A 56,327-nucleotide genomic window follows, 5' to 3' on the forward strand; every position below is an offset into this window, starting at 1 on the left:
AGCCACGACGGTGGCAACGGCGAAGCCGCGCCCCTGCACAACCCACCGGGTCAACTCGTCGGCGATGTCGAGCATTTGGGTCTCCTGTTCCCGTTCCCGTTGGTGGGCAGGCGTTCCGCCACCGTTGTGGGCAGGCGTTCCGCGGGGCGATGGGAGTCCCCCTACTCGAGCGAAGCCGAGAGCTTGGGGGAGGGTGGGCACAACCCACGACGGCGGGTTCCCGTTGGATGTGCAGCTGCCCCAAACGTCGGGGTTATCCACAGTAAGGAGGCGTGACCCGCCGTCGGGGTGCCGCTGTGCCCACCCTCCCCCATTGCCTTAAGGGCATGGGAGGTACCCCCATCGCCCCAGCGGCACGATTGCCCACAGCGGCGGCGTGTCTACGCCATGCCCGTCAGATGCTCCGGCCGCACCGGCGTCCGCTCAAGCGCCAGTCCCGTCGCCGCGCGGATCGCCGCGAGAACCGCCGGCGTCGAAGACAGCGTCGGCGCCTCCCCGACACCCCGCAGCCCGTACGGGGCATGCCCGTCGGCGAGTTCCAGAGAGGTCGATGTCGGCGGCTGAAGCCGCCGGCATCGACCTCTAGAGGACACGGTGCGGTCACAGCACCTTGTCCAGGGTGATCGGCAGGTCGTGGACGCGCTTGCCGGTGGCGTGGTAAATGGCGTTGGCGATCGCGGCGGCCGTGCCGGTGACGCCGATCTCGCCCAGGCCGAGAAGCCCGAGCGGCATGGTCGGGTCGGGCTCGTCCAGGTAGTGGATGTCGATCGGCGGGATGTCGGCATGGACGGGTACGTGGTACTCGGCCAGGCTCGGGTTCATGATCCGCCCGGTGCGGGGATCCACCAGCGTCTCTTCCGAGAGTGCCATGCCAATGCCCATGACGATGCCGCCGCGGAGCTGGCTGGTGGCGGTCTTGGCGTTGATCACCCTGCCGACGTCGAACACGCCGAGCCAGCGCGACACCCGTATCTCACCGGTGTCGGGGTCGACCCGCACTTCGCAGAACTGCGCCCCGGACGCCGCCTTCACCCAGCGCCGCTGGTCGCGCAGGAACCTCGCCATGAACTTCGCCTGCCCGGCCAGCGCGCCGAGCCGCGTCTCGGACCCGACCGCCGCCTCGACATGGTCTCGTCCCGCCCGTTGGAGGATCTCCGCGTACGACGCGCCCTCGCCCAGCGCGCGCACCTTGCGCTTGAGTTTGTCGCAGGCGGCCAGCAGGCTCGCGGAGACGCTCACGGTCTGCGCGGAGGCGCCCGCGCCGGGCGCGGCGGGCAGCGTGGAGTCGCCGTGCTCCACCCGCACCGCGTCGAGCGGCACGCCGAGCGCGTCGGCCGCGATCTGCGCTTGGACGGTGGCCGCGCCCACGCCCACTTCCTGCAGGGCGCAGCGCACCAGCACGCTGCCGTCCGCCGACAGTCGCACCGTCACGTTGGCGGTGAACCGGTTCGTCCCGTGGTGGGCGGTGGCCACGCCCATGCCGACCAGCCACCGGCCGTCCCGCATCGAGCCCGGCTCGGGCGTGCGGTCCGCCCAGCCGAACCGCTGCGCGCCGTAGGCGTATGTCTCGCGCAGCAGCCGGTGCGAGAAAGCCTTGCCGTCGATCGGGTTGGTCTCCGGCTCGTTGCGCATCCGCAGCGCGATCGGGTCCATGCCCAGCTCGTAGGCGAGCTCGTCCACCGCCGCCTCCAGTGCGAACGAACCCGGCGCCTCGCCGGGGGCGCGCATGAAGGTGTTGGGAAGCCAGTCGAGCTCGACCTGACTGTGGCGCAGGAGGATGTTCGGCGCGGCGTACAGGTGCCCGGACGGCGCGGTGACCCCCTCGGGCAGTCCGCCGACCCGCCCGATGCTGGTCACGCCGGTGTGGATGAGCGAGGTCATCTCGCCGTCCGCCGTCGCGCCGAGGGCTATCCGCTGGATGGATGGCGAGCGCCCGCCGACCGTGCGGTAGACGCCCTCGCGGGTGAGCATCATGCGCACCGGCCGCCGGGTCGCGCGGGCTGCGAGCACGGTGAGCAGCGTGCCGGCCCACACCGGGCCCTTGCCGCCGAACGCGCCCCCGACGTGCGGTGCGATCACTCGCACCGACTCCACGGGCACGCTGAACCTGGCCGCGAGGTGGGTGCGGAGGAAGGTCGTGCCCTGTGTGGCTTCGTGCACGGTCAGCCGGTCGCCGTCCCACACCGCGGTGGTGGCGTGGGGCTCGATCGCGTTGTGGTTGAGCGGCGGGGTGGTGAACCGCAGGTCCACCGATACGGGGGCGGCCTTGAGCGCCGCCTCGGCGTCGCCCTTTTTCGCGGTTCCGGGCTGGAAGGGATTGCCCTTCAGCAGGACGGCATGCTCCTCCTGGGCGGCGAAGTCGGTGGTGGCCGGGGACTCCTGGTAGGCGACCTCGACCAGTGCCGCCGCCTCGCGCGCCGCCTCCAGGGTCTCGGCGACGACGACTGCGACGGGCTGGCCGTTCCAGTGCACCTCGTCGGTGTGGAGGTAGTTGACCGGGGCCCCGGTGAGGATCATGCCCATATTTGCCAGCGTCGGCCGCGGCGGTGGCTCCATGGGGGGCGCGTTCTCGTGCGTGAGGACGGTCAGCACGCCCGGTACGGCGGCGGCCCCTGCCACGTCGAATCCGGTGACGCGGCCGCGCGCGATCGTCGCGTGCACCAGCGCGGCGTACGCGAGATCGGGGTACGGATGCTCGGCCGCGAAGCGCGCCTGCCCGCTCGTCTTGGCCCGGCCGTCCAGCCTGTCGATTGGCTTGCCCACCACCGGCTCCGCCGCGGTCTGCGGCTTCGACGGGCTCTCCACCTGGGTCATGAGCCGGCTATGGTTCTCGGCGTCGTGCGGCACCGTCATGCTGCGCCCCCTTCCGTGAGCACCTGGCGCAGGGTCGCGACGATCGTGCGCCGGGCGAGATCGATCTTGAATGCGTTTCCCGGAAGCCCTTCGGCGGACGCGAGCTCGACCTCGGCGGCGTGCCGGAAGGACTCCTCGGTGGCGGGCGCGCCGAGCAGGGCCTGCTCGGCCTTCGAGGCCCGCCACGGCTTGGCGGCAACCCCGCCCAGGGCGAGCCGCGCGCCGGTGACCGCGCCGTCCCGGACGTCCAGTGCGGCGGCGACCGAGACCAGTGCGAATGCGTACGAGGCGCGGTCGCGCACCTTGCGGTAGCGCGAGTTCGCGGCGACCGGCACGGCGGGCAGTTCGACGGCGGTGATCAGCTCGTCGGCGGCCAGCTCGGTCTCGATGTGCGGGGTGTCGCCGGGCAGCCGGTGGAAGCCGGCCAGCGGGATACGGCGGACGCCGCGCACACTCTCCACCTCGACCACGGCGTCCAGCGCGGCGAGCGCGACGCACATGTCGGACGGATGCGCGGCTATGCAGGTCGGGCTCGCCCCGAGGATCGCGCCGCTCCGGTGGAACCCATCGCGTGCGGCGCAGCCGGCCCCCGGCTCGCGCTTGTTGCAGGCGGCCGCGTCGTCGTAGAAGTACAGGCAGCGGGTGCGCTGCAGCAGATTGCCCCCGACCGTCGCCATGTTCCGCAGCTGCGCCGACGCGCCCGACAGGATCGCCTGGGCCAGCATCGGGTAGCGGCTGCGGACCAGCCGGTGCCCGGCGAGGCGGCTGTTGCGGACCCCCGCGCCGATGCGCAGTCCCCCGTCCGGCAGTTCCTCGATCTCCTCCAGCGGCAGCCCGGTGACGTCGACGACGGTCGCGGGCCGCTCGATCCCCTCGCGCATCAGGTCGACCAGGTTGGTGCCGCCGCCGAGGAACTTCGCGTCCGGCTGGGCCGCGACCGTCCGGACGGCGGCGGCCACGTCGTCCGGACGCACGTACGCGAACGACCTCATCGCGCCGCCTCCGCCCTGACGTGGGATACGGCGTCTGCCCCGGCGACCTCCTGGATCGCGGCGACGATGCCGTTGTGGGCACCGCAGCGGCACAGGTTGCCGCTCATCCGCTCTCTGATCTCGGCGCCGGTCAACTCCACGGCGTCGGCGTCGAGGTGCTCGGTCGCCGCGCTCGGGACGCCGTTCCCGTGCTCGGCCAGCATGCCGATCGCCGAACAGATCTGGCCGGAGGTGCAATAGCCGCACTGGAACCCGTCGTGGACGACGAACGCCTCCTGGAGCGGGCTCGCGACGCCCTCGATCGTGGTGATCTCGCGGCCCTCGTACTGGATGGCAAGTGCCAGGCAGGCGTTGATGCGCACGCCGCGGCCAGGACGGTGCAGGCTCCGCACGCGCCCTGGTCGCAGCCCTTCTTCGCGCCGGTCAGCCCGAGGTGTTCGCGCACCGCGTCGAGCAGGCTGACCTGCGGCTCCAGGTCGAGTTCATGGGTGGTGCCGTTCACCCGTAGCACTACAGCGGGCATCGTTCCTCCGTCGATGGGGTACCCGATGAACGTTAACAGACCACTGTCCGCTTAATAAGAGGACGGCGGTCTGTTAAGGGTCCCGTTATGCTGTCCGGGATCATGAGCGAGCCGGAGTTTCTGCGGGCCAGGCGGCCGGAGCACAAGCAACAGCGACGCGAGGCGATCCTCGCCGCCGCGCGCGAGCTCGCCCTGCGCTCAAGCGTGCGCACGGTCAGCCTGCGTGCCGTGGCGGCGGCCGCGGGGCTCGCGAAGTCCAATGTGGTGCGCTATTTCGGCACGCGCGAGGAGATCTATCTCGAACTCGCCGCCGAAGAATGGCAGGGCTGGAAGCAAGCGGTGACCGAGCGGCTGCGCGCCTGTGACGGTCCGGGCGGCGTGGTCGACGCGCTCGCCGAGACGCTGGAGGAACGGCCGCTCCTGTGCGACCTTCTCGGCTACGCCGCGGCCAGCCTGGAACACAACGTGTCGCTCGACGCGGCCCGCGCCTTCAAGGTGGTGCTCCTCGACGTGGGCGCCGAGATCGGTGCCGAAGTGGCGCGCGCCGGCGAGTTGACCGACGGCGAAGGCCTGGAGCTGGTCGGGACGGCCACCGCGCTGGCCGCCTTCCTCTACCCGACAGCCCATCCGCCCCCGGTCCTGGCCGAGCTCTACGCGCAGGAGCCATGGATCGCTGCCGCCCGCCCGCCGTTCCTCCCGACGCTGAAGCGCGCCCTCACCGCGTTCCTCGCGGGCCTGCCGACGCTGCGCCCACGCCAAGGCACGGACTGATCAGCTCATGGCGGTGGACGCCTGACGCACGATCTCTTCGGTGGGGTGTGGCCACCTGCCCGCCGCGGCGCGGGCGGGCGGCCGCGTCTGCGAGGGGCCGGTCAGACGGGTCGAGGGCGTCGGTGTTGCCGACGTGCAGGCGGACGACGCCACTGAGATAGCGGCCGCCCTTGACGTCGCCGGGCACGACCAGACGCGGCCCTTCCTTGTCGAGTTTCTTGCCGTCCTAGGTGACGGCGAGCAGGACCTTCTGCCGGAGAAGGCCGGGTCGGTCTCGGCCCAGGCGAGGGTGGCGCGGTAGCCGTCGGAGCCGGTGGCGGTGACGACCAGGCGCAGCTGCGCGTTCTTGACGTCGGGGTCGATGCGGGGCTCGGTCAGCGCCAGGAGGTCGGCAGCAGTGGGCCGGTGAAGGTGTGCTTCTCTGCGCCGTGGGAGGTCTGTTGGGAAAGGCGGACCGGGACAAGGGCGGTGGGCGCGGCTGGCCTGCGCCAGGCGGGAACCTGCGCAATCGACCGGCCCGCGCCCACCGCCCACCGTCTGGCCGATTGCAGGCCCGGCCGCACCTACACGGTCTAACGCTCACTCGCGCGTTGCCAGCCCCTCGACGGCACCCAGGGCGCGCGCACTGCGTCCGTGCCGAAGCGCCCGCGGAATCCGTCTGCGGCATCCTCAGCCGTACGCCTTGTGGGGAGCAGTGGGGGCCGTCGCCCCGGTCTCCGTACAAGCAGTCCGGCCTCTCCATCGCGGTGTTGCCGGAGGTGGGGTGGGCGAATCGCCCCAGGACACGGCAGATCGGCATGCGTCGTGGCCGTTGCGACATGGAGCAGGTGACAGGCATAGAAGCGAGGCTCTGAGCAGCCGCACCGTGAAGGCGGCGGACTGTGAAGGAGCGATCTCATGGACCGATACGATCTCGCCCTCATCGGATTCGGCGGCGTCAATCGCGCGCTTGCCGAGCTGATATCCCAGAGCGGGGAGCGCCTGGCCAAGGAGCTGGGCTTCGCCCTGCGGGTGGTGGCGATCACCGATCTGCGGGCCGGTTCCCTAGTGGACACCGACGGCATCGATCTGGCGCCGCTGCTGGCCGCCGAGCCCGGGGAGCTCAGCTTTGCGGGCCTTGCCGGCGGCAGCGCAGATCCGCGCAACGAGTGGGTGATCCGCGAGGTCCCGGCCGACATCGTCGTGGAGGCGACGTTCACCAACCCCACCGACGGCGAGCCCGCCCTCTCCCATGTGCGCTGGGCCCTGGAATCGGGCAAGCACGTGTGCACCACCAACAAGGGACCGGTCGCACTCGCCGGCCGCGCACTGAAACAGCTGGCTGCCGAGCGTGGTGTCAGCTTCGAGTTCGAGGGCTCGGTACTCAGCGGCACCCCCATCCTGCGCACCGCCGAGCGTATGTTCGGCGGCCTGGAGATCACCGGCGTCCAGGGCATCATGAACGGCACCTCGAACTACATCCTCGGCCGCCTCGAAGAGGGCATCGAGCTTTCGGCGGCCATCGCCGAAGCCCAGAAGCTCGGGTACGCCGAAGCCGATCCCACCGCGGACATCGAGGGCCACGACGTCCAGCTCAAGGTCATGATCCTGGCCAACGAGGTCCTCGGCGCCGACCTGCGCCGCGAGGACGTCTTCTGCGAGGGCATCTCCGCGATCAACCCCCACGAGGTGCAGGACGCCGCCTCGAAGGGGCTGCGCTGGAAGCTGGTCGGCTCCGCCACCCGCCACGAGGACGGCAGCGTCGATGCCCGCGTCGCCCCGCTCGCCCTGCCCGCCCAGCACCCGCTCGCCGGGATCTCCGGCCCGGTCAACGCGGTCGCCTTCCACACCGACCTCCTCGGCACCGTCACGGTCTGCGGGCCGGGCGCCGGCCGCATCGAGACCGCCTACGCCCTGCTGTCGGACATCATCGCCATCCACCAGCGCCACGCGGACGACGACACCGCCCCCACGCGCCCCGTTCTCCAGGAGACTCACCGTGTCTGACACCGTGGTGCCCCCCAGCATCGAACTTGGCACCGACACGGCGCCCGTGCACAACCCCTACACCGGCGAGGTCATCGCCTCGGTGCCCACCGTCGACGCAGGCGCCGTCGGCAGCATCCTGCAGCAGGCCAGGTGCGGGCGCCGCACGTCGGCCGCGCTGTCCCGCGCCTCCAGGGCTGCGGTCCTGGAACGCGCCGCCCGCCTGATCGAGCGGCGCGCCGAGTCCTTCGCTCAGCTGATCGTCAGCGAGGCCGGCAAGACCATCGCCCAGGCCCGCAAGGAAGTCGCCCGCGCGGTCAACACCCTGTCCCTGTCCGCGGCCGAGGCACGGCGTAACGCCGGCGAGGTCATCCCCTTCGACTCCTATGAGGGCTCGGAGAAACGGCAGGGCTGGTTCACCCGCGAACCGCTGGGCATCATCGCCGCCATCACTCCGTTCAACGACCCCCTCAACCTGGTCGCCCACAAGCTCGGCCCGGCCATCGCCGGCGGCAACGCGGTCATCCTCAAACCGTCCGCGCTGACGCCGCTGTCCGCGCTGCGCCTGGTCGACACCCTCATCGAGGCCGGCCTGCCCGAGGAGATCGTCACCGTCGTCAACGGCAATGCCGACATCGGCGCCGCGATCGTGGCCGCCCCCGACGTGCGCATGGTGTCCTTCACCGGCGGATTCGCCACCGGCGAGGCCATCTCCCGCACGGCCGGCCTGAAAAAGCTCGCCATGGACCTGGGCGGCAACGCCCCGGTCATCGTCATGGACGACGCCGACCTGGACGAGGCCGTGGCCTCCTGTGTCTCCGGCGCGTTCTGGGCCGCGGGCCAGAACTGCATCGGCACCCAGCGGATCCTGATCGCCCGCGAGGTCTACGAGCGCTTCCGCGACGCGTTCGTCGCCCGCACCAAGCTGCTTCGCGTCGGCGACCCCCTCGACGAGCGCACCGACGTCGGCCCCATGATCACCCAGGAGGCCGCGGCCGCCACCCGGGCCAAGGTCGACACGGCGGTGGCCGAGGGCGCGGTGCTGCTCTACGGCAACCACGCCACCGGCGCCCTGTACACGCCGACCGTCCTGGAAGACGTCCCGGCAACCTGCTCGATCTGGCAGGAGGAGGTGTTCGCCCCGGTCGTCGTCCTGCAGCCGTTCACGTCCTTCGAGGACGCCATCGAGCAGGCCAACGCCATCGACTACAGCCTGCACGCGGGCATCTTCACCTCCCGCCTGGACCGCGCCCTGAACGCGGCCCGGCTGCTGGAAGCCGGCGGAGTCATGATCAACGACTCGTCCGACTACCGCTTCGACGCCATGCCGTTCGGCGGCTTCAAATACGGCAGCATGGGCCGCGAAGGCGTGCGCTTCGCCTTCGAGGAGATGACCCAGCCCAAGGTCGTCTGCGTCAACCACATCACTGACGTGGTCCAGTGACCGCCTTCCGCACCGAGCGCGAACCCCTGGCACTGAACGGTAACCGGCGAGGACCTGCCGATGCGCTGCTCACCCCGGCTCCGTTGAACTCCGCGCTCCTCGCGGGCGGTTGACGACGCTGGACAGGGTGAGCGCGGTGACCGTGTCCCGTACGCCGGGCATCTGGGCGATGTCCTCCCAGATGACTCGTACGCGTTCCAGTGAGGCCGCCTCCAGGCGCACCACGATGTCGAAGTCACCGCTGAGGATCTCGCAGATGACGACCTCCGGAATGCGCTTGAGTGCGGCCAGGACATCGCCGCCGCGCATACGGTCCTGGCGGTACACAAGTACGAACGCGGAGACCACATCGCCGGTGTCGCCGCCTGCGCGGACGATGGTGTAGCCGGCGATGTGGCCCTGGCGCTCCAACCGTTCGATGCGCTGGCGCACCGCGTTGCGGGACAGCAGCACCTTGCCGGCCAGCTCGGAGTGCGAGATTCGGCCGTTGCGGGTCAGCTCGGCGAGGATCTTCTCGTCGATGGCGTCCATAGCGGACCGTCTCCTTCGCGAATCGTCCCTCGGCATCCCGGCTCACTTCGGCGAGATCACCCGAGACAAGGGTGTGCTCGTCGGTGTGCTTCTCCACGCGGCCGGGCAGGAAGTTGGCCGCGCCGAGGAGGTCCGCGACGAAGTGGGTTCTCGGCCCTTCGAACAGTTCCGAGGGGGGTGTCGAACTGCTCGATCACGCTTGTCAGGGCGCCGAGCGGTTCGTCCATGAGGATGACCGGCGGGCAGTAGACCAGGGACCGGCGATCTCCATGGACGTCTCATCGACGGCGACGACATCGCCGTAGGTCTTGCGCAGTGCCACTACCGACAGCGATTTGCCGGTCGCGGTGGCTGGCTTGCCGCCGGCCACCTTGACGGACGGTGTGGCGACACCGAATTCAGCCACGAGCCACTCCAACCAGCGCTTGGTGACGGCCGCTTCGTTCTTCAGAGGGAAGAGCGGCGAGGCCGCCTGCTCCGCGCAGGAGCGTTCTGCGACCGATCATGGAATCACTCATGCCAGCTCTCCTGGAAATAGGGCATGGGGAGCGGGATGGGGGCGGTTCAGTGGTCGGGCATGAGGCCCGTCAGTCGTGGGGGGGTGGCGATGGCGGCGAGGTGCGTGCCGGGGCGGACGGACAGCCCGTTCATGCTGTAGATGATCGTTCCGGTGGAGACGGCGGCGATCTTGTGCTCGGCGCCGTCGATCGGGTCGATGATGCGGCCGATGGTCTGTCCCTCGGTCACCTCGTCGCCGGTGACCGCGTCCGGGTACCAGAGGCCTGCGGCCGGAGATTCGACCTCGCCCGTCCAGATCCAGTCGCGCGGCTGCACGGTCACCGGTGCGAGGTGCTGCGGCGCCTCGATGACACCGAGGTGGTGCAGGATCCGGTACAGGCCGTCGAGGAGCCTGCGTACGGTGGCCGGGTCCCGGTCGCCGAGCTGGCCGGTCTCGACGAGGATCGCGGGGATGCCCTGCCGGTTCGCCGCGGCGTGGCTGTTGCCGCCGTCCGGGCTGGTGCCGAAGATGACCCGCTCGTATCCGACCGCGTGGGCCATTCCCCTGTTCTTCGCATCCAGCTCGTCGTCGGAGGTCAGACGGTAGCCGACGAAGTCGAGCAGGTGCTGGTCGATGCCGCCGCTGTGCAGGTCCACGTAGGCGTCGGCGCCGTCGATCACGTACTCGAACAGCCAGGCCGCCATCCGGTCGGTGGGGCCGCCGTCCTTGTCGCCGGGGAAGACGCGGTTGATGTTGACGCCGTCCAGCGGGGAGATGTTGAGCCTGCCCCCGTAAACGGCCGGCGGATTGGACACGGGGCAGATCACCACCTGGCCGGCGACGTCGTCCGGTTCCAGCAGCCCGGCCAGGCGGGTGGCGCCGTCGACGCCGATGAACTCGCCGCCGTGGACACCACCGGTGATCACGACCCTGGGGCCGGGACGGGAGCCGTTGACGAGGATCAGGGGAACCTCCACCGTCGTGGGGCCGAGGTCGGCGGGCAGGCTCCCGCGGGTCTTCTGGCCGGGCTCGGCCCGCAGCGGGCCGATGGTCAGGGTCATGTCTTACCTCGTTCGAACTCAGGCCGCGGTGCGGTCGTTTGTGGTGATGAAGTCGATCGGCTGGGAGGTGCGGCCCTCCAGGGCGAGGTCCGCGGCGATGTCGCCCATGGCGGGCGAGAGCTTGAAGCCCTGGCCGGAGAAGCCGGCCAGCAGGACGATGTCGTCGCAGCCCGGCAGGGGGCCGACCAGCGGCCGGGTGCTGTCGGTGTAGCCCTCCATGAAGACGGACAGGCGTACCGGGTCGGGGTTCAGGCCGGGCAGGTGGCGCCGCACCACCTCCGTGAAGGTCTCCAGTTCCTCCGGTGCGACGGTCCGGTTCAGCCGGTTCGGGTCGTCCACGGGCTTGTGGTGGGCCTGGGGCAGGCCGAGCTTGACGGTCAGGCCGTCCGGAGACGGGATGCCGTAGAAGGGGATGTCGCCCCGGCGGATGAAGGCGGGACGCTCCGCGTCTGCCGGGTGGTCCTCGTGGGGCAGGAACCAGGCGTTGATTGCGCGGTAGACGCTCACTTCCCACGGCAGGTCGGGCAGCAGGTCGCCCACCCACGGGCCGGGGGTGACGACCGCGGTGTCGAAGCGCTCCGTGTCGGTGTCGGTGCGGATCTCCACGCCTCCCCCGGCGACGGGAGTGACCTCCCGCACCGGGGTGTAGCGGCGGATCCGGGCCCCCAGCTCCTCGGCACGCCGGGCCGCGGTCTGGACCGTCAGCTCGGGGCGGACGAAGCCCGCGTGGGAGTCGAGGACCACCAGGTCGCCGTCGTCGACGCGGAACTGCGGGAAACGCTTGGCCATCGCCTCGGCGTCGATCACCTCGTGGACGAGGCCGTGCTCGGCGATGCCGTCCATGACGGTACGCATCTCGGGGTCGTTGGCCGGCCCCATGACCAGGGCTCCGGTCAGGCGGCGCAGTTCCCGCCCGGTCTCCGCCTGCAACTGCTTCCAGAGGGCGTCGGCGTGCCGGACGAGCGGCACATAGCGGCCGTCGTGGGTCTGCACGCTGCGGAAGACGCGGGTCTCGCCGCCTGCGGCGCTGCGGTCGTGGCCGGGCGCGAACCGGTCGTAGCCGACGACCTCGGCGCCGCGGGCCGCCAGCCGCCAGACGGCCTGGCTGCCCATGGTTCCGACGCCGACGACGGCGACGCGCTTCCTCGCAGCTGACACAGGACTCTCCTTTCGTATCGCCGGGCCGCATGCTGGGCCCCGAGCGTGAGGATGCTTGGTGGCGACTTGGAGGGGGGCGCGCCCTTGGGGCCCCAACGCTCGCATTCGTCCCGGGTTCGGGGATCCACCCCAACCCTCGAATCCTCCCGAAGTCGTGCCACATTGTGGAATACCGTGCTAATATCTGGCACAGAGAATGGCAGCGGCTTAGGGGGGAGTCAAGAGGTCCAGCGGATGGCCGCGTGACTCGACCTCACCTCGCCCGTGACCTTGCCCGGTCCTCGTGCACTGGCGGATGCCGCTTCATCCCGGACGGCGAAGCGGAGACCGCTCCCGCACGCACGGGGCGCTCCGCGCCGCCTAGCTTCTGAGTTCCGGGGGCGGCTCTTGCTACAGACCCACCACGGGGGCCAGTTGGGATCGGAGGGTGCCGGCGTGGGGCTGCAGGGAGCCGTCGAAAGCGGCGGATCCGATGGTGAAGGCGTCGGCTCCGGCTGATGCGAGTGCCTGTATCTGGTCGGTGCTGGTGATGGAGCCGGCGATGACCAGGCGGCCGGTGATGGCGGCGCGGGCGGCGCGGACCAGGTCGAGAGGGTCGGCATCGGTGGCGCGGTACGCGAGGAGGTCGACGCCGGCGCAGCCCGCGGCTTCTGCCCGTCGGCAGTCGTCGGCGATGCGGTCCGGGTCGCCGGCGAGGCGGGTGGGGTGCCCGAGGGGTTCTCCGGCGAAGGGCAGGTAGCCGATGGACGTGCCCTGCAGGAGATCGAGGGTCTCCTTGATCCAGGTACCGCCCATCAGCCAGTCGACGCCGAGTTCGGTGGCTGTCCGTACGGAGGCAAGGGCCTGGTCCCGGTCGGTGCTGACGACTTCGAGGTAGGTGGTGGCGCCCATGTCCTTGATGCGAGTGTGGAGCTGGGCGAGGGTGTCGCGGTCGACGCCGATATCCTTGAATCCGATGTGGGTGATGCCGAGGTCCTTGATGGTGTCGAGGACCTCGAGGCAGTCGGTGACGGTGCGGTCGTCGCGGGTGAGCATGAAGATGAAGTCCACGGTGTCCTTCGGCTTTCTGTTCCGGGTGGTGTGAGCCGGTGGTCAGGGGCGGTCCGGTGCCCCCGCGGATAGGCGGTCGGCGTGGCGCAGGGCGGTGAGCAGGCTGGTGTGGTCGGCCGTGCCGAGACCGGCGATGTCGAAGGCGGTGCCGTGGTCGACGCTGGTGCGGACGAAGGGCAGGCCGATGGTGATGTTGACGCCGTGTTCGATCCCGAGGTACTTGACGGGGATGAGGCCCTGGTCGTGGTACTGAGCGACCACGGCGTCGAAGGCTCCAGCGCGGGCTCGCATGAAGACGGTGTCGGCGGGCCAGGGTCCGCTGGCCTGGATGCCTTCGCTCTGCGCGGCCTGGATGGCGGGGGTGATGATGTCCAGGTCCTCGCGGCCGAAAAGGCCGTTCTCCCCTGCGTGGGGGTTGAGGCCGGCGACGGCGATGCGGGGGGCGGGCAGGCCGCTGCGCTGGAGTGTGCGGTGGGTGAGGCGGATGATGTCGAGTACGCGGGCTGTGGTTATCGCGTCGATTGCGGTGCGGAGTGGCTGGTGCACGGTGACCAGGACGATCCGCAGTTCGTCGGTGGCCATCATCATCGCGTAGTCCGTGGTGCCGGACAGGTCGGCGAGGATCTCGGTGTGCCCGGGGTAGGGGACGCCGGACATGCGCAGTGCTTCCTTGTTGATCGGCGCGGTCACCAGAGCCCGTACCTCGTGGGCCATCGCGAGCTGGATACCGCGGCGGACGTACTGGAAGGACGCCGCTCCGGCTCGGGCGTCGAGTGTGCCCCAGGGCAGGTCGGCCGGAAGGCCGTTCTCGGCAAGGACGTCCACCGTGCCGGGTGCGAACTTCGCCTGGTCGACTGAGGAGATGAGGCGAATTGCGAGGTGGGTGTCGGCGATCTTGTTGGCGCGGGCGAGGACGTCCACGTCGCCGATGACGACGACGGGCACGGTGCGCCGGGAATCGGCGCACGCCTTGAGGGTGATCTCGGGGCCGATTCCGCAGGGGTCGCCCATGGTGATGGCGATCGGGGTCATGCATGCTCTCCTGGGTCGAGGCGATGTCGGATGAGGTGGCACAGGCGCAGGAGCATGGCGTCGTCGCCGAAGCCGCCCGCCTTGATCAGCACGGAAAGGGGGAGTCGGCCGATCAGAGATCCCCGGACGACGCCGGGTTCGGGTTCGTCGAGTAGGTCGATGCCGGTGGCGCCAAGGGGCTGGAGCACGGTGGTGGCCGTCTCTCCCCCGCTGATGACAAGTGCGTCGACCGTGTGGTCTTCGGTCAGCGCCTTAACGACTGCTGCCTGAGAGCGGGCGAGTACTTGTGCGGTCTGTGGCGTGTGGCGTTCATCGGGTGTCTGCAAGGTGAGGATGGGGGCCGTCAGGCCTCGCAGCGTCTCCACGGCCTGGGCCGGATCGATGCTGACGGTGACACCCTGGACGTCCACCCTGGTGCGTAGCTTGACCAACTGCCGTCGGGTCGCCGGGTTGGTGCTGCCGACCACGATCAGTGGGCGTCCGGCCGGTGCGGGCAGTGATGCAGCGCTGCCCGTAGCGCGCGCACACCTTCGGGCCAGGGCGGCCGCCAGACCCGGGGAGCCGACCCACAACACTTCGTCAAGCCGCGGCACCGCTGCCACCAGACGGTCGAGGTCGCCGTCTTCGGCGGCGGAGTAGACGATCAGGTCACCGTTCCCGATCAGTTCAGGCAGCTCGGCTGCCCGGTCCGGCTGCCCAAGAACGGCCTCCGGGAACAGCATGGCGAGGTCCGAACACCGCACGGGGTGTACCGGGTCGCGGGCATAGTCGCTCTCGTGGACCGGTACGCCCCGCACGTACTGGACCCCCTCCACCGTCACTCTCCCCTCCGCGGGGAAGGCCGGGGCGATGACGACGGTCCGCCTCCGCGATCCCGTCCATGCGGCCCGGACTTCTGCCGCGATATGACCGCGCAGGGTGGAATCCACGGTTTTGAAGAGCAACTCGGAGCCGGCGAACAGGCGGGCCGCCCGCCACGTACGCGAAGCAGCGGCCTCCTCGTCCAGCACCCGGCTCCCCAGGTCGACCGCGCTCACGCCCACGGCGTGCCGCGGCACGCTTGCTGGGGTGGTGAGCAGGATCCGGGCGTCGTGGCCTGCCTGGCGGAACGGCGCGGCACCGTCCCCTGCGCTGGTGAGGTCGTCCGCCAGGATGGCAATTCCCCGCCGCACGTCGTTGTGGAATGTCATGCCTCACCTCTCCGTCAGCCACCCTGCTCTGTGACCAGATCAATAGTCGTTCAGAGGAAGGGGCAGGACAAACGATTCATTCTCACAAGACCTGTGAGTAGAATTCACGCATGCGATGGTCAGCCCTTCCTCCTGTGAATACGCTGCTGCCCTTCGAAGCGACCGTCCGGCACGCGAGCATGACCGCGGCGGCGCAGGAACTGCACGTCACGCACGGCGCGGTGAGCCGACAGGTCCAGAACCTGGAGCGGTCCCTGGGGATATCACTGTTCGAGCGGCAGACACGCGCCCTGCGCCCGACCCCGCAGGCGCGCCAGCTGGCGGCCGTCGTCAGAGACGCACTCGATCAGATCGATGCGGCCGCCCGGCAGATCGCACAGCGCACACCCGCAGGACCGCTCACCCTCTCGTGTGAGCCCACACTCCTGATGCGATGGCTCATTCCCCGGCTCCCCGATCTGGCCGTGAACGTGCCGGACGTCGCCATCCACCTGTCCGCAGGCGGCGGCCCTGTCTTCTTCGAGCGGGACAACATCGACCTCGCGATCCGCCGAGACGACTTCCCGTTCCCCGAAGAGGCGAGCCGGACCCGCTTGTTCGCAGAGCGGATCGGACCCGTCTGCCGGCCCGATCTCGCGACCCGCCTGACCGGCGCCGCCGGCGTATCGCAGGTAGCCCTTCTGCACACCGACACACGACCGAAGGCGTGGGACGACTGGCGACGTATCACCGGCATGAAAGCAGAGCCTGCCTCCCAGCAGACCCTGGAGCACTTCTACCTGACCCTCCAGGCTGCCGCGGCCGGCGTCGGGGTCGCAATCGCCCCGTATGCCGTCGCCCGGGACGACCTGGAGCGAGGGCAACTCGTCGCACCCTTCGGTTTCGTCCCCGACGGCACCAGCTACCACCTCCTCAGCCGTCAATCACCTGAGCAAGACGGACGCGTCCGCCAGCTGACGGCATGGCTGCGGGACAAGACGAGCCAGCTCGAAAACGATTCCGAACCAGTGTGACCGCCGGCTTACGGACCTTCGTTGCTTGGCGTCCCGTCTGGCTGCTGCCGCAGTAAATACCGGATTCACTGCGGCGGAACCCCTACCGTGATCATCGGGACCAGCGGCGGACGATCCCGGCCGCCGGGGTGAGGTGTACGCATTCCCTGCGCCAGCAGTACCGCATGGTGCGGCCGATCGGCAGGTGCGGCGTGAACACCGAGGCCCCTTCACGCGCGGCTCTCGTACCGTCAGCCTAGAACCGGACACGCGGCCGCGTGCACGCTCTGCACACATCCGGTGCCGGTGTGACCCCGTAACGCGGCACGGTGGGAGGGCACATGGCGAAACTGCTCCTGTGGGACATCAATGACCGCCTTCCGTACCGAGCGCCAACCCCTTGAGCGCTGACTCATCGCGGGATCGTTCCCGGACAGCCAGGCAGCAGGCCACGGCCGTCAGCGCGCGGCCCCGGCGGTGAGGCGGCCGAGGCCCGCGTGCCACCGGGACGGGCGGGCCTCGGTACCGGCCGACGTGACGCTCATCGGCCGCTACTTCAGGTGGGTGTCGACGTCGATCAGGGAGCGCTCGCGCGGGTCGAGGAGCACGCCCTCGACGTCGGTGGAGATGCCCTGGACGACCTTCTCGTGGACGAGCGGGACGACGGCGTCGGTGCGCAGGATCTGCGCCTCGGCGGCCATCATCTTCTTCTGTCGCTGTGTCGTGTCGCCTTCCTCGGCGGCGGACTTGATGGCCCGGTCCACTTTGGAGTCCTTCAGACAGGCGATGTTGTACACGCCGTCGCTCGTGTAGTCGCTCGCCAGGTAGGCGGCCGCGTCGCCGGTGTCGAGGAGCACCACCCTGGAGAAGACGAGGGCGTCGTAATTGCCGGCGAGGAGGTCGGCCTCCATCTGCGTGTACTCGCGTACGTCCTGCTTCACGGTGAACCCGACCTTCTCCAGCTGCTGCTGCAGCAGCACGGTGGCGGCCTCGGGCATCTCCGCGCGGTTGGGCGGAACGGATCGTCACCCCGGCTGCGTTGCCCAGCCGGCACGTGGGCGAGCCGTGTGCTTGAGTCCGGCCTGCTCAGGTGTTGAAGCCGGGCAGGGACAGGTATTTGAGCTGCTGGTACTCGTGGAGGCCTTCGGGTCCGCCTTCGCGGCCCAGGCCGGACTGCTTGATCCCGCCGAAGGGTGCCGCGACGTCGGAGACCAGGCCGCGGTTGATGCCGACCATTCCGGCCTGCAGACGGGCGGCGACCCGGCGGGCGCGGTCGATGTGGGACGTCATCACGTACGAAGCGAGGCCGTGCTCGGTGTTGTTGGCGATCGCTATGGCCTCGGCTTCGGTGGAGAACCGGTGGATGGCGGCGACGGGGCCGAAGACTTCCTCGTGCATGATCGCGGCGTCGGCGGGGACGTGGTCCAGCACGGTCGGGGCGGCGTAGTGGCCCGGCCCGTCGGGGATGTCCGCCTTGCCGATGACGACGGCACCACGGGCCACGGCGTCCTCGACGAGGTGGCGGACCTTGTCCACCGCACGGTGGTCGGCCAGCGGACCGAGCTCGGTGTCCTCCCGGTCCGGGGGTCCCACCCTGGTGGCGGCCATCCGCTCGCCCATGGCAGCGGTGAAGGCGTCGGCGATTCCCTCCTGGACCAGGAACCGGTTGGCGCCGACACAGGACTGACCGCCCAGCCGCATCTTCGCGATCATCGCTTCTCGGACCGCGAGGTCCAGGTCGGCGTCGTCGAAGACCAGGAACGGCGCGTTGCCGCCCAGCTCCATCGAGGTGCGCAGCACCCGCGCACCACTCTGCTGAAGCAGCAGCCTGCCGACCGGGGTGGACCCGGTGAAGGACAGCTTGCGCAGCCGGGGGTCGGCCAGCAGAGCCGTGGTGACCGCTGCCGCGTCGCTGCTGGTGATCACGGTCAGGACACCCGCGGGCGCGCCGGCCTCGCGCGCCAGCTCGCCCAGCACCAGGGAGGACAGCGGGGTGAGCGCGGCCGGTTTGAGCACGGCGGTGCAGCCTGCGGCGAGGGCGGCGGCGGCCTTGCGGGCGGCCATGGCCAGCGGCACGTTCCACGGAGTGATCAGCAGGCAGGGCCCGACCGGTTCGGCGACGGTGACGATGTGACTCTTGCCGTCCGGGGAGGGTGTGCTGCGTGCGTGGGGGCGAACCGCCTCCTCGGCGTACCAGCGGAAATAGGCTGCGGCGTAGTCGACCTCGCCCCGGGCTTCCGTGATCGTCTTGCCGATCTCCAGGGTGATGATCCGGGCCAGACGCTCACGGTGTTCGATCAGGGAGTCGGTGAGCCGGTGCAGGACGGTCGCGCGGTCCCGCGGGCTGGTGAGGGCCCACTGGTCGGCGGCCGCTGCCGCAGCGTCCAGTGCTTTCAGCGCGTCTTGTGCGCCGCAGTCGGCGACGGTGGCTATGACTTCTTCGGTTGCGGGGTTGCGCACCTCGAAGGTGCGACCGCCGGTGGCGGGTTGCCAGTCGTGGGCGAGGAAGCCACGGGGGACGGATTCCAGGACTGCCGACTCCACTGAGGGAGTGGTGAGCGTGTCAGTCATGCGCGTGGCTCTTTCGCTGATCGCAGGATGGTGTGTTGAGGGAGCACGATCGGTGGGTGGTCATACGGCCTCGCCTCCGGGGTTGGCGACTCCGACGGTGTTCTCGACCGAGAGCAGGGAGTCCTGCCGTCCGGAGCCGAGCCAGCGGACCAGGGCGACCAGGCCGAGGGCGAGGATGGCGATGGCGATGAGGATGGCGCTGACCGCGGTGACGCTGGGGTCGATCTCGAAGGTGAGGGAGTTGTAGACCTGCACGGGCAGGGTGACGGTGTCGACGGAGGAGAGGAACTGGGAGATGTAGAACTCGTCGAAGCTGGTGATGAAGGAGAAGATCGCTGCCGCGATCATGCCGGGTGCGGCGAGGGGGAAGGTGATCCGCCGGGCGATCGTGAGGCGGCCGGCGCCCATGCTGGCGGCGGCGTCCTCCAGCCGTTCGTCGATGCCGCGCAGGGTCGCGATCAGGATCAGCACCGCGATCGGCGAGGCCAGCACGGTGTGCCCCAGGGCGATCGCGATCGGGCTGCCCAGCATCGCGGCGGGTTCGAAGAGCAGGAACAGGCCCAGCGCGGTGACGATCTGCGGGATGACCAGCGGTCCGAGGACCAGGGCGAAGACCGCCGAGCGCAGCGGGAGTTCGCTTCTGGTCAGGGCGGTCGCCGCGGTCACGCCGATGATGAGGGAGAACACGGTGCTCAGGGCGGCGACCAGGGCGCTCAGTGACAGCGCGGCCGGCCACTTGCTGCCATCGGCGAACAGGGCCTTGTACCAGTTCAGCGTCCACGCGTCCGGGGGGAAGGCGGCGAAGGCGTTGTTGCTGAAGGAGGTGACGAGGATGACGACGATCGGCAGCGCCAGGAACAGCAGGATCACGGTGGCGACCGCGGTCAGGGCGATCCGCCCGGCGAGGGTCTTGCGCAGCTCCATCATGACGCGCTCCTCTTCTTACGGCTGGCGCCCAGGGAGCTGACGGCCTTGACCAGCAGCAGTCCGGCGAAGGTGAGCAGCAGCAGGATGACGCCCTGGGCGGCCACTCCGTTCCACTGGTTCTCTTTGGTCACCTGCTGGTTGATGAGGGTGGCGATCATCGTCTGGTTGGGTCCGCCCATCAGGGCCGGGGTGATGTAGTAGCCCAGCGAGAGGATGAAGCTGAGCAGTCCGGCGCTGGCAAGGCCGGGGGCGACCAGCGGCAGGTAGATGCGGCGGAAGATCGTCACCCGGCCCGCGCCCATGCTGGACGCCGCCGCCAGCAGCCGCCGGTCCACACCGCGCATCACGCCATACAGCAGCAGCACCGTGTACGGGAGCATCATGGAGGTGGTGCCGATGACCACGCCGAGCTCGTTGTAGAGCAGCTGGAACGGTGCTCCGGGTACCGCCATGGCGGTCAGGGTCTCGTTCACCAGGCCCTTGTCGCCGAGCATGATGATCCAGCCGTAGGTGCGCACCAGGGCGCTGATGAAGTGCGGGACGACGACGACCAGCATGGCCAGTCCGGCCCACAGGGGCTTGAGCCGGGTGATCGCGTTGGCCAGGAGGAACCCGAAGACGAGGCTGAGCAGCGCCGTCTCGGCGGAGATCCGCAGCGTGGTGAACAGCACCGCGAGGTTGACCCCGGTCAGCGCGTCGACGTACCAGTGCAAGGTGAGCGATCCGTCGGCGTTCTTCAGGCTGAGCAGCAGGGTGCTGAAGATCGGGTAGACGAACAGCACCAGCAGATAGACGACGACCGGCAGGGCGTAGAGCACGCCGACGCGGGTCTTGCGTGAGGCCAGGAGCTTGCGCGGACGGGCGGGGGCGGTGGTGGTGAGGGCGGCCATGGCTCACCCGTCCTGTTCGGTGGGGAAGAGGTTGACGTCGTCCGGTTCGGCGGTGATCCCGATCCGCTCGCCGGTGACGGGGCCGCGGCCGGCCGGTACCTCCAGGCGCAGCAGCGGCGCGTCACCGCCATCGACCCGCACACCCGCGCGGACCAGGGTGCCCACATACGTGGCGGTCTCCACCGTGCCGGTACAGAACCCGTCGTCCGTGGCACAGGCCCGCAGCCGGCCCGGCTGCACAGCGACCTTCACCTGGGCGCCGGAGGGCAGCTGGTGGCGGCGTGCCTTGATCAGGCCGCCACTGTTGTCCAGGCGGACCAGGGTGTGCTCGCCGCTCTGCTGTTCCACGCGGCCGGGCAGGAAGTTGGCCGCGCCGAGGAAGTCCGCGACAAAGGGAGTCCTCGGCCGCTCGAACAGCTCCCGGGGGGTGTCGAACTGCTCGATCAGGCCGTTGCGCATCACCGCGATGCGATCCGACATGACCAGCGCCTCTTCCTGATCGTGCGTCACATAGATGACGGTCAGGCCCAGTTCCTGCTGGATGGCCTTGATCTCGATCTGAAGCTGGTCGCGCAGTTTCTTGTCCAGCGCGCCCAGCGGCTCGTCCATCAAAATGACCGGCGGACGGTAGACCAGCGCCCGGCACAACGCCACTCGCTGCTGCTGACCACCGGACAGCTCACGCGGCTTGCGGCCACCGAACCCGGACAGACCCGCGATCTCCAGCGTCTCCCCCACCCGCCGGCGGATCTCGGCCTTCGCCACCCCACGCAGCGTCAGGGGGAAGGCGACGTTCTCCGCGACCGTCATGTGCGGGAAGAGCAGGTACTGCTGGAAGACGAAACCCAGGCCCCGCTTCTGCGGCGCCAGCCGCGTCACGTCACGATCCCCGACGGTGATGGTGCCGGAGTCGGGTTCGCAGAACCCGGCGATCATCATCAGGGTCGTGGTCTTGCCCGACCCGGAGGCGCCGAGGAAGGTGACGAACTCCCCCGCCGCGATCTCCATGGACGCCTCGTCGACCGCGACGACGTCCCCGTAGGTCTTGCGCAGGGCCACCACCGACAGCGCTTTGCCGGTCGAGGCGGCCGACTTGCCGCCGGCCACCTTCACCGACGGTGTGACCACACCGAATTCACCCACGAGCCCACTCCAACCAGCGCTTGGTGACGGCCGATTCGTTCTTCAGCCACCAGTCGATGTCCGCGTCGAAGCCCTTGTCGTAGTACTTCGGCGCACCGGCGAGTGCGTTGCGCTCGTCCTCGCTGAGCTTGGCGTAGGCCAGCGGAGAAGACGGGTTCGACGGGAAGGCCTTGGCCAGATTCGCCTGGCTCTCGGCACGCAGGGAGAAGTCCATGAGCTGGTAGGCGGCGTCCACGTTGGCCGCGCCCTTGGCGATGGCATAGCCCGAGAACTGGCGGCGCATACCGTTGAGCTGCCTCTCCACCGGGACGCCCTGCTTCTGCAGATCGGCGAGCCGGCCGTCCCAGACGGTGGACATCGTCACCTCCTCGCGGCTCAGCAGCACACCCGGGAGCGGGCCGCTGTCCCAGAACTTCTTGATGTCGGCCCGCAGACGGGTCATCACCTTGAAGGCGCGGTCCACATCCAGCGGGTACAGCTTGTCCATGGGCACGCCGTCGGCCAGCAGCGCGAACTCCAGCTCCGGCAGGTCACCGTCCGGGCTGACCATCGCGCGGCCGCCCTGGAACGCCTTGGTGTCCCAGAAGTCCGCCCACGACTCCGGCTTACGGCCACCGAAGGCATCGGTGCGGTACGCGATGCACTGGCCGTAGAAGCTGTGGCCGATGGCGTGCTTGGTGATCTGGCTGTCGGGGATCTTCCCGCTCTTCACGCTCTTGACCCGGTCCAGGTCCAGCGACTCCAGGGCGTCCTGCTTGACGTACTTGTGGTGGGACATCATCGAGTTGTTGATCAGGTCGCACTGCGGACGACCCTGCTTGATCTGCGCCAGCAGCGGGGCGTCGTCCAGGTTGAGCACCTTGACACTGATGCCCGTCTCCTGGGTGAACGGCGTGTAGATCGCCTTCTGCAGGGCCGCACCGTAGGAACCGCCACTGTCACGGACGACCACCGTCTTGCCGCCGCCCTTACCGCCGCCGGCCGAGGCACGGCTGGTGCCGGTGCCGCAGGCGGCGAGCGAGGGAAGAGCGGTGAGGGCGGCAAGGCCGCCTGCTCCGCGCAGGAGCGCTCTACGGCCGATCGTGGGATCACTCATGGCAATACTCCTCATCTAGGGACGCGTGGGACCAGCTGTGCGGGGGCTTTACCTCGCAGGTGCGGGGGGTGGGATGGTGCGGGGCGGCGAATGCGGACAGAAGCATTGCCCGCTTGCGTTGTCGGTCGCCGCTTTGGGCGTGTGTTCGCCATGGACCGAAGTCCCCGACGACCTTGTTGTCGGGGCGACGCCGGCTAGAAGACCGGGTGAGTGGCGGTGGGGAAGCTTGAGCCGTCGCAGGCGGTGACCAGCAGGGTGGCGGCGGTCCTCACCAGAGCCGCAGCATGAGGGCCTTCGTGAGGGATGAGGTCGAGCGCATCTCGCCGGGCGTCGCTTCCCAGACGCCCGTATGGATCGACTCCCCACGGGCGACGTCCTGGGCCCAGGTCTTGAAGGCTGGGTTGCCGGAAATTAGGCGTTCCGGGAGCGGGCCGGACTCGCGCGGCGCGAAGGAGGGATTGGTATCGATGGCCTTCAGGAGCGACATGCTTTCCTTTTTGAGCTGGAGAAGTTGGTAGCCGCGGCCACGGTCGATGAGCCGTTGCCGAGCGGCGCCTGGCACGCACTCGTGGGCGTGGCCCGTTCCCATGTGCGAAGGCTGGCGACGCGTCGCGGCTGGTGCCGGGGGCCGGGGTAGCGCGGATGCGGTCCTCGGCACGGGCGCACTGTGGGCGGCGCAGTTCGAGTGCGGCGATCGGGGCATGCGCTCGACTCGTGATCGATCGGTCATGCCGCAATCAGCGGTCGCCCGAGGCAGAAGGCGAGACGGAGAAACAGGTTGTCCAGTCCAATGCTGGTGGTGATTGCCCAGCAGGGTATTCAGAAAGCGGTGTACCCGCCGTCGACGGTCAGGACCGATCCGGTCACGTACGACGACTCCGACGATGCGAAGAAGAGCACCGCGTCAGCGACCTCTTCAGGGGTGGCGAGGCGTTGGAGCGGGATCTGGCTCTCGCGCTCGCGGCGGTAGCCCTCGGGGTCGGGCCTGCGCTGGAACGCCGCTTCGATAATCGGGGTGGCGGTCAGGCCCGGAGCGACGACGTTGACACGGATGTTGCGCGGGGCCCATTCGATCGCCGCGCCCTTGGCGAGCATGATGAGGCCCCCCTTGGCGGCGGAATACAGGACCTGCCCGGACATGCCGACCATGCCCAGCCGTGAACTGACGCAGACGAACGAGCCACCAGTCTCGGGCATCAGCGGCGCGAAGTGCTTCATCACCAGGAACGCGCTGAGCAGGTTGCTCTCGAGCACGTTCTTCGCATCGTCGCAGGCCATCTCGGTGAGCGGACTGACGGCCTGCAGGCCGTGGTTGAGGACGACGACGTCGACGGTGCCGAGGGACTCGGCGGCCTGCTTGGCCAGGCTCTCGACGAACGCCTCGTCGTTGAGGTCTCCGGGAACATACAGGTCGTCGGGCTGAGCGCTGTCGAGTCGCTCCTTGCGGCCGGTGAGCAGGAGCCGCGCGCCCTCGCGGCGGAAGTGGGAACTCACCGCCTGCCCGATGCCACTGCTGGCGCCTGTCACCAGGGCCGTGACGTTCTTGAGTCTCATATCAGGCACTCCTTTACGGGGGAGATCGGTCGTCGGGTTGCGGGCTCGGCCACGGGGTCTTGGCCCTGGGGCCGGTCAGTTGAGGAATCCGCGGGCGTCGACCGGCCAGCGCTGCAGCGACGTACCCGTGCTGTCGGTGACGATCAGTTCCTCGAAACCGAGGACGACGGGGCATACGTGGTTGGGCACCACCGGTACGACGGTGCCGACGCTGGGGCGGAACTCGCCGTCCGGCAGCGGGAGGAATCCGTGGTACTCGTTGAGCTTGGCCAGTACTGCCTTAGTGCCGGCGATGCCGCCGTAGCCGATCTCAGGGCTGCCTTCGCGGCTGAGGGCTTTGGTGCCCACATCGAGGATGACCTGGTCGGAGACCCAGTCGCTGACCACGGTGCCGGCGACGAACAACGCGATCTGGTCGTCCGTGCAGGAGCCCAGCCGGGCGTTGTTCAGATCGCCGAAGACGTACTCGCCGGGACGGATCTCGGTGATCACGCTGCTGGTGGAGAACTCGAGGGTGGGAGTGGAGCCGGCGCTGACCACCTCAGCGGTGACCCCGACGTCGGCGAGGCTGCGTACCGCAGTGGTGAGCGCGGCCTCCTGGTCCTGCGCGGCACGCCGGCGAACGTCCCGGCCGGCGCCACCGTGACCTGGATAGGTGAAGACGCCCACCGGCACCAGACCGCGCTTGCGGGCGGCGAGCGCGAGATCGCCCGCAGCCTCGGGCGGCGCCCCGGAACGACGGGCGCCGCAGTCGACCTCGATCACGACCTGCAGCCGGTCGGGTTCGTCTCCCATCGCGTCGGCGAGGGCCTCGACCGCCGCGACGTTGTCGACGCCGACCCGCAGGCGGGCGGACTCGGCGAGCCGGCGGATCCGGGCTCGCTTCGTTCCCGCGGCCCAGATCGGGTAGGCGAGGAGGATGTCGTCGAACCCGGCCGCGGCGAAGACCTCGGCCTCACCGACGTTTCCCGCGGTGATCCCGACCGCGCCGGCCTCGATCTGGCGTCGCCCGATCTCCACGCACTTGTGCGTCTTGACGTGCGGCCTGACCTTGAGGTTGTGCTGGTCGGCGAAGCCCTGAATGCGCTCGATGTTGCCCTGCATGACGTCGACCAGCACGATCGGCGCGGGGGTGTCGATCCGCTCGACCAGAGCGTCGAGTGCTCGTTGCAGCCGGTTCACGCTGCCCTCCTTGTGGTTCTGCCTGGAATGATCGAGGGGCGCGGGTCCTGACTCCCCCTGGATGCCGAACGCGCGCGGCCCGCGATATTGCGCGCACTTGCGTACACCGCCGTCGGGCACGCCCTACACAGCGGTGCAGACCATCTGGATCTCGACCGGACTGTTGAGCGGCAACCCGGCGACACCGATCGCGGTACGAGCGTGCCGTCCGTTCTCGCCCAGCACCTCGATGAGCAGTTCACTGGCCGCGTTGGCGACGTTCGACTGCTCACCGAAGTCCGGCGTACTGGCCACGAAGACCAGCATCTGCACGATCCGGACCCGGTCCAGGTCGCCCACCGCCTGCACAGCGGCAGCGAGGCAGTTGAGCGCGGCATGGCGCGCGAGTAACCGCGCCGTCTCGAGGTCGACGTCCCTGCCGACAGTGCCCTGCCCCAGCAGCCAACCGTCCTTGTAAGGCAGCTGGCCCGAAATGTAGATGCTGGAGCCCACGGTCCGGTGGTGCACGTAGTACGGGTTGTCGCGGGGCTCGGGAAGGGCCAGACCCAAGGCCTGAAGCCGATCGGAAGCCGAGTCGGTGTTCGCTGCCGAAGTCACGGACTGGCTCATCGCGCCACCTCCGCGGACGGAACAGGGCACATGCCCACGCAGTTGGCCACGAGAACCCGCTTCGCATGAATCTTGATCATCTGCACTCGGTTCTCCTCTCGAGTAACAGTGGCGACATAACGCCGTATGGTGGCTTAAACCCGCCACCCTATTGTCGTTTGTCGACCATATGGGGGCCCGTTGAGCACTGTCAACACAAACTTCAGCCTCGAATGCGACCTCGGAACACCACGTGCGGCTGGACCCGCCGCTGCTGGAAGCGACGGTCGACGCCGCGACCTGGCTCTCCGGTCTCCTCCGGTTCGGCATGGACGAGCATGTGCAGCACACCTGTCCGCATGACGATCGCTGACGGCGGCGGGATTCTCGAGCGGTTGACACGGATGGTCGAACTCACGCCCGACGAGATCCCCATGCCACAACAGCGGCTTGGCCTGCTGCCCGGTTGTTCCAACAAGGCCTACAGCGACCGGCTGCAAGCCCGTGGTGACGGCAACGGGGTCGCGTGGCGACACTGGACCCGTTCACGGCCGGAAGAACGCCGCCGACCTTCAGGCGGATCCGGCAGGAAGACGACCGTGACGCGGAGGCAACTCACCAACAAACAGCGGAGGTTGATCGCGCTGTTCCTGCCGATAGGCAAGTACGGCCCCTACCCTGAGCGACTGCGGAATCAGTTCGAGGGTGCGATGTGGCGGTTCAGGGCAGGCGCGCAGTGGCGTGAGATTTCCAGGCGAGTTCGGGACTGACCGACCGCCTACGGGTGTTTGCAGGTCGGGAGGAACACCGGTCTCTTCACCGCGCTGCCGGAAGGCCTGATCGCCGAAGTCACCCGCCAGGGCAAGACGGACTTGTCCGGTGGTCAGCGTGGACTCCACGACCGTCCCTGCCACACCACGACGCGCCGGGATGATCGTCGATAAAGACGTCATGAAGCTTCTTGAGGAAGCTGCCGCCGAGCAGGAACAAGCCCGCCCCTACGACATCTGGTCGTCCGCGGTCGCGCCTCCAGCATGGCGCGCCGAGCCGTGGCCACGGCTGAGGCCCGGACGCCGCGCCAGTGATCCGGGACGGCGTCCGGGCAGGCCAAGAACGCATCCTCGGACGGACGGCGCGCATTCGGCGACCGGTGGTGCGGTGCGATAAGCGCACCATGCGGGTCAGTGCGCCGTCTCGGCCATGTCGCAGGTGTGGCATACCACCCTGCGTGCCGGGATACGGCCGTACGAAGAGCCCAGGCCGTTCTGGTGGTCGACGCGTACCTGACGTACGCGGGCGTGGTTCTCGCAGGTGGCCAAGCCGCAGCGCGAGCACACACCGATGCCGGTGGTGTCGCTGCGCGCCTCCTGGAGGCAGTCATAGCACCTCATGTCCAACTCCGATTTCAGTAGGGGGCGGGGTATGGCGGCCAACCAACACGAACAAACCCACCCAGGCCGCACACACCTACTCAAGGAGCTTGAAAACTAGGCCCCAGTTTAGACTCTGTCAAGACTAAGACTCGATCGCGATCGTATGACCGTGCGCGATGCAGTGAAGCAGCTTGACCTGACTATCAGTCAGCGTTCGCTGTCCAGAGGTACAGCGGCGCGGTGCGCGTCCCCGCGCCCCGCAACCCGCGCTCCAGGCAGAGTCGCCGTTGAACGTCGGCACGGTGCGGACAGCGCCGCCGGGGTGCAACTCCGACCCGTCTACCAGGGGCATGGAGGGCCTACGAGTCGCCGGCCGATCCCCGAGATCAGGCGCCTCGGCGAGACCTGAAGCAGTGCCGCGAGGCGTTCCCGGCCTACCGCGATCCCGGCCGCGCCGGCATCAAAGCCGCCGCCAACGGCTTCACCTCGAACCTCAAGCAGGACGCGCCACTCAGACCTCGCCTCACATGGCCTATGAGCTCGTTGAGCGGTGCAAGACAGTTCTGCTGTCCGCCGAGGGAGGTGAGGCGTCCTCAGGGCAGTGGCCGACGGCGGGCCGGTAACCGCAAGGTCCAGGAAGCGGGCACCTTCGTGGCTTCGCCCTGGCTGCCCATGGCGGGCAGTTGCCTCCGGGTTCGGGGCGGCCTGGCCGACCGCATACCGGCGCTTCGCCCAGCGGGCCGAAGTCAGCCAGGGGCGGACCCGGTGGTGGCGGTGACCTGCCTGGACGGCACTAGCCGCACCGAGCTGTATCGCTTCGCGTCCACCCCGCTGAATGAGGTTGCGTTTCCCGCACGGGAGACGGCGGTCTGGTATGCGCACGAGTGGGAGATTGAATCGACGGAGGGGCCCCGGCGCGACGTGGTCACCAGTCGGCGCTGTGCAGACCGGTTCCTGCACCCACGCGGCCCGCGCGGCTTGGAGCCGGAGATCCACGCCTGCCGACGACACCCAGCTGCTGAGGGATCTCCAGGAGAAGGCCACGACCGAGCGTGACGTCGAACCCCGGCGTGCCCTGCACCGAGGTTCTGCCCGTGGTCACCCACTCGATCATCCAGCGCACCGGAGTCGACGCCGACTGCGCCGCGGGAGAAGCCGCGCGTATGACAGAAGGCCGCCACAATCCGTCTCCTGGAAGAACGGACCCATCCGCGCAGCTAACCGCGCAGCCGTAAACGCCCCGTCGCCCCTACCCGTCCCACCGCGCTGGCGACCGGCAACCTGCAACCCTCACTCAACATCCGCTACAAGATCGCGTTGACAGTGCGAGCTTGATCCTTGACTTTTTGGCATGGGTCTGCAACGTCACAGTGGCGACCGGGCTGGGACACTTCACGCACGCCGACATGGCCTCATGCATGCCGGGGCGCGCGTTCCCCTGGATCTCCCGTCTGAGCTCCCAGCCCCATGGGGAAATGGGCAGCCAGTTCCTGGCGGAACGCGTCGGTGTCGCCTTCCAGGGCAACTGCGGCCAACCTCTCGTGCTCGACGACCAATTGATGCGGGTCGTCGCTGTAAGTGCGGTGATCGACGCTGAGGTGGAGGCGCAGCTTGGTCTCCCAGCCGTTCCAGAGACTCTGCAGGACGCCGTGCCCCGAGAGATCGTAGAAGAGCCTGTGGAATCGAAGGTGCGCGTCGATGCTGGCCGGGATGTCGTCCTTCTCCATTGCCCGGCGGAGATCCTCGACGGTTTGCAGCAACTGGGGCCGCTCAGGACCGCGCAGTGCTTCGGCCGAGAGCTCGGCGGCGTACGGCTCGACACGTAGCCGGACCGAGTCGATCTCGGCGACCTCACGAGCGCTCACCTCTACGACGAACGCCCCACGGTAGGGGATCTTGACGACGAGCCCTTCCTCCTCCAGCTTGGTCAGCGCCTCGCGCAGCGGGGACCGGCTGATCCCGAGATCAGCGGCGATGTGCGCCTCGCGCAGCTGGCCACCAGGAGGTACGGTCCCATCGAGGATGGCGGCACGCAGTGTGCGGTAGACGCCGTCCGGCGTCGTCATCCGCTGCTCCTGCCACTCGAACTTGTGGTCCACCCCAACGCCCTCTCTGGTCATCGTCGACCACTTGGTCGTTTGTCGACTATACCTCCGATGATTTTGCACCGACACCTGGTTGTCAGGCTGCCGGTCCGGCGACGCGGGTGCTTGTGGACCTGCAGCGGGATGCAGCCGACCAAGGGGAGCGCGGCGGTCCGTGGCTCGGCCGCCCAGGACGCGCGACGCAGCACCTTCACGTCTCAGGACGCCGACTCTTCCAGTCGGCACCAGGTTTTACGTGAGAAGCCGAGCACCTGGCTGGCCGGTGACGTTGCCGTTGCTCGCGGCCTGCTCGATGAGCCACACCCGGCGCTCGTACACCCTGTCCTGGTGGGTCACGGGATCGCCTTCGCCCCACGTGGGAATCTCCTCGTACACCGCCGGACCGTCGCTCTCCGGTTACTCCACGCCGAACCTGCGCATGGTCCATTCCAGAGAGTGGACCACGACCTGGTGGAAGGGTTTGCACTCGCCGAGGCGCTCGTCGATCCGGTACTGGTTGCCGGTCCGCACGAACTGGAGGCGACCTCGGCCGAGAGCCAATTGCGCCCGACCCGGCGGATTACCTCATTCATACGGAAGTGGCTCAGCGCCGGATCCGTCCGAGGCACACCTCTGACGCTGTTGACAGTCGAGCCCTTCTGGTCGACAATCGACTAAAGAAGGATGGTCGACAATCGACCAGAGCGCCACTCCACTGAAACACTAGGAGGACCAGTGGGATTCGACGTCAAGCCCAAGTTCGTGACGTTCGACATGAACGGAACGCTGATCAAGTTCAGCATCAACGACACGATGCGTGAGGTCCTGGGCGACCGACTGCCGGCCGAGCTCGCCGATGAGTACCTGCGGATCTGCAAGGCGTACCGGATCGACGAGTGCACGGGCGCGTACCAGCCGTTCCACCAGGTCGTCGCTCGTTCCATGGAACGCGCCTCGCGCAGCGTCGGTCTCGAGTACCGCGAGGACGAGGCGCGGGCGGTGTACGAGACCATCCCCACCTGGGGCCCGTACCCCGGTGTAACCGAGGCGCTGAACCGCCTGGCCGAGGCGGTCCCGCTGGTCATCATCACCAACAGCGACACCGCGCACGCCGTGCGCCTCGCGGAGAACCTCAAGGCCCCGTTCGCAGACGTCATCAGCGCCGAGGAGATGGGCGTCTACAAGCCGCGACTCCGCGCCTTCGAGTACACGTTTGACAAGCTCGGCGTGACACCCGACGAGCTCGTGCACGTCTCCGCGAGCCCCATGTACGACCACCGCTCCGCGGCCATCATGGGCATCAAGAACAAGGTGTACATGGACCGCGGCTGGGAGCACGACGAGCACTGGCTCGGCTACGAGCGGATCACCGACATCGCCGACCTCCCGGTCCTCTTCGGCCTGCCGCGCCCCTGACGCCCTAGCGGAGAACTGAGGAAATGATCCACAGCAAGGCGGTGGCGGCATGAGTCAGCCCCTGCCTCAAACGGTCGAGGGTGACTCGGCTTCAGAAAGGCTCCAGGCCCTAGGGCTGAAGCTACCCGTCCTCGCCGGCACCACGTACCTCGTGCCCCACCGGGCGGTGGGCTCCACCATCCACCTCTCCGGCCAACTCCCGTTCAAGGACGGCGAGCTGCTGGGTCAGGGCGTTGTCGGCCGGGACGTGGAGCTGGAGACCGCGCAGGAGCTCGCGCGCCATGCGGCGCTCAACGCGCTCGCTGCCGCTGTGCAGGCGGTGGGCGATCTGGACCGGGTCCGGATCGTGCAGATGCTGGTCTTCGTGGCCAGCACGCCGGACTTCGGTGAGCAGTCGCAGGTCGCCAACGCGGCCAGTGAACTGCTCATCGAGGTACTGGGTGAGAACGGACGCCACGCCCGCACCGCGATCGGTGTCGCCGGACTGCCTCTCAACACCCCTGTCGAGATCCAGGTCATCTGCACCGCTGTGTAGCGGCGGGCCAATCATGAGCAGTGCGGCGGCGGCCCGGCTTCAAGACGCACTCGACGCACTCGGCCAGCACGATCGACACCCCGGTGCGGATCCTGCTGGCCGACGCGATCCAAGACAGCGTCGGCCGAGTCGTCGAGGCGTCCTTCCGGCGCAGGTACGACCCGGAGGCCACCCGCCGTGAGCGTGAGGGGCAGATCCCGCTCCGGCGCCTCGCCACTCCCGAGGAGATCGCCGACGCCGTCCTGTTCCTCGCGTCGTCGGAGTCCTCGTACATCACCGGGGCAACGCACCCCGTCGACGGCGGCCACACCGCCTTCCAGCAGCAGCCCACGCGGTTCCCAGAGACAGATGAAGGACACACCATGAACGCCCTTGCGGCACCACCCCGAAACGGAGAGCTCGGCTTCTGGGTGGCCCAACTGGCCGACAAGAGGCCCTCGTTCCCCCGCTTCACCGGCCAGGACTCCGTCGACGTGGCCATTGTCGGCGGCGGCTACACCGGCCTCTGGGCGGCGTACTTCGCCAAGAAGCTCGAACCGTCGCTCTCGGTCGCCGTCTTCGAGGCCGAACAGGTGGGCTACGGCGCATCAGGACGCAACGGCGGCTGGCTCTCGGCGATGCCTCCGGGAAACCGTGCCACGTTCGCCCGCGCCGGGGGAGGGCTGGAGGCGAGCCGGGCACTGCAGCAGGAGTTCGTCGCCGGCGTCGACGCGGTCCTGGACATCCTCCAGGCCGAAGGTATCGACGCCGATCAGCACAAGGGCGGCGCGCTCGTCGCCGCCCACACGGAGGCGGGGCTGGGTCGGCTTGTTGCCAGGCGTGATGCGGACCTGAAGTACGGGCTGACCGACGACGAGGTCCATATGCTCGGCCGGGAGGAGTTCCGGAGCCGGATCAACATCTCCACCGTTCACGGTGGGCTCTTCTACAAGCACTGCGCGCGGTTCCACCCCGCGAAGCTCGTCTACGGCCTCGCCGACACCCTGACGTCCATGGGGGTCAGGATCTTCGAGGGCAGCCGGGTGGACAGTGTCGCGGGTAGGACCCTCACCTTGGCCAACGGACGTGTCACCGCGGCCAAGACGTTCATCTGCACCGAGGGTTATTCGGGACAGTTGCTTGGCAGCAGGACACTGATCCCGGTCAATTCCTCGTTGATCGTGACCAAGCCTCTGTCGGAGGAGGCCTGGCAGGAGATCGGCTGGGACGGGCTGCAGTGCCTCAGCGACTCCGCGCACACGTTCATCTACGCCCAACGGACATCGGACGGCCGTATCGCCATGGGGGGCCGCGGTGTCCCCTACCGCTTCGGGTCCGGCACAGGGGGAGCCGGCGCAACCGCCCAGTCCACCATTGACCTGATCTCGCAGAAGCTCAGTTCCTTCTTCCCGGCGATCCCCTTCGAGGTGGACCACGCCTGGTCGGGAGTCCTGGGCGTCACGCGTGACTGGAACGGCGGGGTGCACTGGAACCCGGCATCGGGGATCGGATCGTCCACCGGCTACGCGGGACACGGCGTCACGTCGGCCTACGTCGGCGGCAGGACTCTCGTGGAGCTCGCCTTCGAGCAGGAAACCGAACGGACCACCCTTCCCTGGGTCGGCTACCGGGCACGGAAGTGGGAACCGGAACCCATCCGCTGGCTGGGCGTTCACGCCATGTACCGGCTCTTCGGTATTGCCGACCAGTGGGAAGAGCGCAGGGGCTCCAGCAAGACCTCACTCCTGGCCAGATTCGGCAGCAGGCTCGCCGGACTTCACGAGTAACGAAAAGGAACTGCTTTCTCATGGACGCACAACTCGCAGTCATCGGCCTGGGCAGCATCGGAAGCATGGCCATGTGGCAGGCCTCCCGGTTGTCCGACTCGGTAGTGGGCTTCGAGGCCGCCACCCCCGCCCACGGCCGCAGTGCCGTGGGCGGAGACACCCGCCTGTTCCGCATGATCTACCTCGGCAGGCCCGAGTACTACCCCATCATCGAACGCTCCCGCGGCCTGTGGGCCGAGCTCGAAGCGGAAACCGGGCAGGACATCCTCACCACTACCGGGGGCCTGTCCATCGGGACCGCGAACGGCAGCTACATCAACAGCCTCCTCAAGGCGACACGCATCACCGGAGCCGAGCACCACGTCCTCAGCCGGGAGGACATGGCCGAACGCTACCCCCAGCACAACCTCCGCCCCGACGACTGCGCCGTCTACGACCCCCGCGCCGGCGTTCTGCGCACCGACCGCGCCGTCAGCGCCGCCGTCTCGGCGGCCCAGGCGAACGGCGCCACCGTCCTTCAGAACACACCCGTGGACAGCATCACCGAAACCGACCACGGCGTGGTCGTCGCCTCGGGCGACAGAACCTGGACGTTCGAGAAGGTCATCGTCGCCTCGGGCGGCTGGTCCCGAAGGCTCATGCCCGACCACCTCAAGGCCGTCACGGAAACCCATCGGATCGTCCTGACCTGGTTCATCGCCCAGGACGGCACGCAGTTCTCGCCGGAGAACTTCCCCGCCTTCAGCCGGTGGTACGAGGATCGCTCCATGTACGGCGCACCCGCCGTCGACGGCGTGACGGTCAAGGCATCGGTGGACGGACCGCTGGCCGGGCGCGTAAGGGCAACCCCCGACCCGGACGCCGTGCCCAGGGAACTCACCCGGGAAGAAATCGAAAAGGTCACCGAGATCGTCACCGAATTCTTCCCCGGCCTGATCCCCACCATCGCGCGCTCCGACGCCTTCCCCGACCTCTTCACCGAGGACAGGCATCCCCTCCTCGGCTGGCTGGACGAGAACAGCAGGGTCTACTGCGCCACCGGATTCTCCGGAAAGGGCTTCAAGATGGCCACCGGCTACGGCCACATCGCCGCACACGAGGCGCTCGGCAAACAGACCATCGAAGGCCTGGACTTCGTGCGTCCGGACCGGTTCAAGACCAGGTAGCCCACCCACTTCCGCCGCCTCGGCGCAGTAGCGCCGCTATCGCCATTCGGCTGACGGTCGTTGCGGCACTCATCTCTTGATAATGCCGATTCAATAGGGAACTGCGCGACACCGGCCTCGCCCTCGAGCTCCCGCCGCAAGTCGTGGGCGAGATCGCCAAATCGTTCCCGCACCTGCCGGCGCGAGACATCCGCGCCGCCCTGGTCGAACTGCCGGAGCTGCGGCAACTTGCCGCCCGGGCGAAGGAGTTCGGGCCGCTGTGGGAGCTCGCCGAGGGCCTGGACGCGCTCCCCCGCGGCTACGCCATGCACCCCTGCGGAGTGATCCTGTCGAACGCGTCGCTACTGGACCGGCTACCGGTACAGCCGACCCCGGCCGGCTACCCGATGGTGCAGGCCGACAAGGAAGACGTCGATTCTCTGGGGGTCGGAGCGGGTGCAGCGATGTCAGTCTCGTATCGATGCAGCTCAACGACTTGGTAGCTGAGCTTATGCATCACGACACCTGTGTTGCTAGCGCTTGATCGGGTGATTCGCCATTGACCTGACGACGTGGTTCGGTTCTCGGCGGCCGTAGGCCGCCGAGAACCGCGGTGCGGTGACCTGAACGCTGGGATCGACCCCTGTGCTGATCAAAGCCGGTGGTTCAGGGCCCGGGTCAACTCCCGGTTTGCTGCCCGCGCTGCTTCCAGCTCTTCGGTCCGCTCTTCGAGTTCGCCTTGCTTTGCAGCAACCTCTTGCTCGAGGAGTGCGATGCGACGTTGGAGTTGGTCGATGTCGGCGGGTGCGCCAAGACCAGATTCGGCCCAGACGGCGTCACCGAGCTGGGAGGACAGACGATTCTCCAGCTGACGGACTCGTGCGGTGAGACGCTTGTTGCGTTCCAGAGCGTTCGTAAGGTCGGCTTGCAGCGAGGCCCGGCTGACCGCGGTGACCCGGCCTTCTTCGACAGGGGTGTTGGCGGCAGCATGAACTCGTTCGAGCAGGTCGCGGTGGCGATAGAGGAACGTGCGATCAACACGTGCGGCTCTGGCGAGACCGGAGACGGTGATATCCCCGCCGCTCTTGGCCGCCGCGTCGATCGCTTTCAGGACTCGTTCGCGACGGCGGGCCGAGTCGGCGCGTTTGCCCTCGATCATGGAGTTCGTCAATTTGCGGGCCTTTCGGGGCGAAGGTCCAGGTTTGGTCTGACCTGGGGCAGGCCGAGCGAGACGACGCGGCGGGTGCGACGAACCACGGTGACGGCTTCCTTGATCTGGATTCGGTCCTCCTCGGTGAGGTCCCCGAGGTCATCCCGGACGCGTTTGACCAGGCGCCGGACTCGGGCGATCTCCTCGTCGGAGGGCATGGCCTCGGCCTTCGCCCACGAATCGGCGGCGAATGCGGCGAGGCGTTCGCGTCCGCGCAGGAGGTCGGCGAGGTATGCCTCCAGGTCGGGGAGGTAGGAGACGTCCGTGCGGAAGTGATCGCAGCCGACGCAGCGGAATCGGACGGGACAGTCGTGTCCGCCTGCTTGGACGTTGGCGGGTTCGGTGCAAAGCCCGTAGGGGACCTGGACCTCGCCGATGGCCCGGCGGGCGTGCTCGGAGTCGAGCAGGGCCTGGGCCTTGCGCCAGACCCGGTTGCCGTTCCGGTCGAACTGCATTGCGGTGACCCGCTCGACGGCCTCGCGCTTCCGGGCCTCACCGACCCGGTAGTACTGCTGAGTGGTCATCAGTTGACGATGGTCCATCAGAGACTGCAAGGCGTCTGGGGCGACGCCGGCATCTGCATGCCGCTGGGCGTAAGTGTGCCGGTAGGCGTAGGGGAAGATCTTCGCCTTGTCGAACGGCAGCATCTTGGTGACCTGGTGCCCGGCGACGGTGACCCTCGTCGGGACGAGGAACTCCGGCAAGGACTCCACCCAGGCCCGGTGACGGGTAGCGAGCCAGTCGGGGCTGATCGGCTTGGTGCCCGTCGCGTTGGTCAAGACGGTGGGTAGCAGCTTGAGCGAACTCGTCGGGGTGTTGGGAAACCGTGCCCGCACCCGTTCCTGCTGGGCAATGATCAAAGCGCCGGTCTCCCCGCCGATCGGCAGACGCCGGGCCTTCCGGGCCGATTTGTGGTTGTCGTAGACCAGCGTGAGTTTGCCGTCCTCGTCCCGTTCCAGGCAGTCGTAGGGCAGCTTGCAGATCTCCGCCGGCCGACGCCCGGTGTCCATGATCAGTTCACTTGCGGTGCGGATCTCGGGACTGCCCGTGGACTCAAGACGATCGAGGTGCTGACAGAGCTGAGTCATCACCTCGTCCGGCAGGTCGCGGCCGGCTTCGTTGTCTTCCGGGTCGTCAGGGACGTCCTCGGGGTGCAGGCTGAAGGTCTCGCAGAGTCCGTGCAGCGGTTGCCCGGCTTTCGTTAGGCCGAGGGTGCGCATCCTGCCCAAGATCCGCCTGACGTAGCGGACCGCGTTCACGTGCTTGTGAGCACCCAATTCGCCCTGTTCCTTGAGGAACAGCAGGCGGTTGAGGAAGATGCTCACGTCGTTGCGGGCAACAGCACGAATGTCGTCGCCGTGATCCGGCCGGTTCAAGCGCAGGCTGTCGGAGAGCAGGGCGATGGAGTTGAGGTGTGACTGGACGGTCGTGCGGGCGTTTGAGCCGCGTCGCTGCGGGATGTCGTCCAGTGCCCAGGATTTCGCGGCTTCACGCAGCCACGGCTGTGTGATCTTGTCGAAGTAGAACTGCCCGTCCAGGCCGAACGCGTAGCCCGACCAGATGTCCTTGTGCCGCTCGGTCTCCGGGGTCAGGCCGAAGCGGTTGAGGTGCTTGAGGATGCCGGTGGCAGTGCTCCTCACGTCGTGATTGAGCTGGTCCAGGTCGAGATCGTTGAGCGTGGCGACCAGCTGCGAGCGGGCCTTGTCGCAGAACGGCCGCAGGATGTAGTCCTTCTGCATCACCCCCTCGCGGACGCGCTCCTGAAGGCCGTAGAGGATCTCGTTCACCACCCGATCGGGCAGGCCGCGAAGACTGATCACTCCGTTCTGAGAGATCGCGTTCTGCGTCTTGCGCCAGTGCTCCTCGTCGATCGGCATTCCCTTGCGGATGTGGGCCGAGCGACGCTGGGCGTGAGGGTGGCAGAGGCCGGTCGGGCCCTGCTGCTGGCGATAGCAGGCCGCAACTTCGCATGGACCGAGCGCCTCCAACGGGACGACGTCGGGATGCCGTACGAACTCCTCGATCGGGATCTTGTAGATCCTCTGCTGCTGCTGGAGGTGTCTGACGCAGAGTGGACGGTTCCGGCCCGCTCCCGGCCGAGCGCACCGGGGAACGTCGCAGCTGATTTCGCCGATGGCCCGCCACAAGCGCTTCGCCGTCGCGGCGAACTCCTCGATGCTCTGGCCGCTCGCCTTCCACCGAATGTTGCAGCCGACGCAAAGCCCCTGCTGGTAGGCGTAATAGACCATCTTGTCGCAGCCCTCGACCAGGCAGTCAGGCGCACTGAACTGAGGGTGATCACGTGGCGTGAACAGCAGCCGGACCTGCGGATCCCACTGCATGAGCTTCAGGAAGTCGGAGCTGATGGCCTTCTGCAGAGGGTCGTCGCTCTCCTGCATCGGAGGGACGGGAAGGACAGCGTGGCGAAGGCTCACTGCTCGCCCCCGAACTGCAGACGGGGCGATGGAACCCGCTCGATGGCTTCCCGCAAGCGGGTGCGGCTGGGATGCAGATAGGGCCTGGGTGAGTTCGGGTTCTTCTGGCCGAGCAGGACCTGGATCTCATCCAGGCGACCGCCGGCATCCGCAACATTGCTGGCCATCGCGTGGCGACACATCCGCGGCGTGATCATCCGACCCAGCCCTGCTCTGCGGGACAACGACTCGCAGAGCTCGCCGATCGCGTCCGTCGTCACCGGCCTGCCGTAGGGCGGCCGGAAGAGGTTGACCAGCAGGAAGTCGCTGTCGCAGGAGGGCAGTTGCTCATGACGTTCCAGCGCGTACTGGTCGAAAGCCTGAACCACCAGGAAGTCCACCGGCATCGCCCATGCCTGCTTCGACTTCGACCAGGCACCGTTCTCGTTCTGCCGCCGGATGACGTGGACGTGGGCGCCCTCGATGTCACAGCCCAACGGGCTGGAGTCCATCAGCAGGTGCAGGTCGCTGCGACGCAGGCCCGCGGCCTGCCCCGGGCGCAAACCGACACGTGAAAGAAGCAGCAGCGTCAACCGATCCCGCGCCGAGCGGCAAGCCAGGAACATCGCCACGACCTCCTCGTCGCTGGCGCGATCGATGTCCGTCTCCGGCTCCTGGACCCGGTGGCGAGCACGCAGCCGCAGCCGCATGCCACCACTCTCGCCTTGGGCCACCTCGGGCAGATCGCGGGTGTCGCCGACCTCGTAGATCTGTTCCAGCACCTCGGCCTGCACCATCTTGTTCGCCATGGCGTAGAGCAGGAACATCCGCACCGCAGTGAGCACCTTGTTCACGCGGAGCTCTCCTCGGACGGGCTTCGCTCCCGGACCTGGGACGACAACAGGGGCGTTGCTGCCACGACCTGGCGTCCACTTCAACCAGAGCATGAACAACCCCATCTCTTGGGCCGCAGTCCTCCAGTCTCTCCTTGTCGCTGTGCACCAGCGGAAAAACAACCCAACTCCCTCGGCGTACGCCTTGGTTGTCGACTCCGCTCGTCCCCTCGCCAACCGGATCTCTCGCAGGAACCGATCGGCCTCCTTGACCACCTCGAAGTTCTCGTCGACCACAGTCCAGTACCGCGTACCCGAAGGCAACAGCACACGAAATGCCCGCACTTGCACGTAAGCCTCCACTGCTAGATCGCAACAATCCGCCGCAGAGCCACACCCCCTGAGACCCGTTGCAACAGCCCCAACGAGCGGGGCTATGCCACGTCACACCACGACCTATGAACCCCCAGAGAACGTCGAGGACCTCGGCCTGCTCAAGCTGGATGTGCTGGGGGTGCGGATGCAGTCGGCGATGGCGCACGCCGTCGCCGAGCTGCGGCGCACCACCGGCCGTCAGCTCGATCTCGACAATCCCGACCACGTCGACCTCAACGACCGGCTCGCTTTCGCGATGATCCAGGCCTCGGACTCGTCGCCATGGTCGTACTCGGCTGGCTGCTGCTGCGCTGGTCGCGCCGCCAGGGCTGGGGCCCTCGGCACGTACTGGCCGCCGCGGGCAGTGCCCTCGTCGTCCGCGCCGGGCTGTCCTTCCTGGTCGAACCGCTCGGCGACATCGATGGCACGGTAAAGTACGCGGTCAACGCCGCGACGCTCGGTGGTGTCGCCGCACTTCTCCTCATGGCCGCCCACCGACTGCGTCGACAGGAGCCGAGCGCATGCTGACCGTCCGCGGCATCTCCTACCTGGTCGGCGAGGCGAGCACCGATGACGTGCGGCGGGACCTGGAGGTCATCGCCCGGGATCTGCACTGCACCACGGTGATGCTCATCGGGGAGGGGAAGCGGTTGATCGATGCCGCCCGCACCGCCCTCGAGACCGGTCTCGGCGTCTACATTCGGCCCAACGTTCCCGAGCTGTCTCAGCCGAAGCTGCTGGAGCACCTGGACGCCGTCGCCGAGGCGGCCGAAGAACTTCGCCGGGAACACCCGGACCGCGTGACGCTCCTGGTCGGCAGCGAGTTCTCCCACACCGTGCCCGGCATCGTCCCCGGACCTCGGTCGTTCCTGCGCTTGAAGCTCATTGTGCGTTTCCACCGCGTGCTGCGGCGCAGGATCGACAGGCGGCTCCACCGGCTGCTCACCACCGCCGTGACCACCGCGCGGCGCCGCTTTGGCGGGCCAATCACCTACTCCGCGGCCGGGTGGGAACACGTCGACTGGTCGCTGTTCGACCTGGTCGGCGTCAGCTTCTACCGCTCTGGCCGCAACCACACCACCTACGCAGACCGCCTGCGCACCCTGGTTCGCGACCACGACAAGCCCGTCGTCATCACCGAGTTCGGGTGCGGTGCCTTCACCGGAGCCGACCAGCGGGGAGCTGGTTCCTTCTGGATCGTCAACTGGTTTTCCACACCCCCGCGCATCCGCGGCGACCACCCCCGCGACGAGGCCGTCCAGGCACGTTACCTCGGTGAACTCATCGACCAGTACGACGCGGAGGGCGTACACGGATGCTTCGTGTTCACCTTCGCCATGCCCGACTTCCCGCATCACGACGATCCTCGTCTCGACCTCGACAAGGCCGGCTTCGGGGTCGTGGCGGTGACCGACGACGGTGCGTGCAGCCCCAAGGAGGCGTTCCACGAGGTCGCGCGGCGCTACGGCGACATCGCCGTGGAGGAATGAACCGAGTGAGATGAGCGACCAGGCATCCACCACCGCCCCCCGAATGAGCCACGCACCTCAAACCAGCGACGCGGATCCAAGACCAACCTCGCAAGGCATCTGGAGAACCAGCGTTGCTACTTCTCATCGTCATTCTGGGGTCCCTGTGATCGCTAAGTGCTACCCAAAACCGTCGACAAACGCTGCACTCTCCCACTGACAGAGCCATCTGATGGACCTTCTGGCCCGGTGGGCCCCTGCGATGCAGAGTGCAGCCATTGTTCGGCCTGCTGGGTGACCTGAACGAAGTTGCTGACCGCGGCTCGTTCGCGCAGCTCGTCGCGGACGCGCTGCGGCCCACCGCGCGGTGATGGCCGTCCGCCGTCGCTGCCAGTGATGGACACCCCCAGCGGGCCATGTCAGCGCTGCTGACGAGGGTGCCCCAACCAGAGCGCTCGAGCTGGGGCACATCAGTATCCAGCGAGTTCGTTCCAAACGCATTGGTGCGAGCGATTACGGCTCCTCTATCTGGCCGACTGCCGCTGTCAGCGCCGCTCCGTACCGTGGAAAGACTGCGCGGCTGGCAACCGATGCGACCGGGCAGTGTTCATGCACGCGGGGACCGTCTGAGCTACGACCCGAGCGAGCTCGGCGAGAAGGTCGACAGTGTTGAAAGGGACCTTCCCAGCGGCATCGACGACGGGCGGCGGCTGCTGAAGCAGCTGGCCACCCGCGTGGAGTGGCTGGAGCGGCACGTCCGCAAAGCTCCCGACACCGAGACCGTCGACTTCGACGACGACAGTGCAGAGACCCGCCGCCTGGTCCGCGCCGTCGAACTTGGCCTGAACGCAGAGGCGAGCCTTCTGTCCGTCGTGCGGCACCAGGGACTGGAGGCGGTCATCCGCCGGCACCAGACCGCTGTTCAGCAGCGGGACACTCATTGCCAGGCCGTACTCGCGGCCACAGAGACCCTCGCCGCCACACTCCCCCAGCAGAAACAGCACAGCCAGGCCGCCGCCGCCTTCAAGGACGCAGTCCCCAAGGCGCGCCAGGCCATCAAGAGTCTGCCGAAGCTGGCGGCGGATGCAGCCAAAGCCCGTGAGGAGCTCGCGGAGGACGACGCCAACCGCAGTGAGCAGGGCCGTGTCATCGAGGCCGGGCAGAAGGCCGCGCGGCGGCTGCGGGGTCAGATGCGCAGCCGCTCGTCCGATGCTCTCAACAGTCAGGTGATGCTGCCCACCTGGTTCATCACGGTCCTCGGTCCGCTCCCGCCGGCGAAGGACACTGACGGCTGGATGGAGACCGCCACCGACGTGCTGGTGTACCGGGCGACGTACCAGGTCGCCGACCCAATCGTCGCCCTCGCGTCGCCACCCGACCGGTCCGGCACACGCCGCGCCGCGCGGTACGAGCGCCTCACCCGAATTGCGCCGCTGGGACCAGTAGCCGAACGAGCCGCACTCCGTGGCGAGCGGTGGAGCACTTCCTGGACATCAAGTTCTCGCTGGGGGCGCCGTCGGCCACGACACGGGATGTGCGACGAGGATAGGGGCCAGTTGGGCACCTCATCCCCCGCGAGGACCGAACGCGCTTGAACCCTTGATTCAGACCCTCCAAGGATCAATGCGTCGCTGCACGAGACGCAGAGCATGCTCGTGACCGGCCGCCCGTGCACCCGCGGCCGGTCATGCGCAACCGCTGCCTCAATTCTGACCAGGAGTCAGCCGCCACACCGTGAGGTCGAACGCGAAGGAAGTGGAGCAGGACAGCGGGACCCTCTCACCGAGCACATCCACCGTGGCTACCGTCCGGAGCTGGATGTTGGTGCCCTTGCTGATCACGTAGTGGTCCGCCGGATCCTCGATGACCTCGTGGACAGGCTTGGGGCGCCCCACGGCCTCATAGGTGCCACTGATGACGGCGTTTCCCGCCGGCTCGGCCGTGTCGTCCAGCTTCCTCACCGGGATGTCGGCCGCGATCGTCCCGTTGGAGAACAGCGTGGTTTCCTCCGGTCCGTAACCGCCGCCGTACTCCCCGTCCGGCGTCTCGACCGAAAGGCTGGTGTGCGAGCCGAACGCGGAGTTCTGGTACAGGTCCACCGCGACGGTGACGCCTCGGGACTGCCCGGTGCAGGACAGGGCGTAGCCCTTCTCGATCGTCTTCACCGGCTTGGATCCGCCCTCCGTCGCCGGAGCGGCCTGGGCGGCCCCGCCCGCGGTGGCGACCACCCCGGTACCGATCGCGCAGGCCAGCACTACCCGTGTCATGTTTCTCAACTCGGTTCCCCCTTGGGCTCTGGGCCCATGTGTGGCGCTTTACGCGCATTGCGGGATCTGAGACACGCCAGGTACGTGTTCGGTTGCGCCCAAAGGGAAAGTCCCGGTCCAGGCCTCACTTGGGACCGTTACTCATCACGTCGGTGTCACGACAGCGGGTCTAGCCCTTCCCGGCAGGACGCTGCGCTTCCTTGAACGCGGCCGGCATCGCCTCGCTGGGCAGGGGTGACCTACCGGACTCCCGCGCGCGACGACGCATTCTGCAGGGGTGCCTTCTGACGGTGACCTACTGCCCGGGACGAGCCTCCGTCCGCGACTTGTAGTGGCCACTGTGTCGACCGATGGTCGGCCAACGGGGATCCGAACTGCATGGCCGAGTCTGATTCGGGAGACCGCGCTGCTGTGCGGCGCGGGGTCGAAGGATGCCGTCCTCGCTCCGACTCAGGTCACTGGATTCCGGTGGCTCTGGTCACCATGCGTTGATGACCGGCGCGTCGGGCTCGTGCTGCCGCCAGGCCTCGTTGAGGCGCACGAGCCGGTCCGTGGCGGCGATGCCGCGCAGGGACGCGACCTTGCCGTCGCTGACTTCGAACGCCACGGCGCCCACGACCCGGTCCTCGACCACGGCGAGGACGGCCGGGGAGCCGTTGACCAGCGCGATGTGGATCGCGGGTGAGCCGCCGGCCAGCCGCCGCTTCGCCGGAGTGGGCTTGAAGCCGGCCCGCACGTAGGAGGCGACGCGCTCGCGCGTCTTGTACCGCAGCAGCCGCCTGGCCAGTCCGGCGCCGTCCGAGACCGCCGTCACGTCGTCGGTGAGCAGCGCCACCAGCCTTTCGGTGCGCCCCGACGTGGCCGCGGCGAGGAACTCCTCGACGACCCGGCGCGCGGACGCGGGGTCCACCTCGTCGCCGCCGCGGCGCTCGGCGGTGACCCGGCGTCGGGCCCGGTGGACATGCTGCTGGCTCGCCGACTCGGTGATGTCGAGGATCCCGGCGATCTCGGCGTGGGGGTAGGAGAAGGCCTCGCGCAGGACGTAAGCGGCCCGCTCGACGGGCGAGAGGCGCTCCATGAGGGTCAGTACGGCCAAGGACACCGATTCGCGCTGCTCGAAGGTCTCGGCAGGGCCGAGCATCGGGTCGCCCTCGAGGAGCAGCTCGGGCAGCCAGTCTCCGACAGCGCGCTCGTGGCGCGCCTGCGCCGAGCGGAGCCGGTCGAGGCAGAGATTGGTGACGACCTTGGTCAGCCACGCCTCCGGCACCTCGATACGTTCCCGGTCCGCGGCCTGCCAGCGCAGGAACGCGTCCTGCACGGCGTCCTCGGCGTCGGCCGCCGAGCCGAGCAGCCGGTACGCGAGCGAGGCCAGCCGGCCACGGCTGGCCTCGAATCGATCGATGGCGACGCTGTCCATGCGGAACAGGCTATGCGGCGACCCGTACACCGGACCGGTCCGGTGCGGTGGCCAGGCGGCGCTTGCGCTTCGGCATGCCGAAGGTCGGGTGGGCGATGCCCCACCCGGCCCCCTTGAGCACGCCCGACTTGAGCCACGCGGCGGTCCGGCCGCCCAGGTACCAGGACTTCGACCGGACGTCCCCGTCCACCATCTGGAAGATCGCGTCCCGCCGCCCGAGGCTGATGTGGTTGCCGTAGTACTTCAGCCCGGTGGTCGGGACCTCGCTGCCCGTCAGGCGCGCGATGATCGCGGCGGTCGCCTGCATGTTGGTGAAGCCGGCCGAGGCGCAGGACATCGGCAGCGGCCGGCCGTTCTCGCCGATCGCGTAGGCGCAGTCACCGGCGGCGTAGACGTCCGGGTGCGAGACCGAGCGCATGGTGCGGTCGACGACGATCTGGCCGGTCTCGGCGACCTCCAGGCCGCTGGCGGCCGCGATGGGGTGCACGGCGAACCCGGCCGACCACACGGTCACGTCGGCCGGGATGGACCTGCCGTCGGCGGCGATCGCCCGTGCCGGCTCGACGGCTTCGATGCCGGTGTGCTCGTGGACGGTGATGCCGAGCCGGTCGAAGGCCTGGCGCAGGTGGCGGCGGGCCTTCCGGGAGAGCCAGGCGCCCAGCTCGCCGCGGGCGGCGAGCGCGACCGAGAGTTCGGGCCGGGACTCGGCGAACTCGGTGGCGGTCTCGATGCCGGTCAGCCCCTCACCGACGACCAGCACGGTGCCGCCCTCGCCCAGGCCGGCCAGGCGCTCGCGCAGACGCAGCGCCGAGGACCGGCCGGTCACATCGAAGGCGTACTCGGCCACGCCGGGGACGCCATGGTGGGCGACGGAGCTGCCGAGCGCGTAGAGAAGCGTGTCGTACGTGAGCTCGCCGCCACCGTCCTCGCCGGTCACGGCGACGGTCCTGCGCTCGGGGTCGACGCCGGTGACGCGCGCCAGGCGCAGCCGCACCCCGGTGCCCGCGAATACGTCGGCGAGCTTGCGGAACGCGAGGTCCTGGCCGATCGCGAGCTGGTGGAGCCGCATCCGCTCGACGAATTCGGGCACGGCGTTGACGACAGTGATCTCGATGTCGGCGGGCGAAAGCCGGCGGGCCAGGTTTCCGGCGGCGAAGGCCCCGGCGTATCCGGCGCCGAGGACCACGATGCGGTGCTTCATGGCGTTGCTCCCATCTCGTTCGCGTGCCCCTTGAACGAGACGGCGCCCCGATTGCTGACAGGAGCCAGGTGTGACGTGGGTCACCGAACTAAAGACGAGCGGCTGAGCTTCCGACAGGCGCTTGGGCCTGCCTTGGGCGGTCGAAACGGGGCGCTGGCCAACTACGGATCTAGAGGCCAACTATCGATCGGCGTCACATCGACATCTGCCTCATCGGAGGCTGAAGATACCCCCGCCCTGATCGGCCACGGTTCGGCCAGGCGCTGGTGGGACCGGTCACGGGGCTCTGGGAGCGGGGCGAGCCGCCGGCGCCGACAGCCGGTCGTGCTGCCCCGAGTGCGCCTGGACATGCGCTCCCGTCTGCACATTGACGGCGTCGACGGCGACGGGATGTCCTGACACCCGCCGCGGCGTCGGGGTACGCGTGGCTGCGCGGACATCCTCCTGGATCTCGGGTTTCTCCGACGGGCAGCGGAGGGGGCACCTCCCACGCCCTGAAGGCGGCGCCGTGGCACGAGCCCGTCGAGGCCGAGGCCACCGCGCCGATGTGACGCCGCTCGCGCCGCTCCCGCGTGCCCGTGGCCTGGGGGATTTCCCCCAGAGGTCTCGGAGGACAGCCTCGTTCCGGCGTCCGTCTCCCGTTCCTAGCGTGGAACCCGTCCATCCGACGCGTCGAATTTCCGGCGCACGAACAGGAACAGGTAGTCGTGATGATCGAGGCCAGGGGTCTCACCAAACGGTACGGCGGGACGGTCGCCGTTGAGGACCTGAGCTTCGGGGTGCGTCCCGGAAGCGTGACGGGATTCCTCGGCCCGAACGGTTCCGGCAAGTCCACCACCATGCGCATGATCATGGGGCTCGACCGGCCGGACGCCGGTCACGTCACCATCGGCGGCCGTGCCTACAGCGGCCTGAGCTGGCCGCTGCGCGAGGTCGGCGCTCTCCTCGAGGCCCGCACCTTCCACCCCGGCCGCAGCGCCCGCAGCCACCTCGCGGCGCTCGCCGCGGGCGGCGGCATCGACCCGGCGCGGGTCGATGCGGTCCTGGAGAGCGTGGGCCTGGCCTCGGCCGCGGGCAAGCGTGCGGGCACGTTCTCGCTGGGCATGGCGCAGCGGCTCGGCATCGCGGCGGCGCTGCTCGGCGATCCGCCGGTGCTGCTGTTCGACGAGCCGGTCAACGGCCTCGACCCGGAAGGGGTGCGCTGGATCCGGGAATTGATGCGGTCGCTGGCCGCCGAGGGCCGCACGGTCCTGCTGTCGAGCCACCTCATCAGCGAGATGGCGCTGACCGCCGACCACCTCGTCGTGATCGGCTCGGGCCGGCTGCTCGCCGACACGTCGGTCGCCGAACTCACCGCCTCAGGCCGGTCGTTGGAGGAGGCGTTCTTCGCGCTGACCGAGGCCAGCGCCACGTACACCGCCGAGAGGAACCGATGATGACCGCGACGACGTACGCCCTCGCGCGCAGCGGGCACTACGGCCTGCGGCAGGCCGCTCGCATGGAGTGGATCAAGCTGCGCAGCCTGCGCTCCACGACGTACGCGCTGCTCCTCACGGTCGTCGGCATGATCACCATGGGTGTCGTGACGATGGCCAACACCAGGGCGCCGCGCGGCGCCGAGAAGATCGCGTCCTTCGACCCGACCAACAACGTCCTGGCCGGGGTGGCGCTCGGCCAGCTGATCATCGGAGCGCTCGGCGTGCTGGTGATCACGGGCGAGTACTCGTCGGGCACCATCCGCTCGACGCTCGCCGCGGTACCCAACCGGCGTCTCGCGCTCACCGCGAAGGTGGCGGTGTTCGGTGGGCTCGCGCTGGTCCTCGGCGAGGTGGTCACGTTCGCGACGTTCCTCGCGGGCCGCGCTGCGCTCGCGGCTGACGTGCCGTCCCCCTCGCTCGGCGACCCGGACGTGCTGCGTGCGGTGCTGCTGTCCGGAACGTACCTTGCTCTCGTGGGTCTCATGGGCATCGGCATCGGCGCGATCACCCGGCACACGGCGAGCGCGATCGGCACGCTGGTCGGCTTCCTGTTCGTGCTGCCCTTGCTGCTGGCCGGGTTCACCGGTACGACGATCGCCAAGTTCTTCCCCACGATTATCGCGGGCAACTCGCTCTCGGTGAGCGTGCCCGTCGACGACGTGCTGTCACCATGGGTGGGGTTCGCGGTCCTGTGCCTGTACACGGCGGCGCTGCTCGCGGTGGGCGGAAGGCTGTTGGTGCGGCGCGATGCGTGAACTGCGCACCGTCCGCACGGTGCTGACGGCGCCCCTGACGCGGCGGACGTGGGCGCAGGCGGCGTACTGCCTGCTGTCCTTCGTCCCGGCGCTGGTGGGTTTCGTCCTCATCGTCGTGGTCGCCCTGGCGCTTGGCTCCGCGTTCACGCTGACGGTGCTCGGTGCGGTGCCCGGCATCCTGTTCCTGGTGGCGGGGCTCGCCCTCGCCCGGGGCCTGGGCGCGCTGCAGCGGCGGCTCGCCCGGGGGCTGATCGGCGAGCGGGTCGAGGAGCCGCCCCGGCCAGACGCCCGGCGCGGGCTCGTCGTGGGCGTGGAGGCGCGGTTGCGGGACTCGAGCGCGTGGCGGGCGGTGGCGTACGTCCTGGTGAAGCTGCCGCTGGCGACGCTCGGCCTGTACGCGGTGCTGTGGTGGGTGATCGGCGCGATCAATGTCATCGCGCCGCTGCGGTGGGCGGCCGGGCAGCGCGACATGGCGCTGCTGCACCCGCTGCCGGGCGGCGGGCAGCCTCCCGTGCACTCGCTCGAGGGCGCGTTCGCCGCGGCCGCCGTGGGATGCGCGATCCTGCTGATCGCGCCGTGGTTGACACGGGCCGTCGTCGCCGTGGACCGCCGTCTGCTGCACGCGCTGCTCGGCCCCAGCCTGCTGGCCGAGCGGGTGCGGGACCTGGAGGAGACCCGCGCCCTCGCCGTCGACGACGCAGCCGAGCAGCTACGCCGGCTCGAGCGGAACCTGCACGACGGCGCGCAGGTCCGGCTCGCGGCGCTGGCGATGAGCCTCGACATGGTGCGCGAGCAGCTCGACGACCGGGACAGGCCCGAGCTGCACCGCCTGGTCGAGACAGCCCGCGACAACGCCACGGAGACCCTCACCGAGCTGCGAGACCTCTCCCGCGGCCTGCATCCGCCGGCCCTCGACGGCGGCCTGGCCGACGCGTTGATCACGCTCGCCGCGCGGGCCGGGCTGCCGGTCGACGTGTCGGTGGACGTGCCCAACCGGCCGACCCCGGCCATCGAGAGCCTCGCCTACTACTGCGCGGCGGAACTGCTCGCCAACGTCATCAAGCACAGCGGGGCCCGCCACTGCGGCATCGAACTGTCCACCGGCGACGGCACGTTGAGGATGCGCGTGAGGGACGACGGCCGCGGCGGCGCGCACATAGCCGAGGGCGGCGGCCTGGCCGGGCTCGTGCAGCGGGCCCGCACGGTCGACGGCGACCTGACCCTCCACAGCCCCGACGGGGGTCCGACGACGCTTACGGTGAGGCTGCCGCTCCATGCCTGAACAAGCCGCAGGATCCGGGCTCCTGCCCGGCGGGACGTATGCGAGGCTCCACCCATGCGCGTAGTGATCGCCGAGGACGCCGCCGTGATGCGCGAACTGCTCGCCCAGATGCTGACGATGCGCGGCCACGAGGTCGCTGCGTCGGTCGCGGACGCCGACGCGCTGCGCGCGGCCGTCACCGAGCACCGCCCCGATGTCGCGGTCGTGGACATCCGGATGCCGCCGACGCACACCGACGACGGGCTGCGCGCGGCGATCGACATCCGCCACGAGCATCCCGGCACCGGTGTCCTCCTCTTCTCCCAGTACATCGAGACGAAGTACGCGGCCCGGCTGCTCGCGCAGGGCTCCGCCGGCGTGGGCTATCTGCTCAAGGAGCGGGTCGCCAACGTCGCCGAGTTCACAGACGCGCTGGAGCGAGTCGCGGCCGGCGGCACCGCCCTGGACCCGGAGGTCATCACCCAGCTGGCCGGTGCGGGCCGCCGCACCGAGGAGCTGCAGGCGCTCACCAACCGGGAGCGGGACGTGCTGACGCTGATGGCCGAGGGCCGCTCGAACGCGGCCATCGCCCAGCAGCTGCACGTGTCGGCGAGCACCGTCGAGAAGCACGTGGCGGCGATCTTCGGTCGGAAAGCTCGATCTACCGGTGTCGGAGGACCACAACCGCCGGGTCCTCGCCGTTATCCGCATGCTGCACCAGGACCCGAGGGACTGAGCCGTGGCCGACGCGAAGCGGCGCCACGGCGCAGCGCGGGCCTGCTGCTCTTCTGCCCCGCGCCGACCGGACCGAGGTGCTGCGACGACAATTACCGCTGGTGCCGCGCACCACGTACTTCCCTGACTTCCTCACCCCTTCCGAGGCCGCCGAATCGGTGGAGCCCTGCGGGACAGAGTCGTATGAGGGGGCCAGCGCCTTGTTCCGCGTGTCACCGTACGCTGAACCAGACGGCTCCGCCCAGCGCGCTGGCGGCGCTGCACATGATGGTCAGGAGTCGGTACGGAACTCGCTCGACAACCAAGTGCACTCCATGCCAGTGCAGTTCCAGGAAAGGTGGGGAGGATCGGAGCTCTCCGCGTCGCGATGCCATGCCGGCCTCCGGAATTCGGAAGTTGGTTAGCATGGTCGCGAACGATCCGTGACTTCCATGGCGTACCCGAGAGCCCTCTCAGGCAAACCCACGCGCCACACCTTACGCCGAATGGTGGGCCCCTATGCTCAAGCTCACGGAAAACCACTCCTTGCCTCGCACAGCAGCCTTCTTTGACCTGGACAAGACGGTCATTGCCAAATCGAGCACACCCACGTTCAGCAAATCCTTCTACCAAGGCGGGGGCGAGGGGTTTCGAGCAGGGCCGACCCCTGGCCCGGCACCCGGCCAACCCGGCCTGCCCTCTAACCCCCTGTGCAGCAGGGTCCGTTGGGAGGAAGCAATTCGCGGACATCGACCCTCAAACGGCGGTTTGATAGTCCTATGAGCTCGTAACACGATCTTGTTGAACGGCCCTGTTCGGCCGTGTCCGGTGTGACGATTCGACCGTTCGGGATGGTGTGACTACCCGGCCGTGGATGGTGGACGATGACCTGTGGGCGCGCTGATTGCGCCGCTGCTGCCGCCCTGGCCCGAGAAGGCTCCTGGCCCGCGGTCGGTGCCGGACCGGCTGTGCCTGCAGGGCATCCTGTACGTGCTGCACAACGACATCGCCTGGCAACTGCTGCCCCTGGCGCTGGGGTTCGGCTCGGGCCAGACCTGCTGGCGGCGGCTGGAGCGGTGGCCGCCGCGGCCGTGCGAGGCATCATCGGGGCGCCCGGTCACGGAAACGCCGTGACCGGGGCCCCAGGATCAGCTACCGCGGAAGGTGCCGACCGCCGCTAGTTCCGGTACCGGAACACGATCCGGCCGCGCGTCAGGTCGTACGGCGGGAGCTCCACCAGCACCCGGTCTTCCAGCATGATCTTGATGTAGTTCTTGCGGATCTTCCCGCTGATGTGCGCGAGCACCTGGTGGCCGTTCTCGAGTTCCACGGTGAACATGGCGCTGCGCAGGCACTCGACGACCTTGCCCTCGACTTCGATGACGTTCTTGTTCTTCGTCATCGCACCAGCTCCCGGTTGCTGCTCATCGGCCGGGCGCCGATGCCCTCGAACAGCGCCGAGGCTGCCTGGTTGGACTCGTGGACTTCGGTCCAGGCCGCGGCGAACCCGGAGCGGTGCAGCGTCCCCAGCGCGTGGGCCAGCAGCGCCCGCGCGATGCCGCGGCGCTGCTCGCCGGCCCGGACCGCGACCAGCCCGATGCGCGGCCGGTTCACCGTCACCACCCGGATCAGACCCAGGTAGCGGTCCGGCGCCGCGGCCACCGCGTACTTCGACGGGTCGACGATGGTGTCGCCTTCGGGGCGGGTAATTACCTCCGCGGGCATCGACTGCCACCCGACGGTCGCCTCGACTTCGTCACGGATCGCGCGGTCCACCGCCCGCAGCAGGCTCTCGTCCGCCTGACCGGCGGGCACGATCGTCACGCCCGAAGGCGGCAGGACTGCTTCGAGCCCTGTGATCCGCGGGTCGGTCGGCACGGCGTACTCCCACTCGCGGCGCCGGATCGCGAAACCGGCCCGCCGCCAGCCGGCCGTCAGCTCGACGTCGGCTTCGTCGACCACCGTGTACAGCGGCGCCGGCAGTTGTGCCAGCATCGCCTCGGCGAGCCGGTCGAAGGTGGCGTCGTGCCAGGCGTCGATGCTGACGAACAAGCGTCCGTCGGGCCGGTGCTCCGCATGCCCGCGGCCGACCACCAGGTCGTCATCCAGAGCATGCCATTGCCTGTCCGCGACGCGCGTGATCATCACCGCGTTCTCGCTCAGGCCAGATGTGAAAGGCCTCGTGTTCATCGGAGTCTCCTCCCAGGAGTGCCTCGATCTCGGCGCTCCTGGCGACACCGAACGTCAGCCGCCGGACCGTGACGGGTTGAGGGAGCACCCATGGGTAACTGTGTTCACGGGGCTCACCTCCATACGACGAATTCACGGTCCACCACGAAAGTAACAGCGCGGCGCCGCCTCGCTCAAATCCTTTCTATTGCATGGATGGAGGAGATACGCGCTCGTCGCGTGCGCGGCCGCGTGCGGACGGCGGCCGTTTGTTTGGTGGCGGTCGCCATCTTCATGGATCTGGCAGCGGCAGACCGGCTTGGCAGCGTGATGGGGGCGATCGCCGGGCTCGTGGGCTTGGCAATCTCGGTGTGGGCGCTCGCGGGTTTCGGACGCCTGCCCCTATGCGGGGCCGCCGGGACCATGGCGCGCAGGACGGCGGTGGTGGCATACCTCCGACCCCGAGCGGCCAAGTGCAGGCGAGCAAGGACTCGGTGGCCGCGGGCGTAGACATCGGCACGGTCATCAGCGGTGATCACAACGCCGTCACACTTGTCTATGTCTCCCTTCCCCACAGCCAGGCAGTGACACGGGCCAGCAAGCTGAGGTTCCCCCGTTGTGCAGGAGGCGCTGATCAGCCGTCGATGTACTCGAAGAGTGCAAAATTCGCCTCGGCGCGGGTGGCGAAGACGCGGCCGCGGACGCACTCGGTCTTGATCAGTATCCACAGGCGCGCCCGGCGAACCACGGCCTTGGCCATGGCGACCTTCGTCTCAAGCCGACGGAGTCGTCGATGCCGGCCCGGCGGCACCGATCGCGGTCATCCGTCCACGACATGGGCAGATACAGGCGGCGGTCGCTCAGCGTGCGTCCACGGTCGGTGGCCTAGGCGAGGAACACGCCGATCTGGCAGTTTTCGGTCCGCCCTGCGGCGCCGGAGTGAGCTTCCCTCGAGATGCGAAGTAAGCTGACATGGAGTCAGATAGGTCTCATGAGAGGACCTTTGACTATCTCTCTGTCAAGTTCAGCGTGTTGCACTGAGGTGTCTCTCTCTCCAGCGGCTGGGCCATTCGACACTGCGCTGGACAGGTTGAAGGATGTTGACGGAGCCAGCGGGCGACGGCATGATGACCGACTGCGTGGCCTACGCCGAACCTCCCGCGACCGTCCCCAGCACGGTCTCCCCTCGGAGGCAAAGGAACCAGCGTCTCAGGTCGTTGTTGCAGCCCGATCGCCTCGGTGCACCGCTTGACTGAGCCGAACCGTCCGCACAACAGCCTCTACGTCATTTCCGACCGCGGCGAGGTCGTCACGCGTTACGACGAGCGCCTGCTGTCGAAGACGAAGGTCTCGTACATGTACTCGCCGGGCATCTCACCCGTGACCTTCGACGTCGACGGTGTGCGCTTCGGCTGCCTGCTCGGCATGGAGATCCACTACCCGGAGTTGTTCGCCGAATACGAGAAGCTGGATGTCGACTGCGTCCTGTTCTCCACGACCGGCGTCTCCCCCGTCGCCGCGCAAGCCCAAGGCCACGCCGCGGTCAACAGCTACTGGGTCAGCTTCTCGGTGCCCACACAGCACAGCGCCACCGCACCGCCCGGAGTCATCGCGCCCAATGGCGGCTGGCTTGAGCGGTGCCCCACGGACGGCTCGCCATCCGTAGCCGTCGTGAACCTTGACGACAGTTCCGAGGCCGCCGCCGAATCAGTGACCTACGCGCGTCCCTGGCGTCGTGAATCGCGCGCGGGCGTCTACGCCGAGCACCAGGTGACCGACCCGCGCAGCGAAGACCGAACTGCGGCCTTCTAGCGCAGATGCAGAATCCGAGGGGTTCGCGGTTACGGGATGGCTCCCGCGCCGCGAACACCTCGGATTCTGAGTTGTTGGGGTAGCCGGATCTGGGTGGCTGTGATCGCTCATGCAACAGGCCCAGGGCCTGTCTCACGAGCCTGCCGTCACTCGGCGGTGAGCTTCGCGATATCGGGGGCGTAGACGGTCATCCAGTGCGGGCGCAGCCGGTAGAAGACCACGTCGTTGTCCCAGTCGAAGGCGTCGTCGCCGTAGAAGTCCGTGAAGTACGCGAGCAGGTCTGGCCAGTCCGCAGCCGGCTCCCCGTCCTCGGGGTTGAGGGTCTCCACCGTGCCGTGCGTGAACACGCCCAAGTCCTCGTCGCGCATGTGCGCGACGCTGGCGGCGGGGCGGGCGGCGAGGTGGCGGGCCTTGGCGGCGCTGCGCGCCGTGCCGAAATACCACTTGCCATGCAAGAAATGCCCGTCCACGCCGCTGATCCGCGGCTCGCCCTTCGCCGTCACGGTGGACAGGGCAAGCGTGCACATGCCGGTCAGGATCTGGGTGAGCTGCTCTGCGGTCAGGGTGCGCTCGGTGATGATCGAGCGGAGGTGGTTGGTGGAGCGGGACAGGGAGGCGTCGAGCAGGGCCTGGAGCTCGTTGAGTTCTTCGGGCGTTTCACGCATCGGGCCACTGTAGCCAGGGCGGGCCCATCCGGGCATCGGAGGCAACAGCGGCTCCAGCCGTGGCCCACTGGTCGCCCCTCAGGTCTCCACGAGCCGACCCAGAGCCGGTGGCGGTAGACGCGGCCAGCGGTGTCCCGGGGCCCCACCGTCGTCGTCGGGGGCGGGGCCGGATGGACTGGCGGAGGGTGATGCAGCGGACCGGGCGTCGGGGTGCTCGGCACCGGGCCCGGCGCAGACGCTTGCGGGCGGCTGCGGCGGGCCGGATCTCCTCGGACTGCCACAGGCCGCGCCGGGCGTCGGCGGGCCGGCGGATCAGCAGCAGGGTGCCCAGCAGTGTCCGGATCACCCTCAGCTGATCGTCGTTGATGTCGTTGACGCGGTCGGCGCCCACCCCGTACCGGTCCCTGCTCGTGGACACCGAAGGGTGGTTGTGGATCAGGACCGTTGGCGCGCCGCGGGACGGCGACCCTCGTGATGGCGAACTGCACCAGTCGACTCGCGAAGGGGCCACGTTCGCGGCCACTCAGTCGAGACAGAACTCGTTGCCCTCGATGTCCTGCATCACGAGGCACGACTCGTTGACTCCATCGGCAACCAGTAGTCGCACGCGTACCGCGCCGAGGGCGACCAGTCGTGCGCACTCGGCCTCAAGTGCGGCCAGGCGCTCTGCACCCACGAGCCCGGTGCCGACCCGCACGTCAAGATGCAGCCGATTCTTGACGACCTTGCCTTCGGGAACGCGCTGGAAGAACAGTCGCGGCCCCACACCCGAGGGATCCACGCATGCAAACGCGGAACCCTGACGCTCAGGCGGCAGTGCGCCATCGAAATCGTCCCAAGTAGCAAACCCCTCCGGTGGCGGCGGTACGACGTACCCCAACACCTCGCACCAGAAACGAGCGACGCGCTCAGGTTCTGCGCAGTCGAAGGTGACTTGGAACTGCTTGATCGAGGCCATCGGTCCATCGTATAGGCGGGGTCTTTCGTCGCCAGCCCACACTCCCCGAACCCAACCCGCCGGGACCCGCCTTCCAGTAAACGAGCACCAGCCCTGACGACCTACGACATCGAAGAGTCGGTGTCGCTGAGACGGCTCGGGACTGTGGCACCGACGCCCGCAAGAGCCGCGGAGTACGCCGTGGTGAGCGGCATCGGCTCGCCGGACCGTCCCGAGCGGGTGTCGCAGCCGCACATGGCAGTCCCGGCACTGTTCGGTGCCGCCGAGGCTGATCCGCTGAGGGCAGCCCTCGACGCGGTGTACGCCGCAGTGGCCGCCTACGGCGAGGACTGCCGACTCACCAAGTCAGGCACCGGGACCGGGGGCAGCAGGTCGGCAAGGCCGGGCGGTACGCGCCGTGGTTCGCGTACCGCCCGGCCGTCGAGGCATCGAGCGGCGTCAGGCGCCCGATGTGACCTTGGCGGGCTCGGCGTGCGCCGTGACCTTCACCGGCTCGGTGCCCGTGTCGCTGTGCTGTGCGGCCCAGTTCTCCAGGGCGGTGCGGACAGCGTGGTCCAGATGGTGGCCCCCGGAGAGTGGACCCCGGAGAGGTTGACCTCGACGGGACGGTCCTGCGGCAGCGCCTCCAGGGTGTCGAGGATCTTCGGCAGGCGCAGGGAGGTGGCTTGCCCGCCAGATGTGCCTGGATGGGGTCTGCGCCCTTGTCTGCAGCGTCCCGGCGGCGGCAATGAGATCTTGCGCCTGTTCACGGGCATGGCTGATGGCGTCCCGGGAAGATGCTCAGGCCGTGAGCGACCGGCAACGTTCGCCTGGCCCGTTGCCGGACGAGCCCGCAGGGTCGTTCAGGGCCTGCGGCCGTGGAAGGTGCGGCGCAGGTCGCTCACCCAAGCGTCGGGGTTCTCCCAGGGGATGAAGTGGCCGCCGTGGTCGTGGGCGTTGACGTTGACGTGGTTGAACCAATCCGCCTGCGGGCCGGTCTTGAACGCCTGGACGCGCTC

51 protein-coding genes and 10 pseudogenes (1 of these 61 running past the window's edge) are annotated in these 56,327 nt (G+C 68.7%); 22 read left to right on the forward strand and 39 right to left on the reverse strand.

Annotated features, from left to right (window positions below):
• Positions 1–600 precede the first annotated feature (600 nt).
• The 3 genes and pseudogenes from H1D24_RS35570 to H1D24_RS35580 form a co-directional block, all read right to left on the reverse strand.
• Entirely contained in the window at positions 601–2,853 is a 2,253-nt protein-coding gene (locus H1D24_RS35570; RefSeq protein ID WP_258564580.1) for a xanthine dehydrogenase family protein molybdopterin-binding subunit, read from the reverse strand.
• On the reverse strand, positions 2,850–3,845 hold the full coding sequence (locus tag H1D24_RS35575; RefSeq protein ID WP_181661864.1) for an FAD binding domain-containing protein: 996 nt from the start codon (positions 3,843–3,845) through the stop codon (positions 2,850–2,852). Before H1D24_RS35575 ends, H1D24_RS35570 begins: the two co-directional genes overlap by 4 nt.
• Positions 3,842–4,368: pseudogene (locus H1D24_RS35580) on the reverse strand (2Fe-2S iron-sulfur cluster-binding protein). Before H1D24_RS35580 ends, H1D24_RS35575 begins: the two are co-directional and overlap by 4 nt.
• 87 nt (positions 4,369–4,455) lie before the next feature.
• Between H1D24_RS35580 and H1D24_RS35585 the strand changes: the two are divergent.
• The 4 genes from H1D24_RS35585 (at position 4,456) to H1D24_RS35600 (ending at position 8,548) form a co-directional block, all read left to right on the forward strand.
• Positions 4,456–5,139, forward strand: coding sequence for a TetR/AcrR family transcriptional regulator (locus tag H1D24_RS35585; protein WP_258564581.1), 684 nt, complete (start codon positions 4,456–4,458; stop codon positions 5,137–5,139).
• A gap of 40 nt (positions 5,140–5,179) precedes the next feature.
• A complete protein-coding gene (locus tag H1D24_RS35590; protein ID WP_181661865.1) occupies positions 5,180–5,440 on the forward strand; it encodes a hypothetical protein in 261 nt (86 codons plus the stop codon).
• Positions 5,441–6,036: 596 nt separating this feature from the next.
• On the forward strand, positions 6,037–7,125 hold the full coding sequence (locus tag H1D24_RS35595; RefSeq protein ID WP_181661866.1) for a homoserine dehydrogenase: 1,089 nt from the start codon (positions 6,037–6,039) through the stop codon (positions 7,123–7,125).
• Complete coding sequence (locus H1D24_RS35600; protein ID WP_309484571.1) at positions 7,118–8,548, forward strand: aldehyde dehydrogenase family protein; 1,431 nt, start codon at positions 7,118–7,120, stop codon at positions 8,546–8,548. Before H1D24_RS35595 ends, H1D24_RS35600 begins: the two co-directional genes overlap by 8 nt.
• 69 nt (positions 8,549–8,617) lie before the next feature.
• Here the strand turns inward: H1D24_RS35600 and H1D24_RS35605 are convergent, their stop codons facing one another.
• From H1D24_RS35605 to H1D24_RS35635, 7 genes are all read right to left on the reverse strand, one after another.
• Positions 8,618–9,079, reverse strand: a complete 462-nt coding sequence (locus tag H1D24_RS35605) for an Lrp/AsnC family transcriptional regulator (RefSeq protein ID WP_181661867.1) — start codon at positions 9,077–9,079, stop codon at positions 8,618–8,620.
• A 202-nt stretch (positions 9,080–9,281) separates the two neighbouring features.
• Positions 9,282–9,485, reverse strand: a complete 204-nt coding sequence (locus tag H1D24_RS43105) for a hypothetical protein (RefSeq protein WP_258564582.1) — start codon at positions 9,483–9,485, stop codon at positions 9,282–9,284.
• Positions 9,486–9,643: 158 nt separating this feature from the next.
• The gene (locus H1D24_RS35615) at positions 9,644–10,639 is read right to left on the reverse strand and encodes a succinylglutamate desuccinylase/aspartoacylase family protein (RefSeq protein WP_181661868.1); all 996 of its coding nucleotides are present in this window, start codon (positions 10,637–10,639) and stop codon (positions 9,644–9,646) included.
• Between the two features lie 18 nt (positions 10,640–10,657).
• Entirely contained in the window at positions 10,658–11,797 is a 1,140-nt protein-coding gene (solA, locus tag H1D24_RS35620) for an N-methyl-L-tryptophan oxidase (protein ID WP_181661869.1), read from the reverse strand.
• A 390-nt stretch (positions 11,798–12,187) separates the two neighbouring features.
• The gene (locus H1D24_RS35625) at positions 12,188–12,847 is read right to left on the reverse strand and encodes a HisA/HisF-related TIM barrel protein (RefSeq protein WP_181661870.1); all 660 of its coding nucleotides are present in this window, start codon (positions 12,845–12,847) and stop codon (positions 12,188–12,190) included.
• A 42-nt stretch (positions 12,848–12,889) separates the two neighbouring features.
• Positions 12,890–13,879, reverse strand: a complete 990-nt coding sequence (pdxA, locus tag H1D24_RS35630; RefSeq protein ID WP_181661871.1) for a 4-hydroxythreonine-4-phosphate dehydrogenase PdxA — start codon at positions 13,877–13,879, stop codon at positions 12,890–12,892.
• The gene (locus tag H1D24_RS35635; RefSeq protein ID WP_181661872.1) at positions 13,876–15,069 is read right to left on the reverse strand and encodes a four-carbon acid sugar kinase family protein; all 1,194 of its coding nucleotides are present in this window, start codon (positions 15,067–15,069) and stop codon (positions 13,876–13,878) included. The genes pdxA and H1D24_RS35635 overlap by 4 nt, the downstream gene beginning before the upstream one ends.
• Positions 15,070–15,179: 110 nt before the next feature.
• On the opposite strand from H1D24_RS35635, the gene H1D24_RS35640 reads away from it, so the two are divergent.
• The gene (locus H1D24_RS35640) at positions 15,180–16,082 is read left to right on the forward strand and encodes a LysR substrate-binding domain-containing protein (protein ID WP_181661873.1); all 903 of its coding nucleotides are present in this window, start codon (positions 15,180–15,182) and stop codon (positions 16,080–16,082) included.
• A 530-nt stretch (positions 16,083–16,612) separates the two neighbouring features.
• Here H1D24_RS35640 and H1D24_RS35645 read toward each other — a convergent pair.
• The 10 genes from H1D24_RS35645 to H1D24_RS35695 form a co-directional block, all read right to left on the reverse strand.
• Positions 16,613–17,059 (reverse strand): periplasmic substrate-binding domain-containing protein, encoded by a 447-nt coding sequence (locus tag H1D24_RS35645; protein ID WP_374064469.1) that lies wholly within the window; start codon positions 17,057–17,059, stop codon positions 16,613–16,615.
• Between the two features lie 88 nt (positions 17,060–17,147).
• Positions 17,148–18,632: an NAD-dependent succinate-semialdehyde dehydrogenase gene (locus tag H1D24_RS35650; RefSeq protein WP_181661874.1), complete on the reverse strand. Its 1,485-nt coding sequence runs from the start codon at positions 18,630–18,632 to the stop codon at positions 17,148–17,150.
• 60 nt (positions 18,633–18,692) lie between these two features.
• Positions 18,693–19,559 carry an ABC transporter permease gene (locus H1D24_RS35655; RefSeq protein ID WP_181661875.1) on the reverse strand — a complete coding sequence of 289 codons (867 nt, stop codon included), beginning with the start codon at positions 19,557–19,559 and terminating at the stop codon, positions 18,693–18,695.
• Positions 19,556–20,449 carry an ABC transporter permease gene (locus H1D24_RS35660; protein WP_181661876.1) on the reverse strand — a complete coding sequence of 298 codons (894 nt, stop codon included), beginning with the start codon at positions 20,447–20,449 and terminating at the stop codon, positions 19,556–19,558. The genes H1D24_RS35655 and H1D24_RS35660 overlap by 4 nt, the downstream gene beginning before the upstream one ends.
• 3 nt (positions 20,450–20,452) lie before the next feature.
• A complete protein-coding gene (locus H1D24_RS35665; RefSeq protein WP_181661877.1) occupies positions 20,453–21,592 on the reverse strand; it encodes an ABC transporter ATP-binding protein in 1,140 nt (379 codons plus the stop codon).
• On the reverse strand, positions 21,585–22,688 hold the full coding sequence (locus tag H1D24_RS35670; protein WP_181661878.1) for an ABC transporter substrate-binding protein: 1,104 nt from the start codon (positions 22,686–22,688) through the stop codon (positions 21,585–21,587). Before H1D24_RS35670 ends, H1D24_RS35665 begins: the two co-directional genes overlap by 8 nt.
• A gap of 268 nt (positions 22,689–22,956) precedes the next feature.
• Entirely contained in the window at positions 22,957–23,175 is a 219-nt protein-coding gene (locus tag H1D24_RS35680; protein ID WP_258564583.1) for a hypothetical protein, read from the reverse strand.
• Between the two features lie 332 nt (positions 23,176–23,507).
• Positions 23,508–24,242 (reverse strand): SDR family NAD(P)-dependent oxidoreductase, encoded by a 735-nt coding sequence (locus H1D24_RS35685; RefSeq protein WP_181661879.1) that lies wholly within the window; start codon positions 24,240–24,242, stop codon positions 23,508–23,510.
• Between the two features lie 75 nt (positions 24,243–24,317).
• The gene (locus H1D24_RS35690; protein WP_181661880.1) at positions 24,318–25,424 is read right to left on the reverse strand and encodes an alanine racemase; all 1,107 of its coding nucleotides are present in this window, start codon (positions 25,422–25,424) and stop codon (positions 24,318–24,320) included.
• A gap of 123 nt (positions 25,425–25,547) precedes the next feature.
• Positions 25,548–26,033, reverse strand: a complete 486-nt coding sequence (locus H1D24_RS35695; RefSeq protein WP_181661881.1) for a RidA family protein — start codon at positions 26,031–26,033, stop codon at positions 25,548–25,550.
• A 578-nt stretch (positions 26,034–26,611) separates the two neighbouring features.
• On the opposite strand from H1D24_RS35695, the pseudogene H1D24_RS44260 reads away from it, so the two are divergent.
• Positions 26,612–27,008: pseudogene (locus tag H1D24_RS44260) on the forward strand (transposase); the annotation flags it as partial.
• A 185-nt stretch (positions 27,009–27,193) separates the two neighbouring features.
• On the opposite strand, the gene H1D24_RS35705 reads toward H1D24_RS44260, so the two are convergent.
• The 4 genes from H1D24_RS35705 to H1D24_RS35720 form a co-directional block, all read right to left on the reverse strand.
• Positions 27,194–27,403, reverse strand: coding sequence for a DUF2180 family protein (locus H1D24_RS35705; protein ID WP_067284543.1), 210 nt, complete (start codon positions 27,401–27,403; stop codon positions 27,194–27,196).
• 907 nt (positions 27,404–28,310) lie between these two features.
• Positions 28,311–28,487, reverse strand: coding sequence for a hypothetical protein (locus H1D24_RS35710; RefSeq protein ID WP_181661883.1), 177 nt, complete (start codon positions 28,485–28,487; stop codon positions 28,311–28,313).
• Between the two features lie 310 nt (positions 28,488–28,797).
• Positions 28,798–29,484 (reverse strand): GntR family transcriptional regulator, encoded by a 687-nt coding sequence (locus H1D24_RS35715; RefSeq protein ID WP_181661884.1) that lies wholly within the window; start codon positions 29,482–29,484, stop codon positions 28,798–28,800.
• A gap of 237 nt (positions 29,485–29,721) precedes the next feature.
• Positions 29,722–29,865, reverse strand: a complete 144-nt coding sequence (locus H1D24_RS35720; protein ID WP_181661885.1) for a hypothetical protein — start codon at positions 29,863–29,865, stop codon at positions 29,722–29,724.
• Between the two features lie 339 nt (positions 29,866–30,204).
• On the opposite strand from H1D24_RS35720, the gene H1D24_RS35725 reads away from it, so the two are divergent.
• The 5 genes and pseudogenes from H1D24_RS35725 to H1D24_RS35745 all read left to right on the forward strand — a co-directional run.
• A complete protein-coding gene (locus tag H1D24_RS35725; RefSeq protein WP_181661886.1) occupies positions 30,205–30,885 on the forward strand; it encodes a haloacid dehalogenase type II in 681 nt (226 codons plus the stop codon).
• Between the two features lie 49 nt (positions 30,886–30,934).
• Positions 30,935–31,420 (forward strand): RidA family protein, encoded by a 486-nt coding sequence (locus tag H1D24_RS35730; RefSeq protein WP_181661887.1) that lies wholly within the window; start codon positions 30,935–30,937, stop codon positions 31,418–31,420.
• 20 nt (positions 31,421–31,440) lie between these two features.
• Positions 31,441–33,186, forward strand: a complete 1,746-nt coding sequence (locus tag H1D24_RS35735; protein WP_181661888.1) for an FAD-binding oxidoreductase — start codon at positions 31,441–31,443, stop codon at positions 33,184–33,186.
• A gap of 20 nt (positions 33,187–33,206) precedes the next feature.
• On the forward strand, positions 33,207–34,352 hold the full coding sequence (gene solA, locus H1D24_RS35740; protein ID WP_181661889.1) for an N-methyl-L-tryptophan oxidase: 1,146 nt from the start codon (positions 33,207–33,209) through the stop codon (positions 34,350–34,352).
• Positions 34,353–34,438: 86 nt separating this feature from the next.
• A pseudogene (locus tag H1D24_RS35745) lies at positions 34,439–34,780 on the forward strand (DNA polymerase III subunit alpha); the annotation flags it as partial.
• Positions 34,781–34,983: 203 nt separating this feature from the next.
• Here H1D24_RS35745 and H1D24_RS35750 read toward each other — a convergent pair.
• From H1D24_RS35750 to H1D24_RS43110, 3 genes are read right to left on the reverse strand one after another with little or no spacing between them, the layout of a single operon-like run.
• The gene (locus H1D24_RS35750; RefSeq protein WP_181661890.1) at positions 34,984–35,490 is read right to left on the reverse strand and encodes a DUF6262 family protein; all 507 of its coding nucleotides are present in this window, start codon (positions 35,488–35,490) and stop codon (positions 34,984–34,986) included.
• A gap of 8 nt (positions 35,491–35,498) precedes the next feature.
• On the reverse strand, positions 35,499–37,940 hold the full coding sequence (locus tag H1D24_RS41895) for a tyrosine-type recombinase/integrase (RefSeq protein WP_220137614.1): 2,442 nt from the start codon (positions 37,938–37,940) through the stop codon (positions 35,499–35,501).
• A gap of 32 nt (positions 37,941–37,972) precedes the next feature.
• Positions 37,973–38,809, reverse strand: coding sequence for a tyrosine-type recombinase/integrase (locus tag H1D24_RS43110; RefSeq protein ID WP_309484572.1), 837 nt, complete (start codon positions 38,807–38,809; stop codon positions 37,973–37,975).
• Positions 38,810–39,209: 400 nt separating this feature from the next.
• On the opposite strand from H1D24_RS43110, the pseudogene H1D24_RS44265 reads away from it, so the two are divergent.
• The 4 genes and pseudogenes from H1D24_RS44265 to H1D24_RS43115 all read left to right on the forward strand — a co-directional run.
• A pseudogene (locus H1D24_RS44265) lies at positions 39,210–39,440 on the forward strand (hypothetical protein); the annotation flags it as partial.
• A gap of 5 nt (positions 39,441–39,445) precedes the next feature.
• Positions 39,446–39,691 (forward strand): hypothetical protein, encoded by a 246-nt coding sequence (locus tag H1D24_RS35765; RefSeq protein WP_181661917.1) that lies wholly within the window; start codon positions 39,446–39,448, stop codon positions 39,689–39,691.
• Positions 39,685–40,653: a glycoside hydrolase family 113 gene (locus H1D24_RS35770; protein WP_181661891.1), complete on the forward strand. Its 969-nt coding sequence runs from the start codon at positions 39,685–39,687 to the stop codon at positions 40,651–40,653. Before H1D24_RS35765 ends, H1D24_RS35770 begins: the two co-directional genes overlap by 7 nt.
• Positions 40,654–41,195: 542 nt before the next feature.
• Complete coding sequence (locus H1D24_RS43115; protein ID WP_258564584.1) at positions 41,196–42,227, forward strand: hypothetical protein; 1,032 nt, start codon at positions 41,196–41,198, stop codon at positions 42,225–42,227.
• Between the two features lie 108 nt (positions 42,228–42,335).
• Here H1D24_RS43115 and H1D24_RS35780 read toward each other — a convergent pair whose 3' ends face one another.
• The 3 genes from H1D24_RS35780 to H1D24_RS35790 all read right to left on the reverse strand — a co-directional run bounded on the left by H1D24_RS35780 (position 42,336) and on the right by H1D24_RS35790 (position 45,517).
• Positions 42,336–42,899: a hypothetical protein gene (locus tag H1D24_RS35780; RefSeq protein WP_181661892.1), complete on the reverse strand. Its 564-nt coding sequence runs from the start codon at positions 42,897–42,899 to the stop codon at positions 42,336–42,338.
• Between the two features lie 478 nt (positions 42,900–43,377).
• Positions 43,378–44,316, reverse strand: a complete 939-nt coding sequence (locus tag H1D24_RS35785) for a sigma-70 family RNA polymerase sigma factor (protein ID WP_181661893.1) — start codon at positions 44,314–44,316, stop codon at positions 43,378–43,380.
• Between the two features lie 10 nt (positions 44,317–44,326).
• The gene (locus H1D24_RS35790; RefSeq protein ID WP_181661894.1) at positions 44,327–45,517 is read right to left on the reverse strand and encodes an NAD(P)/FAD-dependent oxidoreductase; all 1,191 of its coding nucleotides are present in this window, start codon (positions 45,515–45,517) and stop codon (positions 44,327–44,329) included.
• A 710-nt stretch (positions 45,518–46,227) separates the two neighbouring features.
• Here H1D24_RS35790 and H1D24_RS35795 point away from each other — a divergent pair.
• From H1D24_RS35795 to H1D24_RS35815, 6 genes and pseudogenes are all read left to right on the forward strand, one after another.
• Positions 46,228–46,878: pseudogene (locus H1D24_RS35795) on the forward strand (ABC transporter ATP-binding protein); the annotation flags it as partial.
• A gap of 74 nt (positions 46,879–46,952) precedes the next feature.
• A complete protein-coding gene (locus H1D24_RS35800) occupies positions 46,953–47,750 on the forward strand; it encodes an ABC transporter permease (RefSeq protein WP_181661896.1) in 798 nt (265 codons plus the stop codon).
• Complete coding sequence (locus H1D24_RS35805; protein WP_181661897.1) at positions 47,743–49,032, forward strand: sensor histidine kinase; 1,290 nt, start codon at positions 47,743–47,745, stop codon at positions 49,030–49,032. The genes H1D24_RS35800 and H1D24_RS35805 overlap by 8 nt, the downstream gene beginning before the upstream one ends.
• A 54-nt stretch (positions 49,033–49,086) precedes the next feature.
• Positions 49,087–49,747: pseudogene (locus H1D24_RS35810) on the forward strand (response regulator).
• A gap of 497 nt (positions 49,748–50,244) precedes the next feature.
• Positions 50,245–50,364 (forward strand): annotated as a pseudogene (locus tag H1D24_RS43120) (HAD-IB family hydrolase); the annotation flags it as partial.
• 235 nt (positions 50,365–50,599) lie between these two features.
• Positions 50,600–50,805 (forward strand): annotated as a pseudogene (locus H1D24_RS35815) (transposase); the annotation flags it as partial.
• Between the two features lie 97 nt (positions 50,806–50,902).
• On the opposite strand, the gene infA reads toward H1D24_RS35815, so the two are convergent.
• The 4 genes and pseudogenes from infA to H1D24_RS35835 all read right to left on the reverse strand — a co-directional run.
• Complete coding sequence (infA, locus tag H1D24_RS35820) at positions 50,903–51,127, reverse strand: translation initiation factor IF-1 (protein WP_010981942.1); 225 nt, start codon at positions 51,125–51,127, stop codon at positions 50,903–50,905.
• Entirely contained in the window at positions 51,124–51,915 is a 792-nt protein-coding gene (locus tag H1D24_RS35825; protein WP_181661899.1) for a GNAT family N-acetyltransferase, read from the reverse strand. The genes infA and H1D24_RS35825 overlap by 4 nt, the downstream gene beginning before the upstream one ends.
• Positions 51,916–52,528: 613 nt before the next feature.
• A complete protein-coding gene (locus H1D24_RS35830) occupies positions 52,529–52,654 on the reverse strand; it encodes an IS3 family transposase (RefSeq protein ID WP_181661915.1) in 126 nt (41 codons plus the stop codon).
• A pseudogene (locus H1D24_RS35835) lies at positions 52,628–52,836 on the reverse strand (transposase); the annotation flags it as partial. The gene H1D24_RS35830 and the pseudogene H1D24_RS35835, both read right to left, overlap by 27 nt.
• A 306-nt stretch (positions 52,837–53,142) precedes the next feature.
• On the opposite strand from H1D24_RS35835, the gene H1D24_RS35840 reads away from it, so the two are divergent.
• Positions 53,143–53,706 carry a carbon-nitrogen hydrolase family protein gene (locus tag H1D24_RS35840; RefSeq protein ID WP_258564585.1) on the forward strand — a complete coding sequence of 188 codons (564 nt, stop codon included), beginning with the start codon at positions 53,143–53,145 and terminating at the stop codon, positions 53,704–53,706.
• A gap of 146 nt (positions 53,707–53,852) precedes the next feature.
• Here H1D24_RS35840 and H1D24_RS35845 read toward each other — a convergent pair whose 3' ends face one another.
• The 5 genes and pseudogenes from H1D24_RS35845 to H1D24_RS35860 all read right to left on the reverse strand — a co-directional run.
• A complete protein-coding gene (locus tag H1D24_RS35845; RefSeq protein WP_181661900.1) occupies positions 53,853–54,371 on the reverse strand; it encodes a pyridoxamine 5'-phosphate oxidase family protein in 519 nt (172 codons plus the stop codon).
• Positions 54,364–54,789 carry a hypothetical protein gene (locus tag H1D24_RS35850; protein ID WP_181661901.1) on the reverse strand — a complete coding sequence of 142 codons (426 nt, stop codon included), beginning with the start codon at positions 54,787–54,789 and terminating at the stop codon, positions 54,364–54,366. The genes H1D24_RS35845 and H1D24_RS35850 overlap by 8 nt, the downstream gene beginning before the upstream one ends.
• Before the next feature lie 105 nt (positions 54,790–54,894).
• Positions 54,895–55,329 carry a VOC family protein gene (locus tag H1D24_RS35855; RefSeq protein WP_181661902.1) on the reverse strand — a complete coding sequence of 145 codons (435 nt, stop codon included), beginning with the start codon at positions 55,327–55,329 and terminating at the stop codon, positions 54,895–54,897.
• Between the two features lie 438 nt (positions 55,330–55,767).
• Positions 55,768–56,044: pseudogene (locus H1D24_RS43125) on the reverse strand (SulP family inorganic anion transporter); the annotation flags it as partial.
• 127 nt (positions 56,045–56,171) lie between these two features.
• Positions 56,172–56,327: the end of an epoxide hydrolase family protein gene (locus H1D24_RS35860; protein WP_181661903.1), read on the reverse strand. Its footprint extends 1,080 nt past the window's final position; only the last 156 of its 1,236 coding nucleotides appear in the window; its start codon lies off the right edge, out of view; its stop codon occupies positions 56,172–56,174.

Source organism: Streptomyces himalayensis subsp. himalayensis, assembly GCF_013778455.1.
Lineage (GTDB): Bacteria > Actinomycetota > Actinomycetes > Streptomycetales > Streptomycetaceae > Streptomyces > Streptomyces himalayensis.

Excerpts from the sequence above, each read along its gene's own strand:
- H1D24_RS35655 (WP_181661875.1), bottom strand. The coding sequence starts at position 19,559 with ATGATGGAGCTGCGCAAGACCCTCGCCGGGCGGATCGCCCTGACCGCG.
- H1D24_RS35685 (WP_181661879.1), bottom strand. The coding sequence starts at position 24,242 with ATGAGACTCAAGAACGTCACGGCCCTGGTGACAGGCGCCAGCAGTGGC.
- H1D24_RS35790 (WP_181661894.1), bottom strand. The coding sequence starts at position 45,517 with ATGAAGCACCGCATCGTGGTCCTCGGCGCCGGATACGCCGGGGCCTTC.
- H1D24_RS35765 (WP_181661917.1), top strand. The coding sequence starts at position 39,446 with ATGGTCGTACTCGGCTGGCTGCTGCTGCGCTGGTCGCGCCGCCAGGGC.
- H1D24_RS35805 (WP_181661897.1), top strand. The coding sequence starts at position 47,743 with ATGCGTGAACTGCGCACCGTCCGCACGGTGCTGACGGCGCCCCTGACG.
- H1D24_RS35770 (WP_181661891.1), top strand. The coding sequence starts at position 39,685 with ATGCTGACCGTCCGCGGCATCTCCTACCTGGTCGGCGAGGCGAGCACC.
- H1D24_RS35800 (WP_181661896.1), top strand. The coding sequence starts at position 46,953 with ATGACCGCGACGACGTACGCCCTCGCGCGCAGCGGGCACTACGGCCTG.
- H1D24_RS35670 (WP_181661878.1), bottom strand. The coding sequence starts at position 22,688 with ATGAGTGATCCCACGATCGGCCGTAGAGCGCTCCTGCGCGGAGCAGGC.
- H1D24_RS35640 (WP_181661873.1), top strand. The coding sequence starts at position 15,180 with ATGCGATGGTCAGCCCTTCCTCCTGTGAATACGCTGCTGCCCTTCGAA.
- H1D24_RS35595 (WP_181661866.1), top strand. The coding sequence starts at position 6,037 with ATGGACCGATACGATCTCGCCCTCATCGGATTCGGCGGCGTCAATCGC.
- H1D24_RS35635 (WP_181661872.1), bottom strand. The coding sequence starts at position 15,069 with ATGACATTCCACAACGACGTGCGGCGGGGAATTGCCATCCTGGCGGAC.
- H1D24_RS35585 (WP_258564581.1), top strand. The coding sequence starts at position 4,456 with ATGCTGTCCGGGATCATGAGCGAGCCGGAGTTTCTGCGGGCCAGGCGG.
- infA (WP_010981942.1), bottom strand. The coding sequence starts at position 51,127 with ATGACGAAGAACAAGAACGTCATCGAAGTCGAGGGCAAGGTCGTCGAG.
- pdxA (WP_181661871.1), bottom strand. The coding sequence starts at position 13,879 with ATGACCCCGATCGCCATCACCATGGGCGACCCCTGCGGAATCGGCCCC.
- H1D24_RS35750 (WP_181661890.1), bottom strand. The coding sequence starts at position 35,490 with ATGATCGAGGGCAAACGCGCCGACTCGGCCCGCCGTCGCGAACGAGTC.
- H1D24_RS35680 (WP_258564583.1), bottom strand. The coding sequence starts at position 23,175 with ATGTCGCTCCTGAAGGCCATCGATACCAATCCCTCCTTCGCGCCGCGC.
- H1D24_RS35695 (WP_181661881.1), bottom strand. The coding sequence starts at position 26,033 with ATGAGCCAGTCCGTGACTTCGGCAGCGAACACCGACTCGGCTTCCGAT.
- H1D24_RS35645 (WP_374064469.1), bottom strand. The coding sequence starts at position 17,059 with ATGCCCGAGGCCGCCACCGTGCTGCTGCAGCAGCAGCTGGAGAAGGTC.
- H1D24_RS35730 (WP_181661887.1), top strand. The coding sequence starts at position 30,935 with ATGAGTCAGCCCCTGCCTCAAACGGTCGAGGGTGACTCGGCTTCAGAA.
- H1D24_RS35780 (WP_181661892.1), bottom strand. The coding sequence starts at position 42,899 with ATGACACGGGTAGTGCTGGCCTGCGCGATCGGTACCGGGGTGGTCGCC.
- H1D24_RS35570 (WP_258564580.1), bottom strand. The coding sequence starts at position 2,853 with ATGACGGTGCCGCACGACGCCGAGAACCATAGCCGGCTCATGACCCAG.
- H1D24_RS35575 (WP_181661864.1), bottom strand. The coding sequence starts at position 3,845 with ATGAGGTCGTTCGCGTACGTGCGTCCGGACGACGTGGCCGCCGCCGTC.
- H1D24_RS35660 (WP_181661876.1), bottom strand. The coding sequence starts at position 20,449 with ATGGCCGCCCTCACCACCACCGCCCCCGCCCGTCCGCGCAAGCTCCTG.
- H1D24_RS35825 (WP_181661899.1), bottom strand. The coding sequence starts at position 51,915 with ATGAACACGAGGCCTTTCACATCTGGCCTGAGCGAGAACGCGGTGATG.
- solA (WP_181661889.1), top strand. The coding sequence starts at position 33,207 with ATGGACGCACAACTCGCAGTCATCGGCCTGGGCAGCATCGGAAGCATG.
- H1D24_RS35705 (WP_067284543.1), bottom strand. The coding sequence starts at position 27,403 with ATGAGGTGCTATGACTGCCTCCAGGAGGCGCGCAGCGACACCACCGGC.
- H1D24_RS35615 (WP_181661868.1), bottom strand. The coding sequence starts at position 10,639 with ATGACCCTGACCATCGGCCCGCTGCGGGCCGAGCCCGGCCAGAAGACC.
- H1D24_RS35845 (WP_181661900.1), bottom strand. The coding sequence starts at position 54,371 with ATGCGTGAAACGCCCGAAGAACTCAACGAGCTCCAGGCCCTGCTCGAC.
- H1D24_RS35605 (WP_181661867.1), bottom strand. The coding sequence starts at position 9,079 with ATGGACGCCATCGACGAGAAGATCCTCGCCGAGCTGACCCGCAACGGC.
- H1D24_RS35855 (WP_181661902.1), bottom strand. The coding sequence starts at position 55,329 with ATGGCCTCGATCAAGCAGTTCCAAGTCACCTTCGACTGCGCAGAACCT.
- H1D24_RS41895 (WP_220137614.1), bottom strand. The coding sequence starts at position 37,940 with ATGCAGGAGAGCGACGACCCTCTGCAGAAGGCCATCAGCTCCGACTTC.
- H1D24_RS35830 (WP_181661915.1), bottom strand. The coding sequence starts at position 52,654 with ATGGCCAAGGCCGTGGTTCGCCGGGCGCGCCTGTGGATACTGATCAAG.
- H1D24_RS35785 (WP_181661893.1), bottom strand. The coding sequence starts at position 44,316 with ATGGACAGCGTCGCCATCGATCGATTCGAGGCCAGCCGTGGCCGGCTG.
- H1D24_RS35650 (WP_181661874.1), bottom strand. The coding sequence starts at position 18,632 with ATGACTGACACGCTCACCACTCCCTCAGTGGAGTCGGCAGTCCTGGAA.